This window comes from Mesorhizobium carmichaelinearum (assembly GCF_900199455.1).
Taxonomy (GTDB): domain Bacteria; phylum Pseudomonadota; class Alphaproteobacteria; order Rhizobiales; family Rhizobiaceae; genus Mesorhizobium; species Mesorhizobium carmichaelinearum.
In genome coordinates this window covers 164,155-217,751 of record NZ_FZQR01000009.1, presented here as the reverse complement: position 1 = coordinate 217,751, position 53,597 = coordinate 164,155, and the positions used below count along the sequence as shown (strand labels likewise).

Below are 53,597 nucleotides of genomic sequence, written 5' to 3'. Positions count from 1 at the left end.
CGAACTTAAATCACAGACTTAGGCTGACAAGCGGAACAACAGTGACTATTTCGTGACGATGGCGGAACACGACGAACATCGCGAACAAAGCCTTACGCAGGCAACCGAGGCGCGCGGCCTGGAGGCGCTGATCTCGCGCGCGGCACGTGCCGGCAAGGGCGCGGCACCCGTCGAGCGCTGGAATCCCGACTTTTGCGGCGATCTCGACATGGAGATCAAGGCCGACGGCACCTGGTTCTATCTCGGCACCCCGATCGGCCGCATGCCGCTGGTGCAGCTTTTCTCCTCCGTGCTGCGCAAGGACGCCGACGGCAGGACCTATCTGGTGACGCCTGTGGAAAAGGTCGGCATCCGCGTCGCCGATGCGCCGTTCATCGCCGTCGAGATGGACGTTTCGGGCAGTGGCGACGAACAGATCATCACTTTCCGCACCAATGTCGGCGATGTGGTCGAGGCCGGGCCGGAACGGCCGCTGCGCTTCGTCGACGAGAACGAGACCGGCGGGTTGAAGCCCTATGTGCTGGTGCGCGGCCGGCTGGAGGCGCTGGTGGGGCGGCCTGTCATGTATGAACTGGTCGGGCATGGCGAGGAGGTCGAGATCGGCGGCGAGACGATGTTCGCGGTGCGCTCGAAAGGCGCCGTCTTTCCGATCATGCCGGCGGACCAGTTGAAGCGGCTGAGCGCATGATGGACCAGGTGTCCGGGATATCGTTTTCATCGGCGGATTTTCGCGCGCGCTTTGCCGCGCAGCCGGACGCGCATGCCGGCGACGACTATGGCGACCATCGCTTCAATCCCGGCCATCCGCGCCTCAACCAGGGCAAGCCGCTGCGCGATGCTGCGGTGCTGATCCCGGTGGTCGATCATGACGGCGAGGCGACAGTTCTGCTGACCAAACGGGCCGAGAAGCTGCGCAGCCATTCGGGACAGGTGGCCTTTCCCGGCGGCACCATCGATTCCACCGACGCCAGCCCGGAGGCGGCAGCACTGCGCGAGACTTTCGAGGAGATCGGCCTTGACCAGGACCGCATCGAGATCATCGGCCGCATGCCCGACTACGTCGCCGGCAGCGGCTACCGCATCGCACCGGTGCTGGGCATCGTACAACCCGGTTTTCAGCTGGCCTTGAACGCTGAGGAGGTCGATGCCGCCTTCGAAGTGCCGCTGCGCTTCCTGATGGACCCGGTGAACCACAAGCGCGACAGCCGTATGTGGAACGATCTCGAATGGTTCTTCTACGACATGCCCTATGGCGACCGGCGCATCTGGGGTGTCACCGCCGGCATCATCCGTACGCTCTATGAAAGGCTCTATGCGTGAGTGTTTCGATCGCGGGCGGGGCCGACTGGCTTGCCGACAAGCATTTGCAGCGCCTGCTTGCCGCCCTGGCCGAGGGCGGTGAAGAGGCGCGCATTGCCGGCGGCGCCGTACGCAACACGCTGATGGGCCAGCCGGTCGCCGATGTCGACATTGCCACCACTTGTCTGCCTGAGGAGACCATCCGCCGCGCCGAGGCGAAAGGTTTCAAGCCGGTGCCGACCGGCATCGAGCACGGCACCATCACAGTGGTCGCCGGCGGCAAGCCCTATGAAATCACGACCTTGCGCGCCGATGTCGAGACTGACGGCCGCCGCGCCAAAGTGTCGTTCGGGCGCGACTGGAAGCTGGATGCCGAGCGGCGCGACTTCACCATCAACGCGCTCTACGCCAACGCGGACGGCTCTGTCGTCGACCTGGTCGACGGCATTGCCGACATCGAGGCGCGGCGGCTGCGCTTCATCGGCGATGCGGAAGCGCGCATCCGCGAGGATTATCTGCGCATCCTGCGCTTTTTCCGCTTCTTCGCCTGGTATGGCGAAGGCCGGCCGGACGCCGAGGGGCTTAAGGCCTGCGCCCGGCTGAAGGAGGGCTTGGCCCAACTCTCGGCGGAGCGCGTCTGGTCCGAGCTGAAGAAGCTTCTGTCGGCGCCGGACCCGTCGCGGGCGCTGCTGTGGATGCGGCAGGCCGGTGTCTTGACCGCCGCGCTGCCGGAAAGCGAGAAATGGGGCATCGATGCCATCCATGGGCTGACCAAGGCGGAGAAGGATCTGGGCTGGGCGGCGGATCCGATGCTGCGGCTGGAGGCGATCGTGCCACCGGATGCCGCGCGCATGAAGACGCTGGCCGAACGGCTCCGGTTTTCGACCGTGGAATCAGACCGCTTGCGCCATTGGGCACTGGCCACGGCCGTCGAGCCGAAGACGACCGAGGGCGAACTGGCGAAAAGGCTGTACCGCGGCGACCGGCAAGGGTTTGTCGATCGGCTGCGGCTGTCGCTCGCCGCCGCGCGGGCGCGCGCCGTCGAGGACAATGCCGCGATGCTCGAAGCCGGCGGCTTTTCGCGTCTGCTTGCCTTCGCGCTCAAATGGGAAAAACCGGTGTTTCCGCTGAAGGGCGCCGATCTGACGGCGCTTGGCGCGACGCCGGGGCCGAAGCTCGGCGAAATCCTCAAGAACCTCGAGGCGGAATGGATCGAAGCGGGATTTGCGCCGGATCGCGGCGCGCTGCTTGACCGCGCCGCGAAGGCACTGGAAACCTAAAGCGCGACGCGCTCGTCGAGCGAAATGCTACGCGCCTACCTGATTGCTACCGGAGCCAGGGCGCGCGAAAGGCTCGCCTCACCCTTGCCGTAGACGGAGGGGTTATAGTTGACCAGTGTATCGGTACGAGCCGTATTGAGCAGATCGTTGGTGATCTGGGTCGGCGTCGCACTGGTGAATTTGCTGCCGATGATCGCCGCGTATCCCGAGATGATCGGCGCGGCGAAGGACGTGCCGTAAAGGCCGGTCTTGTCGCCGGTGACACCTACGACGAGGAAATGGCTCTGCACAGCCGTGTTGGAGCCGGCGTAGTTGGAATACCAGGCAAGCTGGGCCTTGTTGGACGTCGTGCCGTTGGTGGACAGCGCGCCGACGAAGATCGCCGAGGCTTTGCCGACCAGGGCGAGGTCGAGATAATCCTGCTGGCCGCCGGTGACGCCGCCCACGGCAACCGAATCGTTGCCAGCCGCCTTCGAGACAACGGCCAGCCCTCTGGCGGCGTAGGAGATGATCGAAGCTTCCTCCGGTGCCCAGCCGATCTGGTTTGAGCTGTAGCCCGCCTTGGCGTACATGCCGTAGCTCAGATTGAGCACGTTCAGCCCGCTCGCCAGCGGGACGTATGAACCGGTGGTGAAGTCTTTCGACCTTATGGTCGCCAAGGGCGCAACCATGCTGGCTTCCTCGCGGGTCCATTCACCGTGCCGCTGGGTTTGAACCCCGAGGCCGAAATTGCCGGAGAAGCGCGACGTGCTGCTGAAGTCGTCGACCATGGTAATGGTGACGCCCTTGCCCTTGTACCCTGCGGCCCATGCGGCGCCGACATCGGGGCTCATCCAGTTCTGTACCGTCTGCGTCGCCGGCGCGGCCGGGATCGTTGCGCTTACGCATATGGATCCGCCGCCGTGGCAGAGCGCGGCCATCTGATCGGCGTCGAGAGCGTCTTGCGCCGATGCGAATGGCGCCGAAAGGATGACAAGGGCGGCGGCGAGGCCGAACTTCATGCAAGTACCCGACATGTTCCTACTCCAGTCAGACAACAACCAGGATGAGCGATCGCTTTCGGGGCGATGAATTCCTCATTCGCAGCCTCGCGGCGATCAGAAAGTAACACGGTAGTTCAGCCAGAGGTGCTGGCTTTCCGGTTTAGCATTAACCAGATATTTCAATGTTTCCTCAGGCGCCATCTGGCTGGCCGCGAGCCGGCAATTGACGCTGTAGGTACCGAAGTCGCCATAGTCGGCTTCGCAGGACTTTTCGGTGAGCTTGCCGCCGAAGGTCGTGGTGAACGACAGGGAAAGCGTGCTGTTGGGGCTGGGATGCATCTGGGTGAGGAACCCAAGCTTGAGGCTGGGCGCGATCCGATACTTCTCGCCCTCCTCTCCGGTCCCGAAACCCCAAAGGATGCCGGTATCCTCGGTGATCTGGGTCAAAAGGTCGACATGCATGTCGACCCAGCTTGCGCGATACCATTGGTTGAACGAGACAAAGGTTCCGTTCTGCAGTTCGTAACCACCATTGCCCAGGCCTCTCGCGCGATCGCTGAGCGGCGAACCCTGATGGATGTCGACCAACGATGTCGTCATTTCCTGCGCAATGGCTGGGGACGCCCCGACGAGCGCCCACAGCAGTGGCGCCACCGTGCGGAAACCCAATCGATTGCCGGATTTTTCGCGCATGCGCGAAACACCTCGCCCCACCATTCCGGATCAGTGCCTGGTGGCGACGGGCTTCTCTGGCAGCCCACTGTAGCCGGATTATCCGTGTGACATTGGCACGGGTTCGGTTACCGCAGGGTTTACTTTAGCGGGGGCAAATATGATTTTTGACTGTCCGCTTCGTCGAATGGTGAGCGCCGGCGCGGTTCACTGGCCGCCGCCCACGAAGCAAGGCCGGGCAAAACCTAGGCGGCGTCGCGAACCTTCTCGATGCGCGAACGGATCGCCTCGACCATCGTCTCGCGGATAACAGTCTCGCCATGCGTCTCGCGCATATGCTCGACGGCACGGCGCATCACTTCGGCTTCCTCGTCGGCACGGGTGTGCCAGTCACAGCCGGGAACGAGCGACCCGCAGTGGAATGCCTTCATCGGATTTCTCCTTTTCCTCCGGGGAGCCAATCGAGGCTCCGCCACTTTTTTTGGCTCACGGTCCATTCCACATTGAATTCCCGGACGTGAGCGGGGGCAAAAACTATAACACACAAGGGCCGGTCTGGTTGCATCAAAGCATCGTGCACCGCTTGCCCAGTGTCCTTGATTTGGAGCAATTCCGGACGGAATTGCTAGGGCTGATCTTACGGCCAGCGCACCTCCGGCGGCAGGCTGGACAGGATCGACGCGACATTGCCGCCGGTCTTCAGGCCGAAGATGGTGCCACGATCGTGAAGCAGGTTGAATTCGACGTAGCGGCCGCGGCGGATGAGTTGTTCATCGCGGTCGCCGTCCGTCCAGTTCTCGTTGAAGTTGGCGCGCACGAGATGGCCGTAGACGACGAGGAAGGAGCGCCCGACATCCTGGACGAAGTTGAAGTCGGCATTCCAGCCGCCCTTGTCCTCGGCCGAATGCAGCCAGTCGAAGAAGATGCCGCCAACGCCGCGCGGCTCGTTGCGGTGGGGCAGGAAGAAGTACTCGTCGCACCAGGTCTTGAATTTCGGATGATCGGCGACGCCGGCGTTCTTCTCGCAAGCGAACTGCATGGCGCGGTGGAAGGCGACGGTGTCAGGATCGTTTTGGGTGCGGCGGCGGTCGAGCACCGGGGTCAGATCGGCGCCGCCGCCGAACCATTGCCTGGAGGTGACCACCATGCGCGTGTTCATGTGCACGGCCGGAACGTTGGGGTTCCAGGGATGCGCGATCAGCGAGATGCCGGAGGCCCAGAAGCGCGGGTCTTCCTCGGCGCCGGGCATCTGCTTCCTGAATTCGGGCGAGAACTCGCCGTAAACGGTCGAGGTGTGGACGCCGACCTTCTCGAAGACGCGGCCATGCATCATCGACATGGTGCCGCCGCCACCCTTGCCCTGGTCACGCTCCCACGGCGTCTTTTCGAACCGGCCGGGCGACCATGAGGCGAGCGGGCCCTGGAGATCCTGCTCGATCTGCTCGAAGGCGCCGCAGATGCGTTCGCGCAGCGCCTCGAACCACAGGCGCGCCTTCATCTTCTTCTCTTCGATGTCGGCGGGCAGGCCAGCCAGTATTTCAGGTCGTTCCAAGTGCCGTCTCCGGTTGCGGGGCGGCCCGCCCCTACAAATGACTCGTCTTTTGCCGGCGCGATCCCTAATCTCTTAGGGAACAGGGTCAAGTCACTTTGCTTTCGCGCATGATCCTTTCCGAAACTCGGGTTCCGGTTTCGGGGTCATGTGCTAGGTGCAAGGAGTTGTTTCGTGCGCACCCCGGCAAGACCGCCGCTGGATGGCCTGAAGAAAAGGCTCGACCAGAGCCGGGCCGAACGCGCGCGTATGCCGCGCGACGGCTTTTTGCGCGAGACCTTCGTGCTGCCGCGCTCCGATGCCCGCCTCAAGGCCAAGGAATGGTTCGCGCGCTTTCCCAAGCAGGCCTACTGGACCGAGATCGAAAGCTGGTTCGAGCGGCCGGGGGATTTGATCGAGTTCACCATCAGGCGGTTGCCGGTGGCGGATTAGTTGCTGTCACAACGAGAACAGATCGCGCATTCTTTGAGAATCCAAGACCAGGTTCTCTCCAAGCAATCTGCCGAATTTCTCGAACCCCATCTTCCGCGCCTCCTCGAAGCTCACCGAGGTGTACAGGGTTGGCATGCCGCCGGAGTCGATCCGGTAGATCGTTATGAGGTGTGTCTCTTCCTCTGCCTGAATCAGGTGTCCCAGCACTGACGTACCTCCTTTGTCGCGCCGCATTCCACTCAAGGCGCAATCAGTCGCCGCGCCCCAGTTCCTTCCCTTGCCAGTCTGTCGCCCTTGTTCCTGAGCGGGCATTTGTCGATCGACATGCAGCCGCAGCCGATGCAGTCGGTCAGCCCGTCACGCAGTTTCTTCAGCTGGGCGATCTTGTGGTCGAGCCCGTCGCGCCAGGCGGTCGACAGCAGGTTCCAGTCGTCGCGCGTCGGGGTGCGGCCTTCCGGCAGGGAGGCCAGTGCTTCGCCGATCTCGGCCAGCGAGATGCCGACCTCCTGGGCGACCTTGATGATCGCCACCCGCCGCAGCACGTCGCGGCCGTAGCGACGCTGGTTGCCTGACGTGCGGTGGCTGCGGATCAGCCCGCGCGCTTCATAGAAATGCAGTGCCGATACCGCCACGCCGCTGCGCATGGCCACCTGGCCGACTGTCAATTCCGTTACTGGAGCCATTTCCCATTTTTCCGCTTGACCTCAAGTTAAGTTGAGCTTGTAGCGAAGAAATGTTGGTAGGGCAAATGACAGGAGAGGGCGATGTGCGCCTGGGTGAGAATGGCCGGAGAAACCACTGCCGTCAGCAATGGCAAGGGTGGCGTTGCCGATGGGCCGCGGATTCTATCCGAGCTGCCGGACGGCTTCGCCCGCCACCATGGCGACGGAGAGCGCGACATTGATGCTGCGCGCCGCACCTTGCATCGGGATGGTCAGCCGCGCATCCGCCGCCTGATGGACCGCATCCGGCACGCCTGCGGATTCGCGTCCGAACAGAAGGATGTCGCCGTCCGCGAAGCTGAAGCTGGTGTAGGCGGTCGTGGCCTTGGTCGACAGAAGCACCAGCCGATCCGTGCGGGCCTTGCGCCACTGCTCGAAGGCCTGCCAGTCGACATGCCGGGTCAGGGCGGCCATTTCGAGGTAGTCCATGCCGGCGCGCTTGAGCGCCTTGTCGGAAAGCGGAAAGCCGGCCGGTTCGATGATATCGACGCCAAGGCCGAGGCAGGCGGCGAAGCGCAGGATTGTCCCGGTGTTGCCGGCAATGTCCGGCTGGTAGAGCGCGATGCGGAGACGACAGTTCATTTCCGCATCCTTCTAATAAGTGGCAGATCGGCCACAGGGGCTTCCCGGTTTTGGAAATTCCTGGACCTGCGGGTGGCCATTTTCTGCGAAGTCGGGTATACGGCCAGCATTGTCAACCCGAACCGATGGAGGGGAAACTCATGATGACCATGCACATCCAGCGCCCCTCTCGTGGGCTTACCTGCCTGCCGGCGGTTTCGGTACGACAATTCTCCTGACTCTCTAAGACTTGATCGCACCGATTCCCGCCGAAACACCTTTCGGCTCTCGAAGGAATCCTGCGATGTTTTTCAAAAAGTCAAAAGGGCTGAACGCCCGAACTGAGCATGCCTGGACTGACGCTCGCCGTGTCCAGACAGACGCAATCCGTCCCTCCGGTCGAATGCCGGCGGACGATGTTGCTTCGCCTTTTCATCTCTATTTTCATACGGAGGACGGACCGATGTTCGATCCCAGAGTACCTGGCTCAAGGAGCCTGCATATCCACCGGCTGCCGACCTGGGCGCTGCTGATCGGCGACACCTACTCGTCGGCGGTCCATGCCGAAGTCCGCCGTCGGCCGCATCGCAGCATGCTGCCGGATGTCGATTTCTCGCGCGCGGTCCCGGATCCGAGCCGGCCTTCGCTGGTGCGCCGGATCATGCGGCTGATCCGGCCGGGTGCGAAAATCCGGCTTGTCGACACCGCACCGTCAGGATCGACAAACGAGCCTGTCGGCGAAAAGCCCGCGAGCCCCTATATTGCGCGAAGCAGGGCCGACGGTCCGGATGATTCCGGACCGTCGGCCCTCGGCGCCACACGGCTCGGGACCTTCGTACGTCGCCAAGCCGCGTAAGCGGAAAACAGATTTCACAGGCATGACCCATGTTGTTGTTTAGCTGGTTTGAAAGAAGGCTCGATCCGTTCCCGGCAGCGGAACCGGTCGAGCCGCCCAAGACGCTGGTCGCCTTCTGCCTGCATTACACGCGCGGCGCCTGGCCCTATATCCTTGTCGATGCGGTGCTGGTAACGGCGATCGCCATCGCGGAAGTGTGGATGTTCGGCTTCCTCGGCCGCATCGTCGACTGGCTGTCGGCGCAGAACCGCGAGACCTTCCTGCAGACGGAAGGCTGGAAGCTCGCCGCGATGGCCTTCATCGTGCTGTTCGCGCTGCCGGGCACGGTGTGGCTGCATTCGCTGCTCAATCAGCAGACGCTGATGGGCAACTATCCCATGCGCATCCGCTGGCAGGTGCACCGCTACCTGCTCAAGCAGTCGATGAGCTTCTACCAGGACGAGTTCGCCGGCCGCATCGCCACCAAGCTGATGCAGACGGCGCTCGCCGTGCGCGAATGCGTCATCAAGGTGATCGACGTCCTCAACTACGTCATCGTCTATTTCCTCGGCATGCTGTGGATCGTGGGCTCGGCCGACTGGCGGCTGGCCGCGCCGCTGGCGGTCTGGCTGGTCGGCTACATCCTGCTGCTGCGCTACTTCATCCCGCGCCTGGGCAAGGTCGGCGAAGAACAGGCCAATGCGCGCTCGGTCATGACCGGTCGCGTCGTCGACAGCTACTCCAACATCCAGACGGTCAAGCTGTTCAGTCATGCCAAGCGCGAGGCTACTTTCGCCAGGGAAGGCATGATGGGCTTCCTCGACACGGTCTACCGGTCGATGCGGCTGGTGACGGTGCTTTTCGGCACGCTCTACATTCTGAACGCACTGCTGCTGTTCTCCGTCACCGCCATTTCGCTGTGGCTGTGGATGGGGCAAGTGGTGACGATCGGCGCGGTCGCCGTGGTCATCGGCCTGGTGCTCCGGATGTGGGGCATGTCGCAGTGGATCATGTGGGAAATGTCGGGCCTGTTCGAGAACATCGGCACGGTGCAGGACGGCATTGCCTCGATCTCGTTGCCGCGGCTGGTCGAGGACAGGCCGGATGCGAAGGAGATCAGCGTTTCCAAGGGTGAGATCCGCTTCGAGGATATCCGCTTCCACTACGGCAAGCAGAAAGGCGTGATCGAAAACCTGTCGCTGGCGGTGAAGCCGGGCGAAAAGGTCGGCATTGTCGGCCGCTCGGGCGCCGGCAAGTCGACACTGGTCAATCTGCTCCTGCGCTTCTACGATTTGGAAGGCGGCCGGATCCTGATCGACGGTCAGGAGATCGCCGACGTGAAGCAGGATTCTCTGCGGGCCCAGATCGGCATGGTCACGCAGGACACCTCGCTGCTGCATCGTTCGGTGCGTGACAACATCCTCTATGGCCGCCCCGATGCATCAGACGAGATGCTTGTCGAGGCGGCGCGGCGGGCCGAGGCGCTGGACTTTGTCGGCGGGCTTTCCGACCACAAAGGCCGCAAGGGGTTCGACGCTTATGTCGGTGATCGTGGCGTCAAATTGTCCGGCGGCCAGCGGCAACGCATCGCCATTGCTCGCGTTATGTTGAAGGATGCACCGATACTTATCCTTGACGAGGCGACGTCGGCGCTGGATTCCGAAGCGGAAGCGGCCATCCAGGAGAATCTCTACAAGCTCATGCAGGGCAAGACCGTCATCGCCATTGCCCACCGGCTGTCGACCATCGCGGCGATGGACAGGCTTGTGGTGATGGACCAGGGTCGGGTCATCGAGGAAGGTTCGCACGACGAGCTGGTCGCCAAGGGCGGGCTCTACGCGCAGCTCTGGCAGCGCCAGTCGGGCGGGTTCCTGCTCGAGGACATCCCGGCTGATATCGCCAACGATGCCATTGCAAAGGGGCAAGCCGCAGAATGATGGCCGCCGCATGATGACAGCCGTCTATCGCTGGTTCGAGAACTGGGTCTTTCCGTTCAGGGAGCCGGCGAGTCTTCGGCCACCGTCCAGCGTCGGCGGGTTTCTCTGGCACTATGTCGGCCAGGCGAAGGTCGCCTTCTTCGCCATGCTGGTTATCGGCGGCATCGCGCCGCTGGTAGAAGCAGGTCTGTTCTACTTCGTCGGGCGGCTGGTCGACATCCTCGACCAGCTTCCCGGCGAACGCAGCTGGCATGCGCTGTGGACCGCCGCCGGGCCCGAGTTGGTGTTCATGATCGCGGTGGTGCTGGTCATCCGCACCATCGTCGTCGGCCTCTCGGCGCTGGTCGACGAGCAGACGATCACGCCCGGCTTCTACAATCTGGTGCGCTGGCAGGCGCACCGGCATGTGTCGCGCCAGTCCTACGCCTTCTTCCAGAACGATTTCGCCGGCCGCATCGCGACCAAGGTCTGGCAGGCGGGGCAAGCCACCGGCGATTTGATGGAAAGCTTCATCGAAGTCATCTGGTTCATGCTCATCTACACGGTGACGACACTGGCGCTGGTCGCCAACCTTGACTTGCGGCTGGCGGCGCTGGTGGTGATCTGGATCGCGGCCTTCGGCTGGTTGGCAAAACTCTATCTGCCGGCGATCCGCAAGCATGCCGAGGCCACGGCCGAAGCAGGCTCGATGATCAATGGCCGCATCGTCGATTCCTACTCCAACGTGCAGACGCTGAAACTGTTCTCGGCCGACGGCGACGACCATTACATCCGCAACGGCTTCGACATCTATCTCGACGCGCTGCGCCCGTTCACGCGCAGGCTCACCGGCGTGCGCATGGCGCTGACGACGCTGTCGGGTATCATGATCACGACGATCGGCTGTTTTGCCGTCTATCTCTGGGTGGAGGGCTCGATCACCGTCGGCGCGGTCGCCTTCACGCTGTCGCTGGTGCTGAGGCTCAACATGCTGCTTGGCCGGGTGATGATGCAGCTCAATGGCATCTTGCGAAATCTCGGCGTGCTGGAAAATTCAAAGGCACTGATCTCGCAGCCGCTCGGCCTCATCGACGCGCCCGACGCCAGGGAGCTGGTCGTCGCCGGCGGGCGCATCGACGTGAAGGGCGTCGAGTTCCACTACGGCAAGAGGTTCGGCGTGCTGAACGGCATCGACCTTGTCGTCAAGCCGGGCGAAAAGGTCGGGCTGGTCGGGCCATCGGGCGCGGGCAAGACGACGCTCGCCAATCTGATCCTGCGGCTCTACGACCTGGAGGGCGGGTCGATCACCATCGATGGCCAGAACGTTGCTGAGGTGACGCAGAATTCACTGCGCGCCAATATCGGCGTCGTCAGCCAGGACACCGCCCTGTTCCACCGTTCGCTGCGCGACAACATCAAGCTCGGCATGCCCGACGCGACCGACGCCGAGGTGATCGTGGCGGCCAAGAAGGCCGAGGCGCACGACTTCATCCTGGGCCTGCGCGACAACAGGGATCGTGCCGGCTACGAAGCGTTTGTCGGCGAGCGCGGCGTGAAACTGTCGGGCGGCCAGCGCCAGCGCGTGGCGATCGCCCGTGTCTTCCTCAAGGACGCGCCGATCCTGATCCTCGACGAGGCGACCTCGGCGCTCGATTCCGACATCGAGGCGGCGATCCAGGAGAACCTCACCAGGCTGATGGAGAACAAGACGGTGATCGCCATCGCCCACCGGCTGTCGACGATCGCTGCACTCGACCGCCTGGTGGTGCTCGACGGCGGGCGTATCGTCGAGCAAGGCACGCATGACGAGCTGGTGGCGCTCGACGGGCTCTATGCGCGGCTGTGGAAGCGGCAGTCGGGCGGCTTCCTCTATCACGAGGAAAGCGTGCTCGAAGAGACGCGGCCGGCGGAGTAGGCGCATGGGTGAGACGCCAGAGGTCAGCCCAAAGGTCAGCCCGGAGATCGGCTATGTGCTCAAGCGGCTCCGGCCAACCACGCCGGCCTTCGACAGGCTGAAGGACGAGAGCCGGCTGGAAGGCTACTGGATGCTGGTACGTCTGGCGGATGGCTGGGCAAGCGGGAACAACTCTGGCGGCCGCAACAAGTTCCTGAAACGGGGCGAGGCCTTGTTCGGGGCATGGCATGGCCGGGAGCTCGCCGGTGTGTGCGGGCTGAACATCGATCCTTATACCGAGGGCAGGGAGCAGGGCCGGGTCCGGCACCTGTTCGTCGGCGCGCCTCACCGCCGCGCCGGCCTTGGCCGCATGCTGGTCGAGACCGTCATCGACAGGGCACGCCGCTATTTTGCCGTGCTGAACACTCGCGCGCCGCCAGAAGCTTTCGGCTTCTATGAAAGGCTTGGCTTTCAGCCGGTGTTGGGTGAAGAATTCGTCACGCATCGCATGTCGTTCGAAAAAGGGGGCTGAGATGTCCTTGCGTCCGCCATCTCATCTTGCCGGCGCCTCGGCGGCCGAAGCGGCCTTCGACGCGCTTGGCCACGAAATCCTGGCCGAGAAAGCGGCGGCCCTCGGCCGCGCCGGCCAAAAGGTCGAGGAAACGCTGGCCAGGTTGCGCGCCAATGCCGACGAGCAGTTGCGCCCCCGGCTTCTCAAGGAGGCTGCCGAGGCGGTGCACGGCTATTTCATCCAGCGCGAGTTGTGCGGCTTGCGCAAGCACGATGGCGTCATCCGCGAGTACGACATCCCCAGGGCTGTACTGGTCAGGCTTGGCGCCAAATAGGGGTCACTCCAGCCACTTTGTGATGAACGTGCCGTTCTCGTGGATGTCGGTCGTTTCCAGCGGACCCGGACCGAGATTGGTGAATTTGTGCGGCGTATGGGGCGGCACGATGACGATCTGGCCGGCGGAAGCCTCGATTTCCTTGTCGCCGACGGTGAACAGGCCGGTGCCCTGGCGGATGATGAAGATCTCCGCGTAGGGATGGGCGTGCAGCCGCGGGCCGCCGCCTTCATCAGGCAGGTAGTTGAAGATCAGGCAGGAGTTGGAACCGTAGGCGCCGCACTGCAGTTCGCCCTTCCAGTGGTCGGAGCGGACAGCCCATTCCTCACGGTCTATGACGTGTGCCATGCCTGGGAAGATAGATCACACCGGCGCCCTCTGTCGAGGCAAGCCGAGGCCTTGGATTTGCGGTTGTTTCCCTGTTGTTTAGCCACCTTTTGCGGCCATTCGCCGTCCCGCCGGGCAATAGGGGATTTTGTCCCCGCGACAATCTGCCCTTGTGCCTTGACCCGTCTGGACAAAAACGGGCTTCACGCATAAACCGAAGTCCAAATGCCGGAGGAATTCGCTAGCCTGTTCGCCATGCGCTGTCGGGTTGGCGTGATTGAGCGGGGAACAAGGCTCGGCCACCGGCGCGGAAGAGGCGAAAGGATCAGGCACCCGTGAGCGCAACCGACATCCACGATCCCAATCGTCGAGATTTTCTTTATGTCGCCACGGGCATGGCCGCCGTGGTCGGTGCCGGTGCCGTCGCCTGGCCGTTCATCGACCAGATGCGCCCCGATGCCTCGACGCTGGCGCTCGCCTCGGTTGAAGTCGATGTCGCCTCGCTGACGCCGGGCATGTCGCTGATCGTCAAGTGGCGCGGCAAGCCGGTCGTGGTGCGCAACCGCACCGAAAAGGAAATGAAGGACGGCGAGGCCGTCAACCTTTCCGATCTCAAGGATCCGATCGCCCGCAACGCCAATCTGCCGGCCGACGCGCCGGCGACCGACGCCAACCGCACCACGCCCGGCAAGGAAGCCTGGATGGTGATGGTTCAGGTCTGCACGCATCTGGGCTGCATTCCGCTCGGCCAGGAAGGCGATTTCGGCGGCTGGTTCTGCCCGTGCCATGGTTCGCAATACGACACCGCCGGCCGCATCCGCAAAGGCCCGGCGCCGGAGAACATGGCGGTGCCGGTATTCAAATTCATTTCCGATACCAAGATCCTTATCGGTTGAGGCAGGGGGATATTTCGATGAGCGAGGGACACTCGACCTACACGCCCAAAACCGGTATCGAACGCTGGTTCGACGCCCGCATGCCGCTGCCCAGGATGGTCTATGACAGCTTCATCGCCTATCCGGTGCCGCGCAACCTGAACTACATGTGGACCTTCGGCGGCATCCTGGCGATCATGCTGGTGGCGCAGATCCTGACCGGCATCGTGCTGGCGATGCACTACACGTCCGACACCAATCTCGCCTTCGGTTCGGTCGAGAAGATCATGCGCGACGTCAATTCCGGCTGGCTGTTGCGCTACATGCATGCCAACGGCGCCTCGTTCTTCTTCATCGCCGTCTATCTCCATATCTTCCGTGGCCTCTATTACGGTTCCTACAAGGCACCGCGCGAGCTGCTCTGGATCCTCGGCTGCATCATCTACCTCCTGATGATGGCGACCGGCTTCATGGGCTACGTGCTGCCATGGGGGCAGATGAGCTTCTGGGGCGCCACCGTCATCACCGGCTTCTTCAGTGCCATTCCGCTGGTCGGCAACTGGATCCAGCAGCTGCTGCTCGGCGGCTTCTCCGTCGACGACCCGACGCTGAACCGCTTCTTCGCGCTGCACTATCTCTTGCCGTTCATGATTGCCGGCGTCGTCGTGCTGCACGTGTGGGCGCTGCATGTCGTCGGCCAGTCGAACCCGACCGGCATCGAGGTCAAGTCGAAGACCGACACCGTCGCCTTCACCCCTTACGCGACCATCAAGGACGCGTTCGGCATGATCGTGTTCCTGTTCATCTTCGCCTATTTCATCTTCTTCCTGCCGAACTATCTCGGCCATCCCGACAATTACATCGTCGCCAACCCGCTGAAGACGCCGGCCCACATCGTGCCGGAGTGGTACTTCCTGCCGTTCTACGCGATCCTGCGGGCCATCACCTTCAACATCGGGCCGATCAATTCCAAGCTCGGCGGCGTGCTGTGCATGTTCGGCGCCATCGTCATGCTGTTCCTGGTGCCGTGGCTCGACACCTCCAAGGTGCGCTCGGCGGTCTACCGGCCCTGGTACAAACTGTTCTTCTGGCTGTTCGTGGCCGACGCCATCCTGCTTGGCTGGCTGGGTTCGCAGCCGGCGGAAGGCGGCGGTCTGTTGACCCTCCTGATAGGTGAGTTCACGGGCAACTACGTTGGCTACGCTCAAGCGGCGACGCTGTTCTACTTTGCCTTCTTCCTGATCGTACTGCCGGTGCTTGGCCTGATCGAGACGCCGCGCAGGCTGCCGAACTCGATCACCGAGGCGGTGCTCGAAAAGAACAAGGGTGGCAGCGGGCATCCGGCGGGCGCCACGGCCGCGCCAGAGACCAAGGGCTGAGCGGTAGAGAATCTAAGGGGATTTGGCATGAAAAAGATTCTCACCTCGCTGGCGCTGATCGGCCTTGTGGCCGCCGGCACCGCCGCCTTCGCAGCCGAAGAGGCCCACAACGCGGCAGCGCCGACGCATTTCCCGATCAATGAGCCGAAGGAGATGAGCTGGAGCTTCACCGGCCCGATCGGCACCTATGACAAGGGCCAGCTGCAGCGCGGCCTGAAGGTCTACAAGGAAGTCTGCTCGGCCTGCCATTCGATGAATCTGGTGGCGTTCCGCACGCTGGAAGGCCCAACGGGCCTTGGCTATTCGGATGCGCAGATCAAGTCTTTGGCAGCCACCTACACCATCCATGACGGCCCCAACGATGCCGGCGAGATGTTCGACCGTCCCGGCAAGCCGTCGGACTACTTCCCGGCGCCGTTCGCCAATGTAGAGGCCGCCGCGGCCGCCAATGGCGGCGCGGCACCGCCCGACATGTCGCTGCTGGCCAAGGCACGCGGCGTCGAGCGCGGCTTTCCGCAATTCGTCTTCGACATCTTCACCCAGTATGATGCCGGCGGCCCCGACTACATCCATTCGCTGCTGACCGGCTACGACCAGACGCCGCCTGCCGGCATGGTCATCCCCGAGGGCACGCACTACAACCCGTACTTCATGTCCGGCGTGTCGCTGAAGATGCCCAAGCCGCTCTCCGACGGCCAGGTGACCTATGATGATGGCGCACCGCAGACGGTCGACCAGTATTCCCGCGACGTCGCTGCCTTCCTGATGTGGGCGGCCGAGCCGCACATGGAAGCCCGCAAGCATACCGGCATCAACGTGCTGTTTTTCCTGCTGGTGTTCGGCGGGTTGGTCTACCTCGTCAAGCGCAAGGTGTGGGAAGGCGTGGCGCATTAAACAGCGCCGAGGCAGCATATCATTACGAAAGGGCGCCTTGGGGCGCCCTTTCGTATTTCCGGGGGCGGTGATGTCACATGACCGTCATCGCATATGGCGATCCTGCGTCATTCTCAACGAAGGATCGCACCCATGAAGAAATACGCATCGCTGGCGGCTGGTCTGCTGCTGCTGGTCATCGGCTCGGCGGCCCAGGCCGAAGACGCAAAGCCCTTCGTCACCAACAAGGACATCGACCTGACGATGATCCTGCCGCCGCCGCCGGCAAACGATTCGGCGCAGACCAAGGCCGAACTCGGCGAGGTGCTGACGCTGCAGGTGACGCGCACGCCCGAGATGGTAGCCAGCGCCGTTGCCGATGCCGAGGAGAATGTCTGGCGCTTCGCCAATGTGATGGGGCCGAATTTCACCAAGGAGAAGCTGCCGAAGTTCAGCGCCTTCTTCGATCGCGTCGTCGAGACCGAAGGCGCCGTCGTCGATCCGGCCAAGGATGTCTGGAAGCGCCCGCGTCCGCACCAGCTCAGCGATCTCGTCAAGCCGGTGGTCAAGCTGTCGAGCTCCGGCTCCTGGCCGTCCGGTCACGCCACCGTCGGCACCATGATGGGCATCATCCTGGCCGACATGGTTCCGGAGAAGCGCGCCGAGATCATGGCGCGCGCGGCCGAATACGCGCACAACCGCGAGGTTGGCGGCATCCACTATGCGTCCGACGTCGAGATGGGCAAGATTTCCGGCAGCGTCATTGCTGCTATCCTGCTCAACCGGGACGACTTCAAGGCCGAATACGAAGTGGCCAAGGCCGAGCTTCGCTCCGGCCTCGGCATGTAAGTCCTAAAGCGCGTCGCGTCGAAGCGGATTCACGCGACGCTTTAGGTGCTCTCTGCGCGCGCCAGCCGGGGACGTCGGTTTGTCTTCGTTCTCGCGCAGAGGGCTCCTTAGGGACTGAAGCCGAGCCGGCAACAGTTCACTGCGTCGACACCTGCACCGATATTGGAAAGGCAAAGTACAGGTTGCAGGCAAGAAGCTCGATACCTCGTTTTCCCCTGTGAGCGAGAGGCTCAGGCGCTTCAACGGCGACAGTTGCGCTGCCTTTGCCCTTCCTCTGCAGTGCGATGAAAGCATCATAGACTGCACGACGTTCGCGGACGGATGCCTGCTTCGGATTTTCAGGGTAATAAACGGGGATCGTCAAAATCAGATAGTCCATCCGACAGCGCGGCGCCGAAATCGCGATTGCCTTCCTGCGCAGAGCAATCTCGAACGCGCCGGACCGTTCGTCGAATCCAGTCATCCATTGTCGACGCGTATGCAATTGTCCAAGCGCGTCGCCGACCACGAAATCTGCCGGGCGTAGCACGATTGTCCAACTGGCCCGCTCGGCAGCGGAGACGGCTGCCGGCGCCCAGCTCAGGAGCGAGGTTGCCATGATGACGGTCGGTATTTTTCGCAGAAGATGGGTCATGTAGCGACCATGGTTCGACCGGAAGGGGCGCTTCAGGCGCCCCTTTTTATCCCTATGCGAGCGTTCGGCAACCAGTCCTTTGGCATAGCGGCGCTCAAACAGATGCGGATCGAGACCGGACGGGCTATGAAGCTGATGGGCTGCAATTCGATCGGACAAGTGCCGCGTGCCAATCTCCGGCGCAGCCAGCCGAACGGAAGGAGCGGATCATGGCGAACGGAATGGCTACGGACCAGGACGCGATAAGGGTCGTCATCGACCGGCAGTTTGCCAGCCTGAGCTGGGATGAGAGTATCGCCCCAGGGTGGGATGGGTTTGCTGGCGATTTCCTGGACGGCGCAAGCCTCTATCCGGCAGCCCGCCCGGCGAGACGCATCGGTGTTGTCGATTTCGTCGAGCGGATGCGCGGCCTGTCACGCACGTCGCTGCGGTCGCTCCAGGAGACCGTGCTTGGCACCGATATCAGCGTCTTCGGCAACATCGCCATCGCGGCTGTCGCGGCGGAGATGATCGAGAACAGTGCCGAGACCAGCCGGTCGATGGAAATGCTGCTGCTGGTGAAGAGCGAGGGGCAGTGGAAGATCGTCGGGCAGGCGTGGGACAAGGCGACTGACAGCAATCCTTTGCCGGATGCGCTTGTCTCGGGCGTCACATCGCGCTAGCCGTTGTCGGTCGCGTCGGGTTTGGTCCCTGCGCCGTTCGCACTTGCCAGCTGGATCATCCGGAGCCACTTCATGAAACCTTCGCTCGAAGACACGCTGCTGGCCGCGATCCGCACCATTCCGGACTATCCCAAGCCCGGCATCTTGTTTCGCGACATCACCACGCTGCTCGGCAATGCGCGCGCTTTCCGCCGTGCCATCGACGAGCTGGTGCATCCCTATGCCGGGCAGAAGGTCGACAAGATCGCCGGCATCGAGGCGCGCGGCTTCATCCTCGGCGGCGCCGTCGCGCACCAGCTTTCGGCCGGCTTCGTGCCGATCCGCAAGAAGGGCAAGCTGCCCTATGAGACGGTGCGCGTCGCCTACAGCCTGGAATACGGGCTGGATGAGATGGAGATGCACAAGGATGGTGTTGCCCCTGGTGAGAAGGTGATCCTCGTCGACGACCTGATCGCCACCGGCGGCACGGCGGAAGCGGCGGTCAAGCTGCTGCGCCAGATCGGCGCCGATATTTTGGCCGCCTGCTTCGTCATCGACCTGCCGGATCTCGGCGGGCGGGCCAAGCTGGAGGCGCTTGGCGTGCCGGTCAGGACGCTGATCGGGTTTGAGGGGCATTGAGGCAGCAGGGTGAGGGGTAAGTACGACCGTCGAGTTTAAGACACCACCGCTGGCGCCGCCCCTCATCCGCCCTTCGGGCACCTTCTCCCCGTGGAACGGGGAGAACGAAGAGGTTGCTACTCCGTCTTCACCAGCACGGCGCTTTCGAACTCCAGCACCTTGTCGCCGGTCGAATCGAAAGCTTCGGCGCGCAGCGACAGCATTCGCCAGCCGGGGCGCGAGACGATGGGGCGGTGGGACAGCGCGGTGCGGCTGAAGGTTACGGTCTCGCCGGCGAAGACCGGCTTCAGCCACTTCAGGTTCTTGAAGCCGGGCGAGGGGCCGAATTCCGGGACCGGACCGGGGCCGTTCCAGCTGGCGCCCTCGGCATCCATGCGGTTTTCGAGGTTGAGCTTCATCCAGGTGGCGGCGGTGTGCCAGCCGGAGGCGCAGAGCCCACCGAGCACGCTCTTCTTCGCGGCCTCCTCGTCGATATGGAAGATCTGCGGGTCGTATTTGCGCGCGAACGACTTGATCGCCTCGGGTTCGAATGTGTGCGAGCCCAGCGTCATCGTGGTGCCGATACGGAAGAATTCATCCAGGGTCATGCGGCGTTCCCCGCGGCATCACGCGTCAGGAACATGACGGAATTCTCAAGCTCGAAGACGCTTTCGCCACGCTGGTTGACCAGCTCGCTGCGCATGGTGACGAAGCCGAGTTGCGGCTTCGATTTCGACGGGCGCTTGGCCAGGACAACCAGGTTGCCCCTGAGCGTATCGCCGGCCAGGACCGGTTTCTTCCACTTGACCTGATCGACGCCGGGCGCGCCCTGGCAGGTGGAGTCCAAAAGGAAGGCGTCGCACAGCATGCGCATGAACATGGCACAGGTGTGCCAGCCCGAAGCCGACAGGCCGCCGAGGATGCTGGCCTTGCCGGCCTCTTCGTCGAGATGCATCGGCTGGGCATCGAATTCGCTGGCGAATTCGACGATCTCGGCCGCGCTTACCTCTTTCGTGCCAAGGTCGAACGAGGCGCCCTCGACGAAATCCTCATAGGCCCATGTCTTTGCGGTCATGTCGGCAATCCGGTTAAATCCCCAGAGATCGGGCAACCCGGATGCAGGCCGGCAGCGTTTTGGTCAAGTCCTTTCTGGTGAGCCAGGCTGAGGCAGCAGGCGGGGCGGCAGCGCTCAGAGCCAGCCGCGGCGGCGGAAATACCAGAAGGGCAGGATCGCCGACAGGATCATCAGGCCGATGGCGAAGGGATAGCCGAGCTGCCATTTCAGCTCGGGAATAATGTCGAAATTCATGCCGTAGATCGAGGCGACCAGCGTCGGCGGCAGGAAGATGACGGCGGCGACCGAGAAGATCTTGATGATGGCGTTCTGCTCGATCGAGATCATGCCGAGCGTTGCGTCGAGCAGGAAGGAGATCTTCTGCGACAGGAAGGTGGCGTGGTCGGCAAGCGACAGCACGTCGCGCGACAAGGTCTTGATGCGGGCTCGGACATCCTTGCTCATCTTGGTCTGGGTCGCGACATGGGCGAGGAAGCCGGCGAGGCGCTGCAACGAGATCAGGCTGTCGCGCACGGAAGAGGCGATGTCCTCCTTGCGGCCGATGGCTTTCAGCAGTTCCTGGAAGTCGCGGTTGCGCTTCGACACTTTGGTCGAGCGTGCCTCGAATATGTCGCGCGATATCGTCTCGATGTCGCGGCCGGCGCGCTCAAGGATGTCGGCGAGACGGTCGACGATCGCTTCCAGGAGGCCGATGAGGATGGTGTCGCCGCTGGTGCAGCCGGTCGCCACCTTCTCGGCGCGCAGCGGGAAGGTCTTGAAGGCCTTGGGTTCATGATAGCGAATGGTGATCAGCCTGTTGCCGGCAAGCGCGAAGGTGACCGGCGACATCAGGGGGTCATCGACCTCGGTCTGGGCGGGTAGGGTGGCGGTCATGAAGTAGGCGCCGTCCTCGATATAGAGGCGGCTGGAAATCTCGATCTCCTCCATCTCCTCGCGGGTCGGGATGGCGACGCCGAGCCAGCTTTCGATGGTGGCCTCTTCCTCCTTGGTCGGATTGATGAGGTCGGCCCAGACGACCCGATCGCCATCCGCCAGCAGGTCGTCGACGACACGCAGGCGATCATTGTCCACGACAAATGCCTTGATCATCGCCAGATCTCCCCTGCGAAGGTGCGTTCGGATTGCGCGTCGTGTCGGATTGCACGGTTCTGCGGCGCTTGCGCCGATCATGCACCTGCCGCTTAGACCTGTGACGTGACAAAATCAAGACAAGTGACGGCCCGACGGATGGCTCCCAGTTCCTCAGAAAAACTCGTCGAGAGGCTGGTATCGGTGCTGCAGTAAGACGTGGTCTATCCCGTCCGAGCTCGGCGTGATACAGCCAACTCAAAGTCTCGTTGTGAACAAATTCCTAGGGTATATTTTATAGTGACGTTTACAATGTCTATGCCACTCTTCCTTCAACACGGAAGGTGAAGTGATGGCCGAAACATCAATCGAATGGACAGATGCGACCTGGAACCCGGTCGCCGGCTGCACAATTCTCACTGCCGGCTGCACAAATTGTTACGCAATGAGGATGGCCGCGCGGCTGGAAGCCATGGGAGTCGACAAGTATGCGGGGGTGACACGCAAAAGCGGTGGCAAAGCGAAATGGACGGGCAAGATCAAGCTCGACCACGCATCGCTTTCTGTTCCGCAAGAATGGAGGAAGCCCAAGCGTGTCTTCGTGAACTCAATGTCTGATCTCTTCCATTCGGAAGTGCCAACCGCCTTCATCGCTGAGATATGGCAGGTCATGGCTGCTACGCCTCGCCACACGTATCAAATTCTGACAAAGCGGCCGGATAGGATGTCGGAGGTACTTTCCTCCCCCGAGTTCAATGTGCTTCCGAACGTCTGGCTCGGAACCAGTGTCGAAGATAGTCGGGTGCTGTACAGGCTGGATGAACTCCGTGCGGTTCCTGCGGCCGTGAGATTCGTTTCATTCGAACCCCTAATCGGCTCTGTCGCCGGCGCCAATCTTAAAAGCATTCACTGGGCAATCGTCGGAGGCGAAAGCGGACCACAGGCTAGGCCGCTAGATACGCGATGGGTGGACGAGATTTTCGACCAGTGCACCGATACAGACACAGCGTTCTTCTTCAAACAATGGGGCGGCAAGAACAAGAAGGTAACAGGTCGCACCTATCGCGATCGGCTTTGGGACAATCTTCCCGATTTGAGAATATGAGAGGCCATCTTTGTCGCTAGTGCGACTGCGGCCGGGCTAGTGTTTGACACAGCGAAAAAGAGTGAAGCCAGTGGTGCGCCGCCTTTGTGATGAAGGCGAACTGGGTCCAAGACAGCCCCTTTGAATACTGTTCGCAGGCGCTCCTTCACGTATGATTCAATAGCGTTCACATCCGCTCTGCGTACTGCTTGCCCGTTCGTTTCGAACAGGTCTTGGCGAGTACTTTCGTGACTGTACCAACGCTCGCGCCAATCGGTGGCTCCTAGAACGCGATCCAGGCTTGCCTGCTTGCTCGGGTCGAGCTTTGCTGGGTCATGAGGAGCATTTCGGTAGAGACCTGATAACGGAAAGAAATACCAACAGTCCAAGGCCTCTGTTGCTGCAATGGCCTTTACCGTGTCCCAGGAAACCTCCATGCCATAGGGATCGAGGAAGACAACGCCACGAATTCCACGACCGACTGTCTCCGGCCCACGCCAATTTGTGCGCTTGCAAAGGCGTTGGACAAGATCGTTAGCATCTCCGTTCCGAGCAATTATCTTGCGATTGGGATACTCAGAGATCAACTCGTTGAGCTGCGCGAAACGGGAGCTATCCTGTTCGATCAGCACGATAGAATGCATCGGTGGGTCGACTTCGATTGCAATCCTAGCCGACCCCTGTGTCGTTACCTCTTCGGGTTCTGCCATTTCTGAACCGAAGAGGGGAAGACCAGGGCGGACTTCTGTACGGGTCCCAGAGCCGGCAAATGCGTCGATGTAAACGCAAGCGAATTCCTGATCGCGCAAAGCGATAGCAAAGGCTCGAAGATATTCCTGTAAGCAACGGAGCTTCTTAGGGGTGTCTGGGCCCCCAAAAACGTGCGTTACCATCGTCGTCACCCTCCACCCCGGTACATCGATACGCAGAATGAGTGGAGTGTCTAGGAGGAACGATGCCATGGCGATGTATTTATCGCGCAATTGAGGCTGAGTGATTTTCGTCTACCCAGATATCGATCGCCGTAGCAGTACGCTTTACAGTATCGAGGTCACCATTAGGCAATCTCGCCATAGGCGGGGTGCTTCAAGATATCATGTATTGAACTTGAACAGCAGGACGTCGCCGTCCTGGACGACATATTCCTTGCCTTCGTCGCGCGCCTTGCCGGCTTCCTTGGCCGCCACTTCGCCGCCCAGCGTGATGTAGTCGTTATAGGCGATGGTCTGGGCGCGGATGAAGCCGCGCTCGAAATCGGTGTGGATGACGCCGGCGGCCTGCGGGGCCTTGTCGCCCTTGTGGATGGTCCAGGCGCGCGTTTCCTTCGGGCCGGCGGTGAAATAGGTGATGAGATGCAACAGGTCGTAGCCGGCGCGGATGACCTTGTTCAGGCCAGGCTCATCAAGCCCAAGCGAGGACAGGAATTCCATCTCTTCTTCGTCACTGAGCTGGGCGACTTCGGCCTCGATCGCAGCCGAGATCACCACGGTGCCGGCGCCTTGCGCGCTGGCCATCTTTTCCACGGCCCTGGTGTGCCCGTTGCCGGTGGCGGCGTCGGCCTCGGCGACGTTGCAGACATAGAGCACGGGGTGCGAGGTCAGGAGGTTCAGCCCCTGCAGGATGCGCAAATCCTCGGCCGAGATGCCCTTGAGCAGGATGCGGGTCGGCTTGCCGGCCTGCAGCAGCTCGAGTGCGGCCTCCATCATCGGCAGCACGGTCGTCGCTTCCTTGTCCTTGCTGCCGGCGCGCTTGCGGATCTGCACGATGCGGCGCTCCAGGCTGTCGAGGTCGGCGAGCATCAGCTCGGTCTCGACCGTCTCGGCATCGGCGACGGGGTCGATGCGGCCCTCGACATGGGTGATGTCGTCATCCTCGAAGCAGCGCAGCACGTGCACGATGGCGTCGACCTCGCGGATGTTGGCGAGGAACTGGTTGCCGAGCCCTTCGCCCTTCGAGGCGCCGCGCACCAGGCCGGCAATGTCGACGAAGGAGATGCGGGTCGGGATGATCTCCTTCGACTTGGCGATCGCAGCGATCTTCTGCAGGCGCGGATCGGGAACCGCCACCTCGCCGGTGTTCGGTTCGATGGTGCAGAACGGATAGTTGGCGGCCTGCGCCGCCGCCGTCCTGGTCAACGCATTGAAGAGCGTCGACTTGCCGACGTTGGGCAAGCCAACGATGCCGCATTTGAAACCCATTGTGTCCAGTCCTATCGGGAAAAGCGAAATTTGATGAGGGCTATGGGCGATAGGGGTGATCAACGTCAAGCCCCCAGCGGGAATGGGCGGCCTGGCCGAGGCGAACCTATGGCAGGCGTTCAGCCTGCCAGGTCTCGCAGTCTGGCGAGCCGGCGGGGCTCCTGGCTGGCAAAGGCGGGATCGTCCCCGAGAACGGCGAGGGCGCGCCGAGCGCTCGAGCGCGCGCGGTTCATGTCGCCCAGTCCGGCATGGCACTCGGCCAGCTCCTCGTGAATGTATGGCGCCTGATCGCCGTCGACTTCCGCCGCCCTGGCCACCTCTTCGGCAAGCCGTCGGGCCTCTTCGAGGCGGCCGAGCGCGCGCAGCGTCCTGACGACCGCATAGCGGGCGATGCGCATCTCCCGGTCCTGGCCGCGCGACTGCCGCACCTCCACCGCCTGCTCGAAGAGAGGCAATGCATCCTCGAACCGACCGGCGTCGAAATAGGACCAGCCGAGATTGTTGAGCAGGGGTCCGCGCCATGGCTCTGCCTGCGGATGTTCGCCGACATAGGCAAGGCCAATCGCGGTCCATTCGACGGCGTCGGCGAGTGTTCCGACGATGGCGATCATGTGGGCGGCATCGGCCGCCAGAATATGCGCGCGTGCCTCTCGTGCCAGCCGCCATGCCTCCTCAAACAGCGGCCGCGCCAGATCCCGCTGTCCCGCGGAATTGTACAGCCGGCCGCGCTCAATGGTGCATGTCGCCCGCCCGGTGGGGTCCTCGCCGGCAAGAACCGTGGCCCGGTCGATCAGCCGATGGGCCGCACCGAAATCGCCGGCCAGGCCCAGTTGCCTGGCCTCCCCAGTCAGATTCGAAACATCATCCGCCATGCCGGTCTCACTGCTACCGATCTTGCCAGTACGCGCCAGTGCTAGCGTGGGACGTCACCTGCCGGCAAGGCGGGCCGGCGCCGGCCGCCGATCACGCGTTCGTCAATACGGCGTGATGCTGGCGCGAGCTAATCTGGCGATGTCGCGTGACGACAGCTTCACCAGAGAGGGAGTTCTGAAATGACCGAATTCAAGCTTTCCCGTCGTGACAGTCTGCGCAACATTGCCATGCTCGGCATGGCCGGGGCGGCCGTTGCCACCAGCGCAACGGTTCTTGCAACCAGCGCCGAAGCAGCCCAACCGCACATGAACAAGGCGCTGAATGATCTCCAGGCCGCGCTCAACCAGCTTCAGGCGGCCTTGCCGGACAAGGGCGGTCATCGCGTCAAGGCGATCGCGCTGGTGAAGGATGCCATCGATGAGACGACCAAGGGCATGGCCGTCGGCGCAATGTAGTTCTGCACGGTCGGCGCTGCCCGTATGGTGAGGCGGCGCCGGTCGCTTCAGTCTTTTCCGAACAGTTTTTTCAGCATCGCCGCCATCGGGCCGGTCTCAGGCAGTTTGGCGGGCGCCTGCTGCGGGCGCGCCTGGCGGATGTGGCTCTGCTGTTTTGGGGCTTGCTTCTGCGCCGGTTTTTCCGGCTCGGGCGCGGCCTTGCCCTGGACGGCGAGTGCGGCCTTGTTCATGAAGCCGGATTCGTCGCCTTTGACGATCATGGCGGCGTTGTCGGCGATCGCATCGAGCAAGGGATCGAGCCATTCGCGGTCGGCCTTGGCGAAGTCGCCGAGCACATGGTGCTGGACCATTTCCTTGACGCCGGGATGGCCGACGCCGATGCGCACGCGGCGATAAGCGTTGCCGACATGGCCGTCGATCGAGCGGATGCCGTTATGGCCGCCGGCGCCGCCGCCGGTCTTGATGCGCAGCTTGCCTTCGGCAAGATCGATCTCGTCATAGAAGACGGTGAGCGCGGAAAGTTCGAGCTTGTAGAAGCGCAGCGCTTCGCCGACCGACTGGCCGGACAGGTTCATGAAGGTCTGCGGCTTGATCAGGACGATCTTCTCGCCGCCGAGCGTGCCTTCTGAAATCAGGCCCTGGAATTTCTTCGACCAGGGCGAAAAGGAATGGCGGCGGGCGATAGCGTCCGCCGCCATGAAGCCGACATTGTGCCGGTTATCAGCGTATTTCGCGCCCGGATTGCCGAGGCCTGCAAAGACAAGCATCGTCTGCTCCGGGCGGGAAAGAGTTACTTCTCTTCGGCGGCAGGAGCCGCTTCGGGTGCAGCCACTTCGACCGTCTCTTCAGCCTCCGGCTTCATCGCCGACGAACCGGCAATGGTCGCGATGGTGAAGTCGCGATCGGAGATGACCGGCTTGACGCCGGCCGGCAGCTTGACCGCCGAGATGTGGATCGAATCGCCGATGTTGGTGCCGGTGAGATCGATGGTGATGAATTCCGGGATCGCATTGGCCGGGCAGTGGAACTCGACTTCGTGACGCACGATGTTGAGCACGCCGCCGCGCTTGATGCCGGGCGACTTGTCCTCATTGATGAAGTGGACAGGCACGTCGACATTGACTTCGGTGTCCTTGCCGATGCGCAGGAAGTCGACATGGACAGGGAAATCCTTGACCGGGTCGAGCTGGAAGTCCTTCGGCAGGACCTGGATCTTCTTGCCGTCGACATCGATCGTGGCGATCGTGGTCAGGAACCCGCCGCCATGGATCTTGTAGTAGATGTCCTTGTAGGTGAGAGCGATTGCCAGGGGAGGCTGCTTGTCACCGTAGATTACTGCAGGCACTTTACCGTTGCGGCGAACTGCACGGGCGGACCCCTTACCGACCTGTTCGCGCGCTTCGGCCTTGAGCTCGTAAGTATCGTGGCTCATGGCTTTTCCTTTCGCGTGTTATGGAGCGTTTGCGGCAGGCAATGTGCCCAAGCCGTAAACGTCGAAAGCCGCCAGACCTGGATGTCCGAATGAGGGCACCCGCTTTGAGACGGAGCTTTGTTCGGGATCACAAGGGAAGGCAGCCTTCCGCCGCGTTGCCTCCAAGGGTGTCTACGCGGGTGGCGGCTCTATAGCGGAAGGCGGCCGGAGGTGCAAGCCGGAGGCTGGAGGCGCCTGCGGGCACCTCGTGCGGTTCAGCATTCCCGGCTGGCCGGTCGGCTTGGGGTTGCAACATTTCAAACGAGCCGGCCCCCGAAGCGGTTGAACTTCATACCGCCCCGGGACCAACCTCGCTAGCTGAGCTGCCCAGCGGCTTCCGAGATGAGCTGGGTGATCTCACGCGGGTGAGAGATCAGCGACAAATGACTTGCCTTCACCTCGATGGTCTTGGCGTTCATGCGTTTGGCCATGAAGCGCTCGAGATCCGGGTTGATGGTGCGGTCCTCGGTCGAGACGGCATACCAGCTCGGCTTTGAGCGCCAGGCCGCCTGGGTTGTCTTTCTGGAGAAAAGCTGATCCGAGATCGGCCCCTGGACGGCATAGAGGATGCGCGCCTTCTCGCGAGGAATACCACCGGCGAAATCCCGCAGGAAAGCCTCCTCGCTGAGCTTGCCATAGCCCGCGGACCAGACAAGGCCCGCCGAGGCGGGCGGCGGCGCGAAGGTCTTGGCGAGCGCCGTGTAGTCTTCGCCGGCATCGGGCGCGCGCGCCGCGACATAGACGAGCGAGGACACTTTTGGATCCGCCCCTGCCTCGCTGACGATCATGCCGGCAAAGGAGTGTCCGACAAGTATCGTCGGTCCATCCTGGAGAGCGATCGCACGGCGCGTTGCCTCGACGCCCGCCTCCAGCGTGGTCAGCGGGTGCTGGACGACGGTTGCATTGAAGCCGGCCTGCTGCAACAGGCCAACCACCTCCGACCAGCACGAGCCATCGGCATAAGCGCCATGGACGAGGACGACGTTGCGAACCCTGGGGCGAACCTCGGGGCGAAGCTTGGGGCTCGTCTGGGCTTGCGCCTTGGCGGAGCCGGCCAGCATGCTCGTCGCCACCCCGGCGACGAGCGCGGTGGAAAAAGTACGCCTATTCAACATGATCGTGGATTCCTTGAGAGGTTGGCAGATCGCGCCCGGATTTCGGCCGGGACGCGCCGCAAGTGCTTTACCCGGCGCCTATGTCCAGTCTTCGCAAGCTACCGAGCGTCCGTTACAGCCGTCACCGCTTCGTGATCGCAGGCCTTCGGCTTTGCCGCCGGAGCGAGGCTAAGCCGGACGGACTGCGGGTGCCTTCCGCACCTGGCCCTCAGTTTCCAGCCAGCGTGGAAAGCCCGCTCAGCAGCTTTGTCCGGTCCTTGCCGATCATCAGCACGCCGCTGTCGGGAGCCGGGAGCGCCGACAACGGCAGCATGGCGGCGCTTATCGAAGAGGTCTCGGGGCCGAACTGCCCCGGCACGATCTCCGGCGCCACGATGCCGATGGCACTGGCCTGGTTGAACTCGGTCAGCACCCTTGCCAAGAGTTCGAGATGGATCGGCCGTATGGCTGCCGTGAGGCCAGCAGGATTGCCGAGCCTGTGGCTAGCCTTTGTGGCGTGACAGGGTGATTGCCAAATCGGGACCTATCCTGGGAGTGATCTGCACGCGCCAATCCGGGATGTCGCCCCGGGATCCAGAGCGTCGCCTGCGAGCCTTGCCTGCGAGCCATGTCGCGTCGACGATCTCGCAGCCATTGGCGAGCAGGCGGTTCGTCAGCATCTGCTCGTTGAGAATGGCCCTGGCCTTGTTCTCGAAGAATGGCAGCGCTTCGCGTGTCAGGTCGAACCTCGAATGCCATGCGACGCCTTGCCCGGTCCCATCCCCCGTAAGCCATCGCAGCAAAAGCCGCTTGTAGACCTCCGAGACCGGCGCGTCGTCCCTGAAAGGCGCCCGGGGATTGCCGCTGAAGATCGGCGAATCGCTGCTGACGCTGACCAGGGATCCCAGTGCCTTGAGGTGCTTCGGGGGCATCAGGATGAACGAGCTGCGGAGCCATGCTTGCGATTGAATGCCGAGCAGCGAGACGGGCTCGTTGTAGAAATCGATATGGCCGAGCGCTGCTTGCAGGCTCTGCAAAAATCCGACAACGCGGCTGTCGATCAGCTTGAGATGATCCGGCGTGAATTCCCGGAATGCCGAAGTGGCAAGGTGGACGAGATCGTACTCGTGCAGCCGCTCGCCGATATGATCGATGCCACTGTCCCAAGCGGAGAATTCCCAATCGGAATTCGAGCCCCCGATCAGCTCGACGTCGCGGCCGAGCTCGCTGATGTGACCAACTGGAAGGGCATTGTCGACCACCAGCATATGGTGCTTCACGTCGGGCATTTGCCGCGCGAACATCGCCCTCAAGTCCTCCCAAGCGGCCGGATATTTGGCCGTTCCGTGACGGGCCAGGAGCGTCAAAATCCGAAGCCGGGGAGGGCTCATGGCTCGACGAACGCGTTCCAGGATCAACGGCTTTTTCCCCTCAGGCGTGAACCGATCCTTTTGAGGGTTGTCTGGAACCGCGATGGCGGATTGGGCGATGGGATCGTGGCGTGCACGTCCGGCAGGTGCCGGCCTGGCCTGAATGCGTCGTAGGTTGCCTCCAATTCCGCACGGACGGCGGCGAATGCGGCACGCCCTTCAGGACCATCCTGGGCTTCCCAGAGTTTCGCCCGATCCGCGATGTCGTAGGTCGCTTCCAGCTCCGCGCAGACGGCGGCGAAGGCGGCGTTCCCGTCAAGGCCATCCTGGGCCTCCCAGAGCTTAACCCGATCCACGATGTCGTATACGGCCCGCAACAATGCGGTGGCGACAACGTAGTCGGATCGCGACCGCGATTGAGCCAGCCAGAAGGCGATCCGCTCCTGCCCGAAAGTCTCCAGCGGCGTGCTCTGGTCGAAGAACGAAACCCGGTCACGCTCGGCAGTATAGCGGTTGGTCTTCTCTATCCATTGATGGGCGTCCCGGTGCGACAGATTGTGTATGCACACGCCTCCATCATGCGGAACGTCGTAGACATCTCCTTTTATCCGTCCGACCTCCTCGTGGAGCGTGGAAACGAATTCAGCGGCACCGCGGCGGAAGGCGCGCACATTGTAGGAGGGCCAGTAGTAAGCGCCTTCGTCGTGGCGCCCCATGATGTATTCGCGTTTTGGCAGCCGGAACACGCCGGCCGGATGCGAGCCTGCGTTCTCCCTTATCCAGTGGATGCCTTCGACGCTTAGACATTCGTCGTGATCGAGGTAGAGAATGAAATCATGCGAGCACGCGTCATGGGCAATGAAACGCGTCTCGGTGGGCAGAGGCGACCAGGGGACCGTGATCACCTTGTCCGCGTAGTCGCCTGCCACGTTAAGTGTTCCATCGGTGGATGACTTGTCGACGACAATGAGTTCGTCGACAAAACGGAGCGATCGCAGGCACGTCTTCAGAACCTCGCCACTGTTATAGGTGATGACGAAACCACTTATCCGCGGCTTGTTGGCAGCCATTTACGCCCCCGATTTCCGACGCCATTCAGCTCAACTCATAAGGGGTGAGCCCCCCGCCCACAACAATGCCGCCGGGACGTTCGCCTTTCCTGGTTGGCTGGGCATCAGGCGATCGGAATCCGCCGATGGCATCGGCAGCCCGCGCCATGTATTACCTTGCCGCTGTTCATCTCTTGTCTGGCCGGTTACGGCAAAGCGTTGATGCCATGAGATACATGTCGGTGGGAACCTATCCGATCTCGCGCCCGGTCCAAGGCGGCCAGCTGAGAGCCAATGCCATTCACAGGGTCCTGCGGGGACAGGGATGGGAGACGCGCCACGTCGCGGTTGCCCCTTATGGCGGATTTGCCAGAGATGCGGAGTCCGGCGATCTGCATGTCGAGATGTCGGGAAAATTTCATAAGAAAATGATGCAAAACAAGTGGCGCCCTGACGTCTCGGCGTCCAATTTCATTGCCGACAGCAAAGCGCATCGCCGGGAGATCACAAGGGCTCTCGACGACTTCAGGCCGGATGTCATTGCCCTGGAGCAATGTTGGCTTTGGCCTGTTATCCGAGACTACATCGAAACCGCTGGCGCTCACGGTGGCTTTTCAATCGTGTACTCCTCGCAAAACGTAGAACAGGATTTGCTGGCCCAGGAGGCCATCCTGTCGGGAAAGGACGCGGACGAATGGAACGTCCGGCGGGCGGCAGAAATCGAGCTCGATCTGCTTGCGCAAGCCGATCTGGTGGTCGCTGTCAGCGAGCAGGATGCAGCCTGTTTCAGCAAGCGCAATTCAAGCGTGGTGGTGGCGCCAAATGGCATCTGGCAACGCGACAAGCCGACTGGCCTTGATCGTTGGGCATCTCGGTTTTCGGGCCTGCGCACCGCGCTTTTCGTAGGCTCGGCCCACCCTCCCAATGCAAGCGGCTTTCTGGCAATGACAGCTCCCGATCTCGGCTTCCTCTCGCCGACCGAGCGCATTCTGGTCGTTGGCGGCGTTGCGGATCTGATCCGGGGCGACGAGCGATTTTTGCGTTGTGCCGATCTCAACAACGCTCGAATCGAATTGCTCGGCGTCCAGGACGGCGGAACCCTGAGCGCGCTGATCGAGCTTGCCGATGTTGTGATGCTTCCGATTGCCGAAGGAGGCGGCACGAACATCAAGACCGCCGAAGCGCTGTACAATCGCAAAAGGATCGTGGCGACGCCCTTTGCGTTCCGTGGCTATGAGCGCTTCGCGCATGACCAGAATGTCGAACTGGCCGACCATCCCGAGCATTTCCAGGACCTGCTTGCGAAGGCTTTGCGCGGCAAATCCATGCAGATCGAACCGACACACGCGGGACAGTTGGAGTCGCTGCTTTGGACCGCGACGCTTAGAAACCTTCCGGAACAGTTTGCGGCTTTGCCGAGGCACCGCCGCCGCGCGCCGACGGGCTGGCGTCTGTCGCGGCCGGTCGATGGCTCCAGGCGCTTTCTCAGAGCGCTTTCCAGACGTCTGGGTCTTCGAGAGAAAAGCTAGTTTACAGCTGGCTGGATCGAAATGGCTAACGGTCGCCACCCAGCGCATCCCGCAGCGCCTGGATTTGTCGGTTCAGCGCATCAAGTTGTGCCAGCGTCATGCCGGAGCGTTCGATCAAGGTCTCGTTCAGGCAATTGCACTGGACAAGCAGCGTGCGCCCGGCGACTGTGAGGTCGACCTGCACCTGGCGCTCGTCTGTATGGCTGCGCTGGCGGGTCACAAGGCCGGCCTGTTCCATGCGCTTGACCAGCGGCGTGATCGTGCTCGATTCCAAAGCGAGCCGGTGGGCGACCCTGCCGACCGACATGCCGTCGGCCTCGGCAAGCGCGTTGAGCACGAGATATTGCGGATAGGTGATCCCCATCTCGTCCAGCATCGGCTTGTAGGTGCGGTTGATCGCCATTGAGGTGGCGTAGAGCGTGAAACAGAGCTGGTTGTCCAACGGGAGAGGCACGACGCGTTCCTTGTTTGCCGACGTAGGAAATTCGGTACCACGAAAAATGATATCGCGATACATATTTTTGTAGACAAGGGTTCAGGGCTGCGCTAGCAATATCGATATCGCGATATTGTTTACCGCGACAACAATCAAAGGAGATTGAGATGGCTTCGCAGACGAAATCCGGTTCCGGCAGCGGCACGATCACCACCAAGGACGGCACGCAGATTTTCTACAAGGACTGGGGAACCGGTCAGCCCATCGTCTTCCATCATGGCTGGCCGTTGAGCAGCGACGACTGGGATGCCCAGATGCTGTTCTTCCTGGCACAAGGCTACCGCGTCATCGCCCATGACCGGCGCGGCCATGGCCGCTCAACCCAGACGGATATCGGTAATGAGATGGACACCTATGCCGCCGATGTGGCTGAACTCGCGGCGCATCTCGACCTCAAGAATGCCATCCATGTCGGCCATTCGACCGGCGGCGGCGAGGTGGCGCGCTATGTGGCCAAATACGGCTCAGGCGGCCGCGTCGCCAAGGCGGTGCTGATTGGCGCGGTGCCGCCGATCATGCTCAAGACGGCTGCCAATCCCGGCGGCCTGCCGATCGAGGTCTTCGACGGTTTTCGCGCTGCCCAGGCAGCCAATCGCGCCCAGTTCTTCCGCGACGTTCCGGCCGGGCCGTTCTATGGCTTCAACCGTCCGGGCGCCGAGGTCTCGCAGGGCGTCATCGACAATTGGTGGCGCCAGGGCATGATGGGCGGCACCAAGGCGCATTATGATTGCATCAAGGCTTTCTCGGAAACCGACTTCACCGAGGATTTGAAGGCGATCGACGTGCCGGTGCTGGTCATGCATGGCGACGACGACCAGATCGTGCCCATCGCCGACTCCGCGCTGTTGTCGATCAAGCTGCTCAAGAAGGGCGAGCTCAAGGTCTACAAGGGTTTCCCGCACGGTATGGCGACAACCCATGCCGATGTCATCAACGCCGACCTTTTGGCCTTCTTCAAGGCATAGGTCGCATCAAGTGGAAAAGCGGCACCCGCCATTGGGGCGGGTGTCTGCTCAAGACGGTGCTCATGCCGTCGTCGATCGTGGCGGGCTGGGCCGTTCGATGTCTGGAGCCAAGTGACACTGTGTTCGCCGGAACAGCGCTTATGGTTTCGGCGCTGTCGAATATATAAGGGGTCACTTGGTTTCCGCTCAGGAGGCGTGATCCGTGCTTGCCCGCGTCGACGCCGTGAAATCTCTGCCTGAAAATGTGCTTAGCCTGTCGGCATCACGGCGGGCCTGGAACGGCGTGTCTGTCGACGTCAATGAATGGCATGGCTCGGGCAGGGTGGCCCATCGGTTTCCCGACCAGGCAGAAACCCGCCTGATTGCAGTGCTGGAAGAGGTCGGGAGCCCTTGCGAGCCTCGGCTGCGCGAGAACCAGCCTTGCTCCATCGGCTATAGACCCAGACACATGGATTTCGCTCCTGCCGGCATGGAGATGTGGGGCTACAGTGCCGACGTCCGCTTCGTCAGGGACGCCAGGCTGACGTTCGATCTCGCGACCGTCGATGAAAGCCTGACCACCCAATTCGATCGCGGTATGCTCTCGACGCCCAGGTTGCGCTTTTCGGACGATCGCATCTGGACCCTGATCAAGCTGCTCGCCGACGCGGTGGGCGACCCTGATCCGTCGGCGCAGCTCTATGGCGATGGGCTGGTCACGGCAATCACGGCGCGGCTGTTCACCGGTCCGCGCAAGCCCGCCACGGACGGCCAGGGTCTGGCGCCCTGGCAGCTTCGGCGTGTCATCGAACATCTCGACGCGCACCTGCCCGAGCGCGTCGAGCTCGCGCGGCTGGCGGCGCTGGTCGGTCTGTCGCAGTCACACTTCAGCCGGGCGTTCAAAGTCTCGACCGGAATGGCGCCGTATCGCTGGCAACTCGACGCCCGCATCCGGCGCGCGCAAGGGTTGCTCATCGACAGCCGCGCCTCGCTCGACCAGGTGGCCGAGGCCACCGGCTTTGCCGATGCGGTCCATTTTGGGCGGATTTTTCGCAAACTCACCCATGTGACACCGGCGGCGTGGCGGCGCGACCGCAAAAGGTGATCGCAACGCGACGGCAGATTCAGGCTGGAAACAGCAGGATCGAACAGTGCATTGCGCGCGGCCGGGGAACAATAGTTCTCGACCGGACAGGCGAGAAGACATCGGACCCGGCGTTTTTGCGCCGCCTCCTCCGGCATTCGTGACCCGGAAGGTGGAAGATGAACGCGGAATCGATCGACTACAACAGCCTGATGCAGGCCAACCTTGCGCGGGTATTCGGCGAACGCGACGCCGACCGGCGCCTTGCGGCGATCCGCGAACTCTACGCCGACGATGCCGTGCTCTACGAGCCGGGTGCTTCGGCATCGGGCCATGCCGCCATCAATCATGCGGTGGATGAGCTGCTGTCGAGCCTGCCGCCAGGCTTCGCCTTCACGGCGACGGGCCCTGCCATCGGCCATCACGGCGTCGGGCGGTTGCGCTGGCAGTCCGGGCCACCCAACGGCCCCGTCGCGGTGACCGGAACCGACGTCGCGCATTTCCACGGCGACCTCATCCACTCCCTTTTCGTTTTTCTCGATCCTGCCGGCGCCTGACGCGTCTGTTCACCAAAGGAGTTTCCCATGCCCAAGACCGGCCTCGAAGCCCTGCTTCGCCCCGAAGACAGCATTCTGGTGCTGATCGACCATCAGCCCTACCAGTTCACCAATCTCAACAGTCACGACCCGACGATGATCGTCAACAACGTCATCGGCCTGGCCAAGACTGCCAAGGTCTTCAACGTGCCGACGATCCTGACCACGGTGCTGGAGGAACGGGGCGGTTACATCATCAAAGGGCTTCAGGACGTCTTCCCGGAGCAGAAGCCGATCGACCGCACCTTCATCAACACCTGGGAAGACCCGAAGGTTACCGACATCGTGAAGAAGAGCGGGCGCAAGCAGCTCGTGCTGGCCGCGCTGTACACCGAGATCTGCCTCGCCATGCCGGCGATCCAGGCGCTCGCCGAAGGCTATGACGTCTTCATCGTCACCGACGCCTCGGGCGGCGTCTCGCTGGAAGCTCACGACATGGCCGTGCGCCGCATGGTTGCCGCCGGTGCGGTGCCGATCACCTGGATGGCGGTGCTGGGCGAATGGCAGCGTGACTGGGCCCGCGAAGAGACGGCCGCCGGTGTCGCCGGCGTCGTTCTCGAACATGGCGGCGCCAGCGGTGTCGCCTTCGCCTGGGAAATGCAGCTTCTCGCCACCCGTGCCAAAGCCGGCGGCTGAGGCTGATCATGCCCACCGCGCCATCGCCCATCCGTATCGGCTACTGCCTGTCGCTGACCGGCCCCGTAGCGGGCAACAGCCAGTCGGCGCGGCTCGCTCATGAGATCTGGCGCGAGGACATCAACAAAAAGGGTGGCTTGCTTGGCCGCCCCGTCGAATTCGTCTGCCACGACGATCATGCTGACTCCTCGCTCGTTCCCGGCCTCTACAGAAGACTGCTGGACGAAGACAAGGTCGATCTCGTCATCGGCGGCTACGGCACCAACACGCTTCTGCCGGCGATGCCGCTGATCATGGAACGGCAACGCTTTTTCGTCGGCCTGATGGGGCTCGGCGTCAACAATCTGCTCGCCTATCCCCGCTACTTCGCCATGATCCCGACCGGGCCGGATCCGAATGCCGCGCTGACCGAAGGTTTTTTCGCGCTCGCCGCGGAGCAGAAACCTCGGCCCGCGACCGTGGCGCTCCTATCGGCGGACGCTGAATTCTCGAAGAATCCCATTCTCGGCGCCAAGGCCAATGCCGACAAATACGGCTTCAGCATCGTTCATGAGGCCAGTTATCTGCTGACGACCACCGACTTCACGCCAATCCTAGACGCTGTCGCCAAGAGCGGCTGCGACCTACTGTTCCTCTGTTCCTACCTTCAGGATTCGATCGACCTCGTGCGTGCCATCCAAGCACATCCGTTCCGGCCAAAGATGGTCGGAGCCGGCATGATCGGGCCGCAGAACACGGCGGTGAAAACCACGCTCGGCCCGCTGCTCAATGGCTTCGTGAATTACGAATACTGGGCGCCGGTCGCCAAGATGATGTTCCCCGGCGTTCAGGACTTTCTGACTACCTATCAGGCGCGAGCCGGTGACGCCGGCATCGACCTCCTGGGGCACTATATGGCACCGCTCGCCTATGCCCAGATGCAGGTGGTTGCCCAGGCTGTCGAAGCCACTGGCGGCTTTGATGACGCCGCCCTGTCGGCTTTCGCAAGAGATGCGACGTTCAGCACGGTCATGGGGCCCATCCGGTTCGGGACGAATGGCGAGTGGGCCGAGCCCCGCGTCCTGCAGGTCCAGTTTCAAGGCATATCAGGCCATGACGCCGGCCAATTCCGGAACGGGTCGAGGCAGATGGTGGTGTCGCCACCCGACTTCGCCTCCGGAAAGCTTGTCTTTCCTTATTCAGAGGCTCTCTCCGCCGCGTGAAGGGGGCAACGCGGCGTCTCGTCTTATCGACGCCCACGCTGCCTCCGCCTCCAGCAACGACTGTCTAGTCTAGGCCTTCCTCGCTTCCTTCATGTTGGGCAGGAACACCGTCAGCAGGCCAAGCAGCGGCAAATACGAGCAGATCTGGAAGACGAAATCGATGCCCTTCATGTCGGCGACGACGCCGAGCACGGCGGCCGCAATGCCGCCCATGCCGAAGGCGAAGCCGAAGAAGATACCGGCGATCATACCGACGCGGCCGGGCACCAGTTCCTGCGCGAAGACGACGATGTTGGAGAAGGCCGACGACAAGATGAGGCCGATCAGCACCGTCAGCACCATCGTCCATTCCAAATTGGCGTAGGGCAGCGCCAGCGTGAAGGGCAGCACGCCGACGATCGAGAACCAGATCATGGCCTTCTGTCCATAGCGGTCGCCGAACGGACCGCCGAGCAATATGCCCAGCGCCGAGGCGCCGAGGAACAGGAACAGCATCACCTGGCTCATCTGCACCGACACGCCGAATTTATGGATGGAGTAGAAGGTGTAGTAGCTGGCGAGGCTGGCGATGTAGGCGTTCTTGCTCAGCACCAGCAAGGTCAGCACGATCAATGCGTTCATCACCTTGCGGCGCGGGAAGGGTGAGACGAAGCTTGCCGCCTTGCGGGTGCCTTGCGCGGCGCGCAGCCGGCTGTACCAGCCGCCGACCTGCCACAGAACGACAATGCCGATCAGCGAGCCGACGGCGAACCAGGCGATGCTGGTCTGGCCGAACGGCACGACGATGAAGGCGGCCAGCAAGGGGCCCATGGACTGGCCGAAATTGCCGCCGACCTGGAACAGCGACTGCGCCAGGCCAAACCGGCCGCCGGAAGCAAAGCGCGCGATGCGCGAGGATTCGGGATGGAAGATCGCCGAGCCGATGCCGATCAGCGAGGCGCCGATCAAAAGCAGATAGTAGTGCCCGGCATAGGCCAGCACGACCAGGCCGATCAGCGAAGAGGCCATGCCGTAAGGCAGCGAATAGGGCATCGGCCGCTTGTCGGTGACCATGCCGATCACCGGCTGTAGCAAGGACGCCGTCACCTGGAAGGTGAAGGTCAGCAGGCCGATCTGCCAGAAATCGAGGCCGTAATTCTGTTTCAGCAAGGGATAGATGGCCGACAGCAGCGACTGCATGATGTCGTTGATGCAATGGCAGAAGCTCACCGCCAGGATGACGGTGAAGGCCGTCGCTTGGGCTGAGGCGTGACTGGCGCTCGCGGGTGGCGCGACGCTGGCGGCTGTCGTATCGGTCAAGGCAGGCTCCGTAGTCTTTTTTTGGCGGGCACGCCCGCAGGGCAAGCTGGCGGACGCTCCTGCGGCCGCCTTAGGGACGGTTGCCTTATAAGCCGCTTGCCGCGCGACTTCTTTCGTGGTTTGGTCCAATAGTTTCGCAAGTGGGCCATAGCCGATGCCACATGGCAGGGAAGTTTTCCGCGCCGGCAATGCTGATCTCGGCCAATTGCACCAGAGCCGATGGCAATGGCTGGAGGAGGTGGCGGGGCCGGCGGTGGCTTTGCCGACCGAATATCCCGACGGCTACCATGTGCCGCAACACCGCCACAGCCGCAGCCAGTTGCTGCATGCGCTGGTCGGCGTCGTGCTGGTGACGACGCGGCACGGGCGCTGGATGGTGCCGCCAGACCACGCAATGTGGATTCCGGCCGGCACGGAGCATTCGGTCGAGATGCTGGGCGATGTCTCGATGCGCTCGGTATACGTCATGCCGGGCGCGATCCCGGGGCTGCCGGAAGGCTTGCGTGTCGTCGGCGTCACCGAGTTGATGCACAGCCTGATCGTGGAATCGGAGAAACTGCCGCAAGGCGGCGAACTGGAAGGGCGCGGCGGGTTGATCATGAAGCTGTTGCTGCATGAGATCCCGACCTTGCCCGAACGGCCGCTCGGCCTGCCATTCCCGTCCGATCCGAGGCTGGCGATACTGTGCCGGCGCTTCGTCGCGGCACCTTCGCCGCATGCGACGATCGACGAATGGGCCGATGCCGCGGGCATGAGCCGGCGCTCCTTCACGCGCGCCTTCCAGCGCCAGACCGGCCTGTCGCTGTCGACATGGCGCCAGCAGGCCTGCCTGTTCGCGGCGCTGCCGCGGCTCGCCGATGGCGAGCCGATCACCAGGGTGGCGCTCGATCTTGGCTATGACAGCGTGCCGGCCTTCATCACCATGTTCAAGCGCATGCTGGGCTCCTCGCCGCGCGGCTATATGCGCGGCACGCGCGACAATGGGGAAGGCGTTCGTCGGGCCACGCCTCGGCTCGAGGCCCCGGCGCCGTGACGCAATTCCCAAGGGAAAACCGCGTCAGATTTTCCTGGAATCGCTCTAGTCGAACAGGCTCGACACCGATTCCTCGGTTGCCGTGCGCGAAATCGCTTCGCCCATCAGGTCGGCGATCGAGATGACGCGGATGTTGGGGGCATCGAGCACGCCTTGCGTCGGCTGGATGGAATCGGTGATCACCAGTTCCTGCAGCTTCGAGCCGCTGATGCGGGCGACAGCACCGCCCGACAGCACGCCATGGGTGATATAGGCGGTGACGCTGGTGGCGCCGTTGGCCAAGAGTGCATCGGCGGCATTGCACAGCGTGCCGCCGGAATCGACGATGTCGTCGATCAGCAGGCAATCCTTGCCGGCGACCGCGCCGATGATGTTCATGACTTCCGATTCGCCCGGGCGCTCACGGCGCTTGTCGACGATGGCGAGTTGCGCGTCGAAGCGCTTGGCCAGCGCGCGCGCCCGCACCACGCCGCCAATATCCGGCGAGACCACCACGACATTGCCGAGCTGCTTGTATTTCGCCTTCACGTCGCGGGCCATCACCGGCACCGAGAACAGATTGTCGGTCGGGATATCGAAGAAGCCCTGGATCTGGCCGGCATGCAGGTCGAGCGTCAGAACCCGGTCGACCCCGGCGCGGGTGATCATGTTGGCGACCAGCTTGGCCGAGATCGGCGTGCGGCCCGACGCCCGGCGATCCTGCCTGGCGTAACCGAAATAGGGAATCACCGCCGTGATGCGCTTGGCCGAGGAGCGCATGAAAGCGTCGATCATGATGAGCAGTTCCATCAGGTGATCGTTGGTCGGGAATGAGGTCGACTGCAGGATGAAGACATCCTCGCCGCGCACGTTTTCCTGGATTTCGACGAAGATTTCCTGGTCGGCGAAGCGCCTGACACTGGCCTTGCCCAGCGGGATGTTGAGATAGCGGGCGACCGCTTCGGCCAGCACCCTGTTGGAATTGCCCGCGAAGAGTTTCATGCACCGTTCCTGGTGGGGGATGGGAAGGCCTGACAGACTCTCCCGTACCTTTTAACCGGGCTTTTAGCGGCCCGCGCCGGTATTGCAAGCGCCGAGATCGGGAATCCGCCGGCTAAACTCAAGAAAGCTGTCCGGCATCGCGGGCGGGCAACACCTCAACCAGCCTTGCCACCGAGAAATGCAGCGAACTGGTCGATGGTCTGGTCGGCGATTGCCTGCATGGTGGCGGGTGAGACCGCCTTCCAGCTGTCGGCGCCCGCGCCAGCGCCGGAATTGACCGAAGGCGCCTTCATCTGGCCGTTGATGCGGTGCAGGCGGTTGCCTGAGGGGTCGTAGACGTCCCAGACATAGATGACGGTGGTGTCCTTGCCCTCCGAAATCGCCGAGAAATAGCCCTTCAGCACATGGGTCGCGGTCTGGTCGGCGCTGCCGGCAAGCGTAATTCCACGCTGCTTGGCGCGCGTCTGCAGTTCCGCAGTCAGCGGAGTGGCGGCTTCCACCGAAGCGCCGACGATCGGCGCGATCTGCAGCCGCGTCTTCGACAGGATGGCAGCGCTTTGGGCCGAGGTGAGCGGCGTGGTGGCGGTTGCGGCTCCGGCCGTGGTGGTGGCAGGCGCGGCGGGTGACGTTGCAGGAACGGTGGTCGCCGTGCTGCCCGGCGCTGTCGGCCCCGAAGTCGCCGGCGGGGTGATGGCGGAGGGTTCGAGAACGTCCTTTGCGTTGGTGCAGGAGGCAACAGCCAATGCCACAAGCAATGACACGGTCGTCACATGCGATCGTCTCATTTGCCTTCTAACTCCTTGGCGAAGAACGCCTCCCATTATGGATTCACTGTACGATCAAGTCGAGATCATGGCGGGACAGCGGCTTCGGCTGGGATTCGGTGGTCAGGTAGGTGCGGCCAAGCGTCATTGCCGTCTCGGTCTCGGAATCCATGATGATCATGTGGGCGAACAGCGTCATGTGCGGCGCGATCGGCTCGGGGTTGCCCTGGTAGAACATCGGCATGTCCATCCAGGACGGCGTGAAACGGGCGCCGACGGAGTAGCCGCAGGCGTTGAGCCGGTGCTTGGTCAGGCCGTGCGCTTCCATGGTGCGGGCGTGCGCGTCGAAGACATCGCCGAATGTATTGCCCGGCGTCATCGCCTTTTCCACCGCGAGAAGGGCGGCGCGCGCGGCGTCGAACAGCTCCTGATGGCGCTTCGACACCTTGCCGGTCAGCACCGTGCGCATCATAGGCGCGTGGTAGTGATGGAAGACACCAGCCCATTCGAGCGTCAACTGGTCGTTCTTGGTGAGCTTGCGGCGGCCGGCCTTGTAGCGGCAGAGCAGCGCGTCGACGCCGGAACCGATGATGAACTCATTGGCAGGATAGTCGCCACCGCCGGCAAAGACCGCGCCCTGCATGGCAGCGAGGATCAGCGCCTCGTCGCCGCCCTGCTTGATCAACGGCAGCGCCGCGTCCAGCGCGTCGTCGGAAAGGTTCGCGGCCTTCTCGGCCTTGGCGATCTCGGCCGGGCTCTTGAACAGGCGCAGGCGCCCGACAATGCCGGAGGCGTCGGCGATCTGGCCGAAGGTCTGCAACTGCTCGTCGAGCCGGCGGCCATTATAGGCGGTCAGGCCGTGGGTGTCATATTCGACACCGATGCGGGCGCCGAGCAGGTTGAGGTCGTTGAGCAGATTGCGCAGGTCGACCGCCGGGTTGGCGCCATTGCGGTCGGTCCACTGCACGATGTTGTCGATGATCGAGGTGTGGCGCGCCTGGCGCAGGTCGGCCGAGCGGGTCAAAAGCACCATCGAGCCGTCAGCCTTCACCACCAGGCACTGGAAGAAGCAGAAGCCGAACGTGTCGTAGCCGGTTAGCCAGTACATGCTTTCCTGCGCGAACAGCAGGATGGCGTCGAGCTTCTTCTCGGCCATCTCGATCATCAGCCGGTCGCGCCGCGCGTCAAATTCCGATCGTTCAAAATGCAGCGCCATTATTCATTCTCCAAAACGATGGCCGAAACCTGCCGGCCGTAATCGGCTTCCTTGCGGTGCGTGGTGCGCCGGTAGGAGTAAAACAGATCTTCCTCGGCATAGGTGCAGCGGCCGAGGCCCTCGGCGGTCACGCCGGCCCTGGCAAGCCGATCGACCGTGTAGCGATTGAGGTCGAACATGGCGTGGCCGGATGTGGCGGAGGGCGCGAAATAGCCGATGTTTTCGGCATCGGCCTCGACGAAGCGGGCGACGAATTCCGGCCCGACCTCGTAATTGTCGGGGCCGATCGAGGGGCCGAGCACGGCGACGATGTTGTCGCGCCGGGCGCCCAGGCTTTCCATGGCGGCGATGGTGTTTTCCAGCACACCGGTAAAGGCGCCTTTCCAGCCGGCATGCGCCGCGCCGATGACGCGCGCCCCGGCGTCGGCGAACAGCACCGGGCCGCAGTCGGCGGTCGAGGCACCGATGGCGATGCCCGGGCGGTCGGTGACAATGGCATCGGCCTTGGGCCGTTCGCCGGCAAAGGGTTCGCTCACGACAACGACGTCGGGGGAATGGATCTGCCAGGCGGTCAGCAGATGGCTCGTCGGTACGCCCATCCAGGCGGCGACCCGAGCGCGGTTTTCGGCCACCAGCGCCTTGTCGTCATCCGACCCGGTGCCGATGTTGAGGCCCTGGTAGATGCCGGTCGAGACGCCGCCGGCGCGGGTGAAATAGCCGTGGCGGATGCCTTGTGCCTGCGCCTTGTCCAGCAGCGGCGACCGAATGGGATCCGGTTTGGTCTGATTCAGCATGCGGGCGTTGTTGTCCGTGTGGGCGGTTTCGTCAAGAAAAAGTCCGGAAGCGAAGCGGCCGGCGGTTCGGCCGCTCTTTTACCGGACGGGAGATTGGGAGGGGCAGCGGTGAAAAGTCAATCCGCCGTGGCAAACGGCCGGATGGTCACACCGCGCGGCAGGACCGCAAGCACCTTGAACAACTGGCCCATGGCTTGCGGGCCGGCGAGGCGTTCGACATCGCCGGTGATCTTGTCGCGGGCCGCCTGGCCGGCATCGGCGCCAAGCCGGCCGGCGCGCTCGAGAATGCCCATGCCGAGCAGGAAATCGCCTTGCGTCGACAGATGGGCGTCGAGACCATGCGCGCGCACGGTCGCGGCAAGGGCGGCGAAATCGACATGCGAGGTGAGGTCGGCCTCGCCGGGATTGGCCAGCACATCTTCGTGACTGTGCCGGCGCAAGGCCTGCAGCGTGTCGCCGACACCCGGCTGCAGATGGCCATAGTCGAGGAACAGCCCGGCGCCGCTGTTTCGGGCAATGCGCTCGGCAATGGCTGCCATCAGGGCGGTGCGGGCGGGCGCAACCTCGACGATCGCGCCTTGCGGCGCTTCAGCCGCGTCGGCGGGCAGCAGCGTCGGGTCGACCGAGCCGGCGCCGGCGAAGAAACAGAGGGCGTTCTCGTCGTCGAGGCCGACCATGCGCTCGCGCCAGCTGGTGCCGGCGCGGACGAACTGGCGGACCGGCACGGCGTCGAACAATTCGTTGCCGACGATGAGCAGCGGCTGCTGGGGCAAGGTGTCGATGGTCTCGTGCCAGCCAACCGCGAAGAGTGTCGCGCCAAGCGTCTCTCTCTGGACCTCCGTCAGGCGCGGGCTGGTCTCGATCATGGCGAAGGCGGCGCCATTGGCCAGATCAGGGTCGAGCCGCGACAGGGTGCGCAGCATGTCCTTCATCAGCGTGCCGCGGCCGGGGCCGATCTCGGCGATGGTCACCGGCATCGGCCGGCCAATCGCTGCCCAAGCCTGGTAGAGCCAGACGGCGACGAGCTCGCCGAACATCTGGCTGATCTCCGGCGCGGTGACGAAGTCGCCGGCTGCGCCAAAGGGCTCGCGTGTCGTGTAGTAGCCGTCCGTGGGGTCGAACAGGCACATCGCCATATATTCGTTGACGGGAAGGGGGCCGAGCGCCTCGATCAGGTCGACGATGCGGGTCTTCAGCCGCGTCATGTCGCCTGCGGCTGTCCTTGCGTCACCGGCTTGGCGGTTGCCATCGCCCAGATGCCGGCCAGCACCATCGGCGTCGACAGGATCATGCCCATGGTCAGCCAGTTGGTGCCGAGGAGATAGCCGAGCTGCTGGTCGGGTTCACGGAAGAACTCGACGAAGATGCGCGACAGGCCGTAGCCGCAGATGAAAGCGCCGCCGACGAAACGCGGCGTCTTCAGCTTGAGGCGCGAATGGGTGAGGATGCGCAGGACCAGGAACAGCACCAAGCCTTCGAGCAGGGCCTCGTAGAGCTGGCTCGGATGGCGGGTAAACGGCCCGCCATTGGGGAATTCGATTGCCCAGGGTACATCCGTTGGCCGGCCCCAGAGCTCGGAATTGATGAAGTTGGCGACGCGCACCAGGCCAAGCCCAACCGGCACGCCGGCGGCCACGACATCGAACAGCGACCAGGTGCGGATGCCGCGCTTGATGGAAAACAGCGTCATGGCGAGGATGACGCCGAGCAGGCCGCCATGGAACGACATACCGCCTTGCCAGACGGCGAAGATGTCCAGAGGGTGCGCGATGTAGCGCGCTAGGTCGTAGAACAGCACATAGCCGGTGCGGCCGCCGAGCACGACGCCGATCGCCGCCCAGACGATGAAATCGTCGAGGTCCTCCGGCTTCATCGGCAGGATACCGTCGGGCCACAGCTTGGGATTGGCCGCAAGCCGCTTGGCATACCACCAGGCAAACAGGATGCCGACGATGTAGCCGACGCCGTACCAGTGTACCGCCAGCGGCCCGATCTGGATGAGGATCGGGTTGATGTTGGGGAAGGGCAGCGAGGCCAGCGGCAGCAGGAAATATTCGTTCAACGGGGAGCTCTCGGTTGCGGTCGCATTCGGGCGCGGACCATGCGGCAGGGTTTTGGCAGGGTCAAGGCAACGTCGTCGCCGTCAAGTGTCGCGACGAATCCACCGCGAGCCATCGCGCCGTGAATGGTGAGCTCAGCCCTTGGCGGCCACCCACTGCCGCAACGCGTCATTGATCCTGTCCTGCCAGCCGGGACCGTCTTCCTGGAAATGATCGAGCACGGCCCGGTCGATCCGGATCGGGACAAGCTCGCGGACATTCGGCGCGGACGAAGGTTCGCGGATGGGCGCTGCCGGCTTCTTGACCGGCTTGAAGGCCGCCTCGGCGGCTGCGTACGGATTTGTCGGTCGGCGCGAGGGCGTTGCCATTGGGTAACCCTGATTGAAGACGACTCATGCTTGAGGCAAGTCGCGAGGAAAACGCCACAATAGGCGACTTGGCGCCATCCCGTACAGAAGGTTGCGGTCGAATTCGACGCAGACCATACCGAAGAACTTTGGCTGGTCACGCAAGGTCGCGCCGTCAATTGTCAGGGAACAAGATCGCCCCTAGGTCCATTGCACCATGCAGGATATGCAGTATTTCCACGGTGTCGGCACTGGCGCGGTAGAAAATCAGGTAGTTGCCATGGACGCGCCGGCGGATGCCTGAGGATCGATGCCGCTCAAAGAACGGATATCGCTCCGGCATGGTGCGCAACTCCACACAATCGCGGCGCAATTCCTGGATAAACGTGACGGCCCGAAATGGGCTGTCGAGCGCGATGTAGTCGCCAATGGCTTCGAGGTCTGCCTCGGCCTGATCCGTAAAGACCAGCCGCTTCACTTGGTTTTCGCTGCCATTGCCTTGTATTTGGCCTCAAGCCTGTCCAGCACTTCGTCGCCGGGCTTAACCCGGCCACCATCGGCATCGGAAATGCTTTTTGCGAGGGCTGCGTCGAGGGCGGCAAGGCGCTTCTCCCGCTCTTCAACGAGGCGAACGCCCTCGCGGAGCACTTCGCTCTTCGAATTGTAGCGGCCGGTGCTGACGAGCTGGTTGACGATATCCTCGAGACGACTGCCCAAGTCTGCGCTAATGGCCATGGTGGCGCTCCTGCAAAAAAACACCTTGATATAATAATAGTTATTGATCGAGCTTGCCAGTGATTTGGGTGGTCCGACTTGATGCCGCACCAGCGCTCAACGTTCTTGCATTCGGCGCTCCGCGCCACTACGTCACTTCGAGCAAGCGAGGATTTGCCATGTCGACCGGACCGAACCGCATTCTCGATGAATTCGCCAAGCTGATGACCGATGCCGCGGGTGCCGCCCAGGGCGTGCGCCGCGAGGTGGAAACCGCCTTCAAGGGGCAGGCGGAGCGCATCCTCAACTCGATGGATGTGGTGCAGCGCGAGGAATTCGAGGCCGCGCGCGAGATGGCCGCCAAGGCCCGGGACGAGAATGCCAAGCTTGCCGCCCGCATCGAGGCGCTCGAAGCGAAGCTTGCCGAACTGGCCGGTGATGCCGCACCAGCGGCGGCGGCGAAGCCCCGCGCAAAAAAATAATCGTTAAACTTTTCCACATAGTGCGATCCTGAAAATCGCTTTGCCGTGAATCGCTTAACGGCATTGCATGAATCTTTGTGACAGCGCCTTTCCACATGCGAATGCCGCAGTGCGAAAAATTGGGCTGTTCACGCGACTCCCGATCAATAGACTGAATTTGTTGCATGATTCGAAGCAGGGTCATGCGGCCGGGCGGTGGGGTCCGGTCTGGGGTCTTTGCGTCGAGAAGTAGTCTTTAGCGCGAAGAAAGTCCTGGCCGTCCGAGTTCTAGATCAGATTGTTCGTCGTGTGTGCCCCGCGGAGCGTGAGGCGCTCCCCCTGAACACAGGAAGCATTCCATGGAACTTCTCGAACTCGAATACTCCCGCGAAATCCATCCGGTGGATGTTATCGAGCAGGTGGCCCACAACAATGACTGGTCCTTCGAACGGGCCGGCGATGACGAAATCTCGATCTCGGTCGCCGGCAGCTGGACCGACTATCACGTCTCCTTCTCCTGGATGGAGGATTTCGAGGCGCTGCATCTGGCCTGCGCCTTCGACATCAAGGTGCCGGAGACCCGCGCGCTGGAAGTGATGCGGCTGTTGTCGCTGATCAACGAGCAGATGCTGTTCGGCCATTTCGACCTCTGGGAGCAGGAAGGCGCGATCATGTTCCGCCAGTCGCTGCTTTTGGCCGGCGGCGTCGAGCCGTCCAGCCAGCAGGTCGAGGTGCTCTTGTCCTCGGCGCTGGAAGCCTGCGAATGCTATTTCCAGGCTTTCCAGTTCGTCGTCTGGTCGGGAACCTCGGCCAAGGATGCGCTGGCCGGCGTGCTGTTCGAGACCTACGGCAACGCCTAGAGCCTTGGTAGTATCGAAATGAGTTCGAGCAGCGAGCGCAAGCCTGAGATCAGTTTTGCCGATTTTGATCGTGTCGACATCCGCGCCGGCACGATCGTCGAGGCCGAACCGTTTCCCGAGGCGCGCAAGCCTGCGTTCAAGCTGAAGATCGATTTTGGCTCCGACATCGGGGTGAAGAAATCGTCGGCGCAGATCACCAAATACTATACGCCCGAAACGCTGGTCGGCCGGCAGGTGTTCGCTGTGGTCAATTTTCCGCCGCGCCAGATAGGGCCGTTCATGTCGGAAGTGCTGACGCTCGGTTTTCCCGACGAGGAGGGCGCCGTGGTGCTGGGCGCCATCGAGCGCAAGGTGCCGGACGGCGGGCGGCTGTTCTAGACTAAAATTTTCGAGCAGGCTGCCGTCATCCTCATCTGTCTGCGCCCCTGCCGGCAGATTGATCAAACTCGACCTCAAAAGAACCTCGCCAAGCGCAGCGCCGCCAGCAAGCCGAGGCAGGCGCTATCACAGCGCCGCAGCCGACCGGATTGCAGCGACAGCTGGGGGCCGAAACGCGCCGAGAATGGTTCCGACCGTTGCGGCCGAGAGCACGAGGTGCAGGACGTCGAACGGCCAGGCCAGTGCGATATGCATCAACATAAGGGTCAAGAAGGAGGGCGACGCGGCATCCGCAGGGATTAGGATCAAGCCTGCAGCCAGGATCAGCCCATATTTGAGTATGGCAACGATTGCGAGAACGATGAACATTATGGCGACGAAGCGCAGATGATTGCCGTCGAGCGCACGCCGGCAGCCGATTGGATCGAACGATCCCGTCCAGAGAAAATCGCCGACGAACAGATACGTCCAGGCAAGTACCAAACCACCCGCGAACAGGTTGAAGACGCCCATCGCCGACGCCCAAGGCGCGATGTCCTCAGGGCCGAGCGGCAGGTCATGCGTGGCCAACAGGCCGGCAACAAGCAGTCTGTGTTCGCCGTCGATCGCAAAGCCGCAAAGAAGCTGGATGGCCGCGAGAAGCAACGCGGCCAGGAGGATCCGCGGGCCGAGCTCGAAGCGCAGGCCCGGGATAGCGAAGCGTTTGACGCTTTCAATGCCGCGCCGAACGACGACACGACCGTGCTCGGGTGCGTTTGCCATGCGGTCGAGAACGAATGCAAGGACCATCGCCGAGAACGGCGCGGCAACAATCGGAGAAAGCCACGTCCAGGGGTCAAAGCCTCGCGATAGAAGCCAGAGAAGCCAGGCGGGCGCCTGCCCCTCGGCAAAAAGAACGAGGGCAAGCGCCGTCAGACAGAGCGTCGTCAGAAAGCAGGGAAACCAGGCGGCCACGAAGAGTGGCCAGGCATTCGCACGGCAATAGTCGAGCACCCTCGCAACGGTCTTGCTGATGCGCAAGAGGCGACGCTTCGGCGATACGGCAGGCGCTTCGTCCAGCGTTGAAATCGGCGTCAATCCCGCAGGAACTACACGTGGAATAATGCACCGCAAGCAACTGTGGCGCAAGCTCTCGCAAGGAGCGCGCTCGCGGGTCAAAGCTTGCCGGCGCAAGATCTGCCGGTGTATCTCAACAACTTCACGCGGAAGACTTGTCCAAAGGCATTGGCAAGTTGTCGAAGTACCGGATTTCCTGCGGGAAATGCAGGACTGGCGGCATTGAAGAGGTCACACAACTGCCACCGTCAGGCGGCAAGTCTCCGCGGCATCCCCAGCGCTTCCTCGACCGCGTCGAGAAACATTTCCGCACAGGCTTTCCAGCTGTAGCGCATGGCGCGTTCTCTGGCCTGGGCGCGGTCGACTTTGAGGGCGGCAAGTGACGCCTCGCGCAGATCGTTCGAAACCGCGCCGCCAAAGCCGTCACCGACAATGTCGATCGGCCCGGTCACCGGATAGGCGGCGACCGGCGTGCCGCTGGCCAGCGCTTCGATGATGACGTTGCCGAATGTGTCGGTGCGGCTGGGGAAGACGAAGACGTCGGCCGAGGCGTAGATCTCGGCCAGTTCGTCATTGGGGCGGTGACCGAGGAAATGCGCCTTGGGGTATTTCGCTTTCAGTTTGGCGAGTTCAGGTCCTTCGCCGACGATCACCTTGCTGCCGGGCAGGTCGAGGTCGAGGAAGGCGGAGAGGTTCTTTTCAATGGCGACACGGCCGACGCAGAGGAAGACCGGGCCGGGGAAGCCTAGGTCCTTGCGCTTGTCCGGGCGGAAATGGTCGGTGTCGACGCCGCGTGTCCACGGCCTCAGCTTGTTGAAGCCGCGCGCCGAAAGGTCGTCGGCGAGCGACTGGGTGGCGACCAGCGTGCCCTGGCCGGAATTGTGGAAATCGCGCAACCAGCGATAGGCCCAGCTTTCCGGCACCGGCAGGCGGGCGCTGAGATATTCGGGGAAGCGCGTGTGATAGCTGGTGGTGAACGGCCGGCCGGCATTGCGGCAATAGCGCCGCGCCATGATGCCGAGCGGCCCTTCGGTGACGATGTGGATGTGGTCCGCCTTGTAGGCATCGATCAGGCGCGCGACATGGCCGGGCGTGGTCAGCGCCAGGCGGATGTCGGGATAGGTCGGCAGGGGCAGCGTGCGAAAGATGTTGGGGGTCAGGAAATCCACCGCGACGTCGAAGGATTTCAGCGTTTCGGTGAGCCGCTCCAGCGTGTGGACGACGCCGTTGACCTGCGGGCGCCAGGCGTCGGTGACCATCAATATGCGCATGGCGGCCCTTTGCTGGAAAGGTCGACGGTTGCCTTGAGACGATGCCGGAACGGCGACCAGCCTGCTGCTCTCGCTTCGCTCCAGCGCACCCGGGCGGGCACGGCGTCGAAGTGAGGCGGCTGGGCCGAATCAACTGTAGTCGCGCGTTTCATGCGCGCTCTTCATCATGATTTCATGACGGGCGGATGAAGCCTGATGTTTGGCCAGCCTAGGCCGGAACCTTGATCACCGCGCGCAGGCCGCCGAGCGGACTGTCGTCGAGGGTGATGTCGCCGCCATGGCTGCGGGCGATGTCGCGGGCGATCGACAGGCCGAGGCCGGTGCCGCTGGCATCGAGATTGCGGGCCTCGTCGAGCCGCACGAAGGGCTTGAACACGTCTTCGCGCCTGTCGAACGGGATGCCGGGACCGTTGTCGTCGACGGTGACCACCAGCGAGCCACGGCCGTGATTGGCGCTGACCTCCACCGTCTTGGCATAGCGGAAAGCATTGCCGATGACGTTGGACAACAGCCGGGCGAAGGCATTCGGCCTAACGTGCACGGTCGGATCGCCGGAAAGCGTCGTCGACAGCTTGCATTTGCGCAAGGCGGCTTCGTCGCTGAGCTTTTGGAAATAGGCTTCGAGATCGAAACGTCCCGGGTCCTCCGAGGCTTCGCCACGGGCAAAGGCGAGATAACCCTCCAACATCGACTGCATGTCGTCGATGTCCTGGTTGAGCGCCGCCTTGGTCTCGGTCTTGCCGCCGGCCAGCGCCAGCTGCAGCTTGAAGCGGGTGAGGATGGTTCTCAGATCATGGCTGACGCCGGTCAACATGGCGGTGCGCTGGTCGATCTGGCGCTCGATGCGCTCGCGCATCTGGATGAAGGCAAAGCCGGCGCGGCGAACCTCCTCGGCGCCGCGCGGGCGAAAATCTCGCGGCATCGGCCGGCCTTTGCCGAAGCTTTCGGCCGCCTCGGCGAGCGTCAGGATCGGCCGGATCTGGTTGCGCAGGAAGGGGATGGCGATCATCAGCAGCACCAGCGAGGTGCCAACCATCCAGATCAGGAAGATGTGGGTGTTGGAGGCATAGGCCTGGCTGCGGCGCACGAAGACGCGCAGCACCTTGTTCTCGAGCTGGACGCGTACCTCGACGATGTTGGAATTGCCGACCGTGTCGATCCAGAACGGCCGGTTGATCTGGCGGGTGATCTCTGACGAGAGAACGTCGTCGAGGATCGAGAAGAACGGTTTTGGACCGGGCGGTGGCAAGGGATCCGGCGGCAGCAGATCGACCTTCAGCTGCATGCGGTCCTGGGCGATGCGGATGATGTTGGCGTAGTCGGCGTCGTGCGGGTAGGTTTCGATCAGGTCGATGATGGCGGCGATGTCGCGCACGGTGGCCTGCGACAGGCGCTGCGTTACCGTTGCCCAGTGGCGCTCCATGAAGACGAAAGCGACCACCGATTGCAAAAGGATCATCGGCGCGATGACGATGATCAACGAGCGCGCATAAAGGCGCTTGGGCATGTAAAGCGAAACGAGGCGCCAGAACCGGTTCCAGATGCGCGGCACCGCCTTGAGCGTTCGCGTGGCGCGCGCGCTCAAGCCGTCATTTTCCGGCTGTTCCAGTTCCGTGGTCGCCATTGGCTCTTTTCATCCGTCGGCGGCCATTCGGGCCGCGGCCGGTATTCTATTCCACGCTGAGCCGATACCCAATACCGCGCACGGTCTGCAGCCAGACCGGGTTGGACGGATCGCGCTCGATCTTGCGGCGCAGCCGGTTGATCTGCACGTCGATGGTGCGCTCGCCGACCTCCGAATCGTCGCCGACCAGTTCGTGGCGCGGGATGGTTTCGCCGGCGCGTGCTGCAAAGATCGCCAGGATCTCCTGCTCGCGGTCGGTCAGCTTCAGCGCCTCGCCGCCGCGCTTCAGCTCGCGCCTGGCGATCTGGAACGTGTAGGGGCCGAAGACCAGCTGTTCGACCTTGGGCGTCGTCGCCGGGCCGCCGCGGCGCAGGATGTTGTTGATACGCAGGATCAGCTCGCGCGGGTCGAAGGGTTTGGGCAGATAGTCGTCCGCGCCTGCCTCGAGCCCTGAGATGCGGCTGTCGGTTTCCGACAGTGCGGTGAGCATCAGGATCGGGACGTTCTTTTCGGCCCGCAGCGATTTGGTGAGGTCGACGCCGGTCTCGCCCGGCATCATGACATCCAGCACAAGCAGGTCGAAATCGAGGCCGGCAAGCTTGCGCCTGGCTTCGCCGGCATTGCCGGCGACGGTCACACGAAAGCCGTTCTCGGTCAGATACTGCTTGAGAAGATTGCGGATGCGGGTGTCGTCGTCGACCACAAGCAGATGCGGCGCGTCGTCGTCCGGTGCGGCCGCCTGATCGACCCTCTCAGTGCTCTCCATGGCTTTTCCCTGACATTTTTGCGGACCCAACGTCGATCTGAGCTCTCAGTTCCGGATTAACCATCGCTTCGAGGAAGCGTTCCACCAAGGTCCGTTCGGTGGCGCCGCAATCTTCCAATGCAGCACGGATGCGGCGCGACTGTGGCCGCGCCAAGGCCAGCGCCAGCGCGCGGCCCTTCGCCGTCGGATAGAGCTCGCGCTGCCGGCGGTCGCGCGGGCCTTGCAACTGCACGACATGGTCGGTGTCGATCAGTTGCTTGAGCACGCGCGCCAGGCTCTGCTTGGTGATCTTCAGCACGTCGAGCAGTTCGGCGACCGTCAGGCCCGGCCGGCGGTTGACGAAATGCAGCACCCGGTGGTGCGCGCGGCCGAAGCCGTAATCGGCCAGGATCTGATCGGGATCGGAGGTGAAGTCTCGGTAGGCGAAGAAAAACAGCTCGATGATGGCGAAGTCGATGCCGTCCTCGACTGACATCGCGGTCCTGATCGGTTTTCCGGCGGCTGCGCTTCGATCCGTCATCATTTCTCCATGGGAACGGGAGATTATGTCAGTACTATTGACGTA

The 53,597-nt window shown here is 62.8% G+C and carries 64 protein-coding genes; 27 read left to right on the top strand and 37 right to left on the bottom strand.

Annotated features, from left to right (window positions below; all coding sequences use genetic code 11):
* Window positions 1-58: 58 nt before the first annotated feature.
* Genes CKW40_RS21835 through CKW40_RS21825 form a run of 3 tightly spaced genes read left to right on the top strand, consistent with a single transcriptional unit; the run spans window position 59 to window position 2,579 of the window.
* On the top strand, window positions 59-688 hold the full coding sequence (locus tag CKW40_RS21835) for a DUF1285 domain-containing protein (RefSeq protein ID WP_095201924.1): 630 nt from the start codon (window positions 59-61) through the stop codon (window positions 686-688).
* Window positions 688-1,320 (top strand): CoA pyrophosphatase, encoded by a 633-nt coding sequence (locus tag CKW40_RS21830; RefSeq protein WP_095201923.1) that lies wholly within the window; start codon window positions 688-690, stop codon window positions 1,318-1,320. Before CKW40_RS21835 ends, CKW40_RS21830 begins: the two co-directional genes overlap by 1 nt.
* Window positions 1,317-2,579: a CCA tRNA nucleotidyltransferase gene (locus CKW40_RS21825; protein WP_095201922.1), complete on the top strand. Its 1,263-nt coding sequence runs from the start codon at window positions 1,317-1,319 to the stop codon at window positions 2,577-2,579. Before CKW40_RS21830 ends, CKW40_RS21825 begins: the two co-directional genes overlap by 4 nt.
* 35 nt (window positions 2,580-2,614) lie before the next feature.
* On the opposite strand, the gene CKW40_RS21820 is transcribed toward CKW40_RS21825, so the two are convergent.
* The 4 genes from CKW40_RS21820 to hemF all read right to left on the bottom strand — a co-directional run bounded on the left by CKW40_RS21820 (window position 2,615) and on the right by hemF (window position 5,786).
* Complete coding sequence (locus tag CKW40_RS21820; RefSeq protein WP_095201921.1) at window positions 2,615-3,595, bottom strand: S8 family serine peptidase; 981 nt, start codon at window positions 3,593-3,595, stop codon at window positions 2,615-2,617.
* 81 nt (window positions 3,596-3,676) lie between these two features.
* Entirely contained in the window at window positions 3,677-4,255 is a 579-nt protein-coding gene (locus tag CKW40_RS21815; RefSeq protein ID WP_095201920.1) for a hypothetical protein, read from the bottom strand.
* A 224-nt stretch (window positions 4,256-4,479) separates the two neighbouring features.
* Window positions 4,480-4,665: a DUF1059 domain-containing protein gene (locus CKW40_RS21810; RefSeq protein ID WP_095201919.1), complete on the bottom strand. Its 186-nt coding sequence runs from the start codon at window positions 4,663-4,665 to the stop codon at window positions 4,480-4,482.
* A gap of 206 nt (window positions 4,666-4,871) precedes the next feature.
* The gene (gene hemF, locus CKW40_RS21805; RefSeq protein WP_095201918.1) at window positions 4,872-5,786 is read right to left on the bottom strand and encodes an oxygen-dependent coproporphyrinogen oxidase; all 915 of its coding nucleotides are present in this window, start codon (window positions 5,784-5,786) and stop codon (window positions 4,872-4,874) included.
* A gap of 171 nt (window positions 5,787-5,957) precedes the next feature.
* On the opposite strand from hemF, the gene CKW40_RS21800 reads away from it, so the two are divergent.
* The gene (locus CKW40_RS21800) at window positions 5,958-6,215 is read left to right on the top strand and encodes a hypothetical protein (RefSeq protein ID WP_095201917.1); all 258 of its coding nucleotides are present in this window, start codon (window positions 5,958-5,960) and stop codon (window positions 6,213-6,215) included.
* A 6-nt stretch (window positions 6,216-6,221) separates the two neighbouring features.
* On the opposite strand, the gene CKW40_RS21795 is transcribed toward CKW40_RS21800, so the two are convergent.
* The 3 genes from CKW40_RS21795 to CKW40_RS21785 all read right to left on the bottom strand — a co-directional run bounded on the left by CKW40_RS21795 (window position 6,222) and on the right by CKW40_RS21785 (window position 7,519).
* Window positions 6,222-6,422 carry a hypothetical protein gene (locus CKW40_RS21795; protein ID WP_143748358.1) on the bottom strand — a complete coding sequence of 67 codons (201 nt, stop codon included), beginning with the start codon at window positions 6,420-6,422 and terminating at the stop codon, window positions 6,222-6,224.
* Between the two features lie 32 nt (window positions 6,423-6,454).
* Window positions 6,455-6,898, bottom strand: coding sequence for a redox-sensitive transcriptional activator SoxR (gene soxR / locus CKW40_RS21790; protein ID WP_095201915.1), 444 nt, complete (start codon window positions 6,896-6,898; stop codon window positions 6,455-6,457).
* Window positions 6,899-7,060: 162 nt separating this feature from the next.
* On the bottom strand, window positions 7,061-7,519 hold the full coding sequence (locus tag CKW40_RS21785) for a tRNA (cytidine(34)-2'-O)-methyltransferase (RefSeq protein ID WP_095201914.1): 459 nt from the start codon (window positions 7,517-7,519) through the stop codon (window positions 7,061-7,063).
* A gap of 442 nt (window positions 7,520-7,961) precedes the next feature.
* Between CKW40_RS21785 and CKW40_RS21780 the strand changes: the two genes are divergently transcribed.
* From CKW40_RS21780 to CKW40_RS21760, 5 genes are read left to right on the top strand one after another with little or no spacing between them, the layout of a single operon-like run.
* Window positions 7,962-8,354, top strand: a complete 393-nt coding sequence (locus CKW40_RS21780; protein ID WP_095202026.1) for a hypothetical protein — start codon at window positions 7,962-7,964, stop codon at window positions 8,352-8,354.
* Between the two features lie 29 nt (window positions 8,355-8,383).
* Window positions 8,384-10,270 (top strand): ABC transporter ATP-binding protein, encoded by a 1,887-nt coding sequence (locus CKW40_RS21775; protein ID WP_095201913.1) that lies wholly within the window; start codon window positions 8,384-8,386, stop codon window positions 10,268-10,270.
* Between the two features lie 10 nt (window positions 10,271-10,280).
* On the top strand, window positions 10,281-12,164 hold the full coding sequence (locus CKW40_RS21770) for an ABC transporter ATP-binding protein (protein WP_095201912.1): 1,884 nt from the start codon (window positions 10,281-10,283) through the stop codon (window positions 12,162-12,164).
* A gap of 4 nt (window positions 12,165-12,168) precedes the next feature.
* Complete coding sequence (locus CKW40_RS21765; RefSeq protein ID WP_095201911.1) at window positions 12,169-12,675, top strand: GNAT family N-acetyltransferase; 507 nt, start codon at window positions 12,169-12,171, stop codon at window positions 12,673-12,675.
* A gap of 1 nt (window position 12,676) precedes the next feature.
* Window positions 12,677-12,988 carry a DUF6665 family protein gene (locus tag CKW40_RS21760; RefSeq protein ID WP_095201910.1) on the top strand — a complete coding sequence of 104 codons (312 nt, stop codon included), beginning with the start codon at window positions 12,677-12,679 and terminating at the stop codon, window positions 12,986-12,988.
* Between the two features lie 3 nt (window positions 12,989-12,991).
* On the opposite strand, the gene CKW40_RS21755 is transcribed toward CKW40_RS21760, so the two are convergent.
* A complete protein-coding gene (locus tag CKW40_RS21755) occupies window positions 12,992-13,336 on the bottom strand; it encodes a cupin domain-containing protein (protein ID WP_095201909.1) in 345 nt (114 codons plus the stop codon).
* Window positions 13,337-13,650: 314 nt separating this feature from the next.
* On the opposite strand from CKW40_RS21755, the gene petA reads away from it, so the two are divergent.
* From petA to CKW40_RS21735, 4 genes are all read left to right on the top strand, one after another.
* Window positions 13,651-14,211, top strand: a complete 561-nt coding sequence (petA, locus tag CKW40_RS21750; RefSeq protein WP_010911121.1) for a ubiquinol-cytochrome c reductase iron-sulfur subunit — start codon at window positions 13,651-13,653, stop codon at window positions 14,209-14,211.
* A gap of 17 nt (window positions 14,212-14,228) precedes the next feature.
* On the top strand, window positions 14,229-15,569 hold the full coding sequence (locus CKW40_RS21745; protein ID WP_095201908.1) for a cytochrome b: 1,341 nt from the start codon (window positions 14,229-14,231) through the stop codon (window positions 15,567-15,569).
* Window positions 15,570-15,596: 27 nt separating this feature from the next.
* Window positions 15,597-16,463: a cytochrome c1 gene (locus CKW40_RS21740; RefSeq protein ID WP_095201907.1), complete on the top strand. Its 867-nt coding sequence runs from the start codon at window positions 15,597-15,599 to the stop codon at window positions 16,461-16,463.
* A 132-nt stretch (window positions 16,464-16,595) separates the two neighbouring features.
* On the top strand, window positions 16,596-17,291 hold the full coding sequence (locus CKW40_RS21735) for an acid phosphatase (protein WP_095201906.1): 696 nt from the start codon (window positions 16,596-16,598) through the stop codon (window positions 17,289-17,291).
* 136 nt (window positions 17,292-17,427) lie between these two features.
* Here CKW40_RS21735 and CKW40_RS21730 read toward each other — a convergent pair whose 3' ends face one another.
* The gene (locus tag CKW40_RS21730) at window positions 17,428-18,084 is read right to left on the bottom strand and encodes a hypothetical protein (RefSeq protein WP_095201905.1); all 657 of its coding nucleotides are present in this window, start codon (window positions 18,082-18,084) and stop codon (window positions 17,428-17,430) included.
* A gap of 50 nt (window positions 18,085-18,134) precedes the next feature.
* On the opposite strand from CKW40_RS21730, the gene CKW40_RS21725 reads away from it, so the two are divergent.
* A complete protein-coding gene (locus CKW40_RS21725) occupies window positions 18,135-18,587 on the top strand; it encodes a nuclear transport factor 2 family protein (protein ID WP_095201904.1) in 453 nt (150 codons plus the stop codon).
* Window positions 18,588-18,659: 72 nt separating this feature from the next.
* The gene (locus tag CKW40_RS21720) at window positions 18,660-19,205 is read left to right on the top strand and encodes an adenine phosphoribosyltransferase (RefSeq protein ID WP_095202025.1); all 546 of its coding nucleotides are present in this window, start codon (window positions 18,660-18,662) and stop codon (window positions 19,203-19,205) included.
* A gap of 116 nt (window positions 19,206-19,321) precedes the next feature.
* Here CKW40_RS21720 and CKW40_RS21715 read toward each other — a convergent pair whose 3' ends face one another.
* The 3 genes from CKW40_RS21715 to corA form a co-directional block, all read right to left on the bottom strand.
* A complete protein-coding gene (locus CKW40_RS21715) occupies window positions 19,322-19,792 on the bottom strand; it encodes a MaoC family dehydratase (RefSeq protein ID WP_095201903.1) in 471 nt (156 codons plus the stop codon).
* A complete protein-coding gene (locus tag CKW40_RS21710; RefSeq protein ID WP_095201902.1) occupies window positions 19,789-20,259 on the bottom strand; it encodes a MaoC family dehydratase in 471 nt (156 codons plus the stop codon). Before CKW40_RS21710 ends, CKW40_RS21715 begins: the two co-directional genes overlap by 4 nt.
* Window positions 20,260-20,373: 114 nt before the next feature.
* Window positions 20,374-21,348 (bottom strand): magnesium/cobalt transporter CorA, encoded by a 975-nt coding sequence (gene corA, locus CKW40_RS21705; protein WP_095201901.1) that lies wholly within the window; start codon window positions 21,346-21,348, stop codon window positions 20,374-20,376.
* A 331-nt stretch (window positions 21,349-21,679) separates the two neighbouring features.
* Here corA and CKW40_RS21700 point away from each other — a divergent pair, with 331 nt between their 5' ends.
* Window positions 21,680-22,432: a DUF5131 family protein gene (locus CKW40_RS21700; protein WP_095201900.1), complete on the top strand. Its 753-nt coding sequence runs from the start codon at window positions 21,680-21,682 to the stop codon at window positions 22,430-22,432.
* Here CKW40_RS21700 and CKW40_RS21695 read toward each other — a convergent pair.
* The 3 genes from CKW40_RS21695 to CKW40_RS21685 all read right to left on the bottom strand — a co-directional run bounded on the left by CKW40_RS21695 (window position 22,387) and on the right by CKW40_RS21685 (window position 25,481).
* Window positions 22,387-23,304, bottom strand: coding sequence for a three-Cys-motif partner protein TcmP (locus CKW40_RS21695; protein WP_095202024.1), 918 nt, complete (start codon window positions 23,302-23,304; stop codon window positions 22,387-22,389). The genes CKW40_RS21700 and CKW40_RS21695 overlap by 46 nt on opposite strands.
* Before the next feature lie 201 nt (window positions 23,305-23,505).
* Window positions 23,506-24,609: a redox-regulated ATPase YchF gene (gene ychF / locus CKW40_RS21690; protein WP_095201899.1), complete on the bottom strand. Its 1,104-nt coding sequence runs from the start codon at window positions 24,607-24,609 to the stop codon at window positions 23,506-23,508.
* A gap of 119 nt (window positions 24,610-24,728) precedes the next feature.
* Window positions 24,729-25,481: a tetratricopeptide repeat protein gene (locus CKW40_RS21685; protein ID WP_095201898.1), complete on the bottom strand. Its 753-nt coding sequence runs from the start codon at window positions 25,479-25,481 to the stop codon at window positions 24,729-24,731.
* A gap of 180 nt (window positions 25,482-25,661) precedes the next feature.
* On the opposite strand from CKW40_RS21685, the gene CKW40_RS21680 reads away from it, so the two are divergent.
* Window positions 25,662-25,937, top strand: a complete 276-nt coding sequence (locus CKW40_RS21680; RefSeq protein ID WP_095201897.1) for a hypothetical protein — start codon at window positions 25,662-25,664, stop codon at window positions 25,935-25,937.
* Window positions 25,938-25,984: 47 nt separating this feature from the next.
* On the opposite strand, the gene pth is transcribed toward CKW40_RS21680, so the two are convergent.
* The 6 genes from pth to CKW40_RS21650 form a co-directional block, all read right to left on the bottom strand.
* Window positions 25,985-26,704, bottom strand: a complete 720-nt coding sequence (pth, locus tag CKW40_RS21675) for an aminoacyl-tRNA hydrolase (protein WP_095201896.1) — start codon at window positions 26,702-26,704, stop codon at window positions 25,985-25,987.
* A 23-nt stretch (window positions 26,705-26,727) separates the two neighbouring features.
* Complete coding sequence (locus tag CKW40_RS21670) at window positions 26,728-27,369, bottom strand: 50S ribosomal protein L25/general stress protein Ctc (RefSeq protein ID WP_095201895.1); 642 nt, start codon at window positions 27,367-27,369, stop codon at window positions 26,728-26,730.
* 353 nt (window positions 27,370-27,722) lie between these two features.
* A complete protein-coding gene (locus tag CKW40_RS21665) occupies window positions 27,723-28,526 on the bottom strand; it encodes an alpha/beta fold hydrolase (RefSeq protein WP_095201894.1) in 804 nt (267 codons plus the stop codon).
* Window positions 28,527-28,731: 205 nt separating this feature from the next.
* The gene (locus tag CKW40_RS21660) at window positions 28,732-28,935 is read right to left on the bottom strand and encodes a hypothetical protein (protein WP_095201893.1); all 204 of its coding nucleotides are present in this window, start codon (window positions 28,933-28,935) and stop codon (window positions 28,732-28,734) included.
* A 70-nt stretch (window positions 28,936-29,005) separates the two neighbouring features.
* On the bottom strand, window positions 29,006-29,806 hold the full coding sequence (locus tag CKW40_RS21655; protein WP_244571241.1) for a hypothetical protein: 801 nt from the start codon (window positions 29,804-29,806) through the stop codon (window positions 29,006-29,008).
* A 110-nt stretch (window positions 29,807-29,916) separates the two neighbouring features.
* A complete protein-coding gene (locus CKW40_RS21650; protein ID WP_095201891.1) occupies window positions 29,917-30,942 on the bottom strand; it encodes a glycosyltransferase in 1,026 nt (341 codons plus the stop codon).
* A gap of 410 nt (window positions 30,943-31,352) precedes the next feature.
* On the opposite strand from CKW40_RS21650, the gene CKW40_RS21645 reads away from it, so the two are divergent.
* Entirely contained in the window at window positions 31,353-32,450 is a 1,098-nt protein-coding gene (locus tag CKW40_RS21645; RefSeq protein ID WP_244571240.1) for a glycosyltransferase family protein, read from the top strand.
* Between the two features lie 25 nt (window positions 32,451-32,475).
* On the opposite strand, the gene CKW40_RS21640 is transcribed toward CKW40_RS21645, so the two are convergent.
* Window positions 32,476-32,904, bottom strand: a complete 429-nt coding sequence (locus CKW40_RS21640) for a MarR family winged helix-turn-helix transcriptional regulator (protein WP_095202023.1) — start codon at window positions 32,902-32,904, stop codon at window positions 32,476-32,478.
* A gap of 149 nt (window positions 32,905-33,053) precedes the next feature.
* Between CKW40_RS21640 and CKW40_RS21635 the strand changes: the two genes are divergently transcribed.
* The 5 genes from CKW40_RS21635 to CKW40_RS21615 all read left to right on the top strand — a co-directional run bounded on the left by CKW40_RS21635 (window position 33,054) and on the right by CKW40_RS21615 (window position 37,408).
* On the top strand, window positions 33,054-33,911 hold the full coding sequence (locus CKW40_RS21635; RefSeq protein WP_095201889.1) for an alpha/beta fold hydrolase: 858 nt from the start codon (window positions 33,054-33,056) through the stop codon (window positions 33,909-33,911).
* Window positions 33,912-34,113: 202 nt separating this feature from the next.
* Window positions 34,114-34,995 carry an AraC family transcriptional regulator gene (locus tag CKW40_RS21630; RefSeq protein WP_095201888.1) on the top strand — a complete coding sequence of 294 codons (882 nt, stop codon included), beginning with the start codon at window positions 34,114-34,116 and terminating at the stop codon, window positions 34,993-34,995.
* A 158-nt stretch (window positions 34,996-35,153) separates the two neighbouring features.
* Window positions 35,154-35,531, top strand: a complete 378-nt coding sequence (locus CKW40_RS21625) for a nuclear transport factor 2 family protein (RefSeq protein WP_095201887.1) — start codon at window positions 35,154-35,156, stop codon at window positions 35,529-35,531.
* A gap of 27 nt (window positions 35,532-35,558) precedes the next feature.
* Window positions 35,559-36,206: a hydrolase gene (locus CKW40_RS21620; RefSeq protein ID WP_095201886.1), complete on the top strand. Its 648-nt coding sequence runs from the start codon at window positions 35,559-35,561 to the stop codon at window positions 36,204-36,206.
* An 8-nt stretch (window positions 36,207-36,214) separates the two neighbouring features.
* Window positions 36,215-37,408 carry an amino acid ABC transporter substrate-binding protein gene (locus CKW40_RS21615; protein WP_095201885.1) on the top strand — a complete coding sequence of 398 codons (1,194 nt, stop codon included), beginning with the start codon at window positions 36,215-36,217 and terminating at the stop codon, window positions 37,406-37,408.
* A gap of 69 nt (window positions 37,409-37,477) precedes the next feature.
* On the opposite strand, the gene CKW40_RS21610 is transcribed toward CKW40_RS21615, so the two are convergent.
* Window positions 37,478-38,707: an MFS transporter gene (locus tag CKW40_RS21610; RefSeq protein WP_179298060.1), complete on the bottom strand. Its 1,230-nt coding sequence runs from the start codon at window positions 38,705-38,707 to the stop codon at window positions 37,478-37,480.
* 154 nt (window positions 38,708-38,861) lie between these two features.
* Between CKW40_RS21610 and CKW40_RS21605 the strand changes: the two genes are divergently transcribed.
* On the top strand, window positions 38,862-39,740 hold the full coding sequence (locus tag CKW40_RS21605) for an AraC family transcriptional regulator (RefSeq protein ID WP_095201884.1): 879 nt from the start codon (window positions 38,862-38,864) through the stop codon (window positions 39,738-39,740).
* A gap of 45 nt (window positions 39,741-39,785) precedes the next feature.
* Here the strand turns inward: CKW40_RS21605 and CKW40_RS21600 are convergent, their stop codons facing one another.
* The 9 genes from CKW40_RS21600 to CKW40_RS21560 form a co-directional block, all read right to left on the bottom strand.
* On the bottom strand, window positions 39,786-40,721 hold the full coding sequence (locus CKW40_RS21600; protein ID WP_019860650.1) for a ribose-phosphate pyrophosphokinase: 936 nt from the start codon (window positions 40,719-40,721) through the stop codon (window positions 39,786-39,788).
* 155 nt (window positions 40,722-40,876) lie between these two features.
* Entirely contained in the window at window positions 40,877-41,506 is a 630-nt protein-coding gene (locus tag CKW40_RS21595) for a hypothetical protein (RefSeq protein ID WP_095201883.1), read from the bottom strand.
* Between the two features lie 43 nt (window positions 41,507-41,549).
* Window positions 41,550-42,701, bottom strand: a complete 1,152-nt coding sequence (locus CKW40_RS21590) for a M24 family metallopeptidase (protein ID WP_095201882.1) — start codon at window positions 42,699-42,701, stop codon at window positions 41,550-41,552.
* Complete coding sequence (gene pgeF, locus CKW40_RS21585) at window positions 42,701-43,495, bottom strand: peptidoglycan editing factor PgeF (RefSeq protein WP_095201881.1); 795 nt, start codon at window positions 43,493-43,495, stop codon at window positions 42,701-42,703. The genes CKW40_RS21590 and pgeF overlap by 1 nt, the downstream gene beginning before the upstream one ends.
* Before the next feature lie 116 nt (window positions 43,496-43,611).
* Complete coding sequence (locus CKW40_RS21580) at window positions 43,612-44,700, bottom strand: class I SAM-dependent methyltransferase (protein WP_095201880.1); 1,089 nt, start codon at window positions 44,698-44,700, stop codon at window positions 43,612-43,614.
* Complete coding sequence (gene lgt / locus CKW40_RS21575) at window positions 44,697-45,557, bottom strand: prolipoprotein diacylglyceryl transferase (RefSeq protein ID WP_095201879.1); 861 nt, start codon at window positions 45,555-45,557, stop codon at window positions 44,697-44,699. The genes CKW40_RS21580 and lgt overlap by 4 nt, the downstream gene beginning before the upstream one ends.
* Window positions 45,558-45,689: 132 nt before the next feature.
* The gene (locus tag CKW40_RS21570; RefSeq protein WP_095201878.1) at window positions 45,690-45,923 is read right to left on the bottom strand and encodes a BrnA antitoxin family protein; all 234 of its coding nucleotides are present in this window, start codon (window positions 45,921-45,923) and stop codon (window positions 45,690-45,692) included.
* A gap of 154 nt (window positions 45,924-46,077) precedes the next feature.
* Entirely contained in the window at window positions 46,078-46,380 is a 303-nt protein-coding gene (locus CKW40_RS21565) for a type II toxin-antitoxin system RelE/ParE family toxin (RefSeq protein WP_095201877.1), read from the bottom strand.
* A complete protein-coding gene (locus CKW40_RS21560) occupies window positions 46,377-46,637 on the bottom strand; it encodes a type II toxin-antitoxin system ParD family antitoxin (RefSeq protein WP_095201876.1) in 261 nt (86 codons plus the stop codon). Before CKW40_RS21560 ends, CKW40_RS21565 begins: the two co-directional genes overlap by 4 nt.
* A gap of 158 nt (window positions 46,638-46,795) precedes the next feature.
* On the opposite strand from CKW40_RS21560, the gene CKW40_RS21555 reads away from it, so the two are divergent.
* The 3 genes from CKW40_RS21555 (at window position 46,796) to CKW40_RS21545 (ending at window position 48,315) form a co-directional block, all read left to right on the top strand.
* Complete coding sequence (locus CKW40_RS21555) at window positions 46,796-47,098, top strand: accessory factor UbiK family protein (RefSeq protein WP_010911095.1); 303 nt, start codon at window positions 46,796-46,798, stop codon at window positions 47,096-47,098.
* A 338-nt stretch (window positions 47,099-47,436) separates the two neighbouring features.
* The gene (locus CKW40_RS21550) at window positions 47,437-47,937 is read left to right on the top strand and encodes a type III secretion system chaperone family protein (RefSeq protein ID WP_027030631.1); all 501 of its coding nucleotides are present in this window, start codon (window positions 47,437-47,439) and stop codon (window positions 47,935-47,937) included.
* A gap of 18 nt (window positions 47,938-47,955) precedes the next feature.
* Complete coding sequence (locus tag CKW40_RS21545; protein ID WP_095201875.1) at window positions 47,956-48,315, top strand: tRNA-binding protein; 360 nt, start codon at window positions 47,956-47,958, stop codon at window positions 48,313-48,315.
* Window positions 48,316-48,441: 126 nt separating this feature from the next.
* Here the strand turns inward: CKW40_RS21545 and CKW40_RS21540 are convergent, their stop codons facing one another.
* The 5 genes from CKW40_RS21540 to CKW40_RS21520 form a co-directional block, all read right to left on the bottom strand.
* Complete coding sequence (locus CKW40_RS21540) at window positions 48,442-49,335, bottom strand: hypothetical protein (protein ID WP_244571239.1); 894 nt, start codon at window positions 49,333-49,335, stop codon at window positions 48,442-48,444.
* Between the two features lie 284 nt (window positions 49,336-49,619).
* Window positions 49,620-50,642 (bottom strand): glycosyltransferase family 4 protein, encoded by a 1,023-nt coding sequence (locus tag CKW40_RS21535; protein WP_095201873.1) that lies wholly within the window; start codon window positions 50,640-50,642, stop codon window positions 49,620-49,622.
* Between the two features lie 208 nt (window positions 50,643-50,850).
* Window positions 50,851-52,266: an ATP-binding protein gene (locus CKW40_RS21530; protein WP_095201872.1), complete on the bottom strand. Its 1,416-nt coding sequence runs from the start codon at window positions 52,264-52,266 to the stop codon at window positions 50,851-50,853.
* A gap of 46 nt (window positions 52,267-52,312) precedes the next feature.
* A complete protein-coding gene (locus tag CKW40_RS21525; protein ID WP_027044074.1) occupies window positions 52,313-53,032 on the bottom strand; it encodes a response regulator in 720 nt (239 codons plus the stop codon).
* Window positions 53,019-53,552: a MarR family winged helix-turn-helix transcriptional regulator gene (locus CKW40_RS21520; protein WP_179298067.1), complete on the bottom strand. Its 534-nt coding sequence runs from the start codon at window positions 53,550-53,552 to the stop codon at window positions 53,019-53,021. Before CKW40_RS21520 ends, CKW40_RS21525 begins: the two co-directional genes overlap by 14 nt.
* Window positions 53,553-53,597: the final 45 nt, after the last annotated feature.

Excerpts from the sequence above, each read along its gene's own strand:
- CKW40_RS21835 (WP_095201924.1), top strand. The coding sequence starts at position 59 with ATGGCGGAACACGACGAACATCGCGAACAAAGCCTTACGCAGGCAACC.
- CKW40_RS21830 (WP_095201923.1), top strand. The coding sequence starts at position 688 with ATGGACCAGGTGTCCGGGATATCGTTTTCATCGGCGGATTTTCGCGCG.
- CKW40_RS21820 (WP_095201921.1), bottom strand. The coding sequence starts at position 3,595 with ATGTCGGGTACTTGCATGAAGTTCGGCCTCGCCGCCGCCCTTGTCATC.
- CKW40_RS21815 (WP_095201920.1), bottom strand. The coding sequence starts at position 4,255 with ATGCGCGAAAAATCCGGCAATCGATTGGGTTTCCGCACGGTGGCGCCA.
- CKW40_RS21810 (WP_095201919.1), bottom strand. The coding sequence starts at position 4,665 with ATGAAGGCATTCCACTGCGGGTCGCTCGTTCCCGGCTGTGACTGGCAC.
- soxR (WP_095201915.1), bottom strand. The coding sequence starts at position 6,898 with ATGGCTCCAGTAACGGAATTGACAGTCGGCCAGGTGGCCATGCGCAGC.
- CKW40_RS21785 (WP_095201914.1), bottom strand. The coding sequence starts at position 7,519 with ATGAACTGTCGTCTCCGCATCGCGCTCTACCAGCCGGACATTGCCGGC.
- CKW40_RS21780 (WP_095202026.1), top strand. The coding sequence starts at position 7,962 with ATGTTCGATCCCAGAGTACCTGGCTCAAGGAGCCTGCATATCCACCGG.
- CKW40_RS21775 (WP_095201913.1), top strand. The coding sequence starts at position 8,384 with ATGTTGTTGTTTAGCTGGTTTGAAAGAAGGCTCGATCCGTTCCCGGCA.
- CKW40_RS21770 (WP_095201912.1), top strand. The coding sequence starts at position 10,281 with ATGATGACAGCCGTCTATCGCTGGTTCGAGAACTGGGTCTTTCCGTTC.
- CKW40_RS21765 (WP_095201911.1), top strand. The coding sequence starts at position 12,169 with ATGGGTGAGACGCCAGAGGTCAGCCCAAAGGTCAGCCCGGAGATCGGC.
- CKW40_RS21760 (WP_095201910.1), top strand. The coding sequence starts at position 12,677 with ATGTCCTTGCGTCCGCCATCTCATCTTGCCGGCGCCTCGGCGGCCGAA.
- CKW40_RS21755 (WP_095201909.1), bottom strand. The coding sequence starts at position 13,336 with ATGGCACACGTCATAGACCGTGAGGAATGGGCTGTCCGCTCCGACCAC.
- CKW40_RS21745 (WP_095201908.1), top strand. The coding sequence starts at position 14,229 with ATGAGCGAGGGACACTCGACCTACACGCCCAAAACCGGTATCGAACGC.
- CKW40_RS21740 (WP_095201907.1), top strand. The coding sequence starts at position 15,597 with ATGAAAAAGATTCTCACCTCGCTGGCGCTGATCGGCCTTGTGGCCGCC.
- CKW40_RS21735 (WP_095201906.1), top strand. The coding sequence starts at position 16,596 with ATGAAGAAATACGCATCGCTGGCGGCTGGTCTGCTGCTGCTGGTCATC.
- CKW40_RS21725 (WP_095201904.1), top strand. The coding sequence starts at position 18,135 with ATGGCGAACGGAATGGCTACGGACCAGGACGCGATAAGGGTCGTCATC.
- CKW40_RS21720 (WP_095202025.1), top strand. The coding sequence starts at position 18,660 with ATGAAACCTTCGCTCGAAGACACGCTGCTGGCCGCGATCCGCACCATT.
- CKW40_RS21715 (WP_095201903.1), bottom strand. The coding sequence starts at position 19,792 with ATGACCCTGGATGAATTCTTCCGTATCGGCACCACGATGACGCTGGGC.
- CKW40_RS21710 (WP_095201902.1), bottom strand. The coding sequence starts at position 20,259 with ATGACCGCAAAGACATGGGCCTATGAGGATTTCGTCGAGGGCGCCTCG.
- corA (WP_095201901.1), bottom strand. The coding sequence starts at position 21,348 with ATGATCAAGGCATTTGTCGTGGACAATGATCGCCTGCGTGTCGTCGAC.
- CKW40_RS21700 (WP_095201900.1), top strand. The coding sequence starts at position 21,680 with ATGGCCGAAACATCAATCGAATGGACAGATGCGACCTGGAACCCGGTC.
- CKW40_RS21695 (WP_095202024.1), bottom strand. The coding sequence starts at position 23,304 with ATGGTAACGCACGTTTTTGGGGGCCCAGACACCCCTAAGAAGCTCCGT.
- ychF (WP_095201899.1), bottom strand. The coding sequence starts at position 24,609 with ATGGGTTTCAAATGCGGCATCGTTGGCTTGCCCAACGTCGGCAAGTCG.
- CKW40_RS21685 (WP_095201898.1), bottom strand. The coding sequence starts at position 25,481 with ATGGCGGATGATGTTTCGAATCTGACTGGGGAGGCCAGGCAACTGGGC.
- CKW40_RS21680 (WP_095201897.1), top strand. The coding sequence starts at position 25,662 with ATGACCGAATTCAAGCTTTCCCGTCGTGACAGTCTGCGCAACATTGCC.
- pth (WP_095201896.1), bottom strand. The coding sequence starts at position 26,704 with ATGCTTGTCTTTGCAGGCCTCGGCAATCCGGGCGCGAAATACGCTGAT.
- CKW40_RS21670 (WP_095201895.1), bottom strand. The coding sequence starts at position 27,369 with ATGAGCCACGATACTTACGAGCTCAAGGCCGAAGCGCGCGAACAGGTC.
- CKW40_RS21655 (WP_244571241.1), bottom strand. The coding sequence starts at position 29,806 with ATGTTCGCGCGGCAAATGCCCGACGTGAAGCACCATATGCTGGTGGTC.
- CKW40_RS21650 (WP_095201891.1), bottom strand. The coding sequence starts at position 30,942 with ATGGCTGCCAACAAGCCGCGGATAAGTGGTTTCGTCATCACCTATAAC.
- CKW40_RS21645 (WP_244571240.1), top strand. The coding sequence starts at position 31,353 with ATGCAAAACAAGTGGCGCCCTGACGTCTCGGCGTCCAATTTCATTGCC.
- CKW40_RS21635 (WP_095201889.1), top strand. The coding sequence starts at position 33,054 with ATGGCTTCGCAGACGAAATCCGGTTCCGGCAGCGGCACGATCACCACC.
- CKW40_RS21625 (WP_095201887.1), top strand. The coding sequence starts at position 35,154 with ATGAACGCGGAATCGATCGACTACAACAGCCTGATGCAGGCCAACCTT.
- CKW40_RS21620 (WP_095201886.1), top strand. The coding sequence starts at position 35,559 with ATGCCCAAGACCGGCCTCGAAGCCCTGCTTCGCCCCGAAGACAGCATT.
- CKW40_RS21615 (WP_095201885.1), top strand. The coding sequence starts at position 36,215 with ATGCCCACCGCGCCATCGCCCATCCGTATCGGCTACTGCCTGTCGCTG.
- CKW40_RS21605 (WP_095201884.1), top strand. The coding sequence starts at position 38,862 with ATGCCACATGGCAGGGAAGTTTTCCGCGCCGGCAATGCTGATCTCGGC.
- CKW40_RS21600 (WP_019860650.1), bottom strand. The coding sequence starts at position 40,721 with ATGAAACTCTTCGCGGGCAATTCCAACAGGGTGCTGGCCGAAGCGGTC.
- CKW40_RS21595 (WP_095201883.1), bottom strand. The coding sequence starts at position 41,506 with ATGAGACGATCGCATGTGACGACCGTGTCATTGCTTGTGGCATTGGCT.
- CKW40_RS21590 (WP_095201882.1), bottom strand. The coding sequence starts at position 42,701 with ATGGCGCTGCATTTTGAACGATCGGAATTTGACGCGCGGCGCGACCGG.
- pgeF (WP_095201881.1), bottom strand. The coding sequence starts at position 43,495 with ATGCTGAATCAGACCAAACCGGATCCCATTCGGTCGCCGCTGCTGGAC.
- CKW40_RS21580 (WP_095201880.1), bottom strand. The coding sequence starts at position 44,700 with ATGACGCGGCTGAAGACCCGCATCGTCGACCTGATCGAGGCGCTCGGC.
- CKW40_RS21570 (WP_095201878.1), bottom strand. The coding sequence starts at position 45,923 with ATGGCAACGCCCTCGCGCCGACCGACAAATCCGTACGCAGCCGCCGAG.
- CKW40_RS21560 (WP_095201876.1), bottom strand. The coding sequence starts at position 46,637 with ATGGCCATTAGCGCAGACTTGGGCAGTCGTCTCGAGGATATCGTCAAC.
- CKW40_RS21555 (WP_010911095.1), top strand. The coding sequence starts at position 46,796 with ATGTCGACCGGACCGAACCGCATTCTCGATGAATTCGCCAAGCTGATG.
- CKW40_RS21550 (WP_027030631.1), top strand. The coding sequence starts at position 47,437 with ATGGAACTTCTCGAACTCGAATACTCCCGCGAAATCCATCCGGTGGAT.
- CKW40_RS21545 (WP_095201875.1), top strand. The coding sequence starts at position 47,956 with ATGAGTTCGAGCAGCGAGCGCAAGCCTGAGATCAGTTTTGCCGATTTT.
- CKW40_RS21535 (WP_095201873.1), bottom strand. The coding sequence starts at position 50,642 with ATGCGCATATTGATGGTCACCGACGCCTGGCGCCCGCAGGTCAACGGC.
- CKW40_RS21530 (WP_095201872.1), bottom strand. The coding sequence starts at position 52,266 with ATGGCGACCACGGAACTGGAACAGCCGGAAAATGACGGCTTGAGCGCG.
- CKW40_RS21525 (WP_027044074.1), bottom strand. The coding sequence starts at position 53,032 with ATGGAGAGCACTGAGAGGGTCGATCAGGCGGCCGCACCGGACGACGAC.
- CKW40_RS21520 (WP_179298067.1), bottom strand. The coding sequence starts at position 53,552 with ATGACGGATCGAAGCGCAGCCGCCGGAAAACCGATCAGGACCGCGATG.